Source organism: Flavobacterium sp. CG_9.10 (assembly GCF_015752245.1).
In the GTDB taxonomy this organism is placed as follows: domain Bacteria; phylum Bacteroidota; class Bacteroidia; order Flavobacteriales; family Flavobacteriaceae; genus Flavobacterium.
Genome location: NZ_JADOVD010000003.1, coordinates 1 through 57,671 on the forward strand (window position 1 = coordinate 1; position 57,671 = coordinate 57,671).

Annotated in this window: 51 protein-coding genes and 1 tRNA gene (1 of these 52 running past the window's edge); 29 read left to right on the plus strand and 23 right to left on the minus strand. The window is 33.8% G+C overall.

Translation table 11 applies throughout. The annotated features are described in order from the left end of the window. Nucleotides 1–164: 164 nt before the first annotated feature. A complete protein-coding gene (locus IWX84_RS02930; protein WP_196849271.1) occupies nt 165–2,294 on the minus strand; it encodes a TonB-dependent receptor domain-containing protein in 2,130 nt (709 codons plus the stop codon). Nucleotides 2,295–2,427: 133 nt separating this feature from the next. Between IWX84_RS02930 and IWX84_RS02935 the strand changes: the two genes are divergently transcribed. From IWX84_RS02935 to IWX84_RS02995, 13 genes are all read left to right on the plus strand, one after another. Then, nucleotides 2,428–3,324, plus strand: coding sequence for an EamA family transporter (locus IWX84_RS02935; protein WP_196849272.1), 897 nt, complete (start codon nt 2,428–2,430; stop codon nt 3,322–3,324). Between the two features lie 350 nt (nt 3,325–3,674). Continuing rightward, entirely contained in the window at nt 3,675–4,028 is a 354-nt protein-coding gene (locus IWX84_RS02940; protein WP_196849273.1) for a DoxX family protein, read from the plus strand. Between the two features lie 4 nt (nt 4,029–4,032). Continuing rightward, entirely contained in the window at nt 4,033–4,641 is a 609-nt protein-coding gene (locus tag IWX84_RS02945; RefSeq protein ID WP_231385395.1) for an alpha-ketoglutarate-dependent dioxygenase AlkB family protein, read from the plus strand. Nucleotides 4,642–4,956: 315 nt separating this feature from the next. Further along, nucleotides 4,957–5,793, plus strand: a complete 837-nt coding sequence (locus IWX84_RS02950; RefSeq protein ID WP_196849274.1) for a sterol desaturase family protein — start codon at nt 4,957–4,959, stop codon at nt 5,791–5,793. Nucleotides 5,794–5,904: 111 nt separating this feature from the next. Further along, a complete protein-coding gene (locus IWX84_RS02955) occupies nt 5,905–6,183 on the plus strand; it encodes a DUF2805 domain-containing protein (protein WP_066081282.1) in 279 nt (92 codons plus the stop codon). Nucleotides 6,184–6,314: 131 nt separating this feature from the next. Further along, nucleotides 6,315–6,587, plus strand: a complete 273-nt coding sequence (locus IWX84_RS02960; protein ID WP_196849275.1) for a hypothetical protein — start codon at nt 6,315–6,317, stop codon at nt 6,585–6,587. A gap of 1 nt (nt 6,588) precedes the next feature. Continuing rightward, entirely contained in the window at nt 6,589–7,536 is a 948-nt protein-coding gene (locus IWX84_RS02965; RefSeq protein ID WP_196849276.1) for an alpha/beta hydrolase family protein, read from the plus strand. A 49-nt stretch (nt 7,537–7,585) separates the two neighbouring features. Further along, nucleotides 7,586–9,448 carry a peptidase M61 gene (locus IWX84_RS02970; protein ID WP_196849277.1) on the plus strand — a complete coding sequence of 621 codons (1,863 nt, stop codon included), beginning with the start codon at nt 7,586–7,588 and terminating at the stop codon, nt 9,446–9,448. 123 nt (nt 9,449–9,571) lie between these two features. Next, nucleotides 9,572–10,282 (plus strand): DUF4369 domain-containing protein, encoded by a 711-nt coding sequence (locus IWX84_RS02975; protein WP_196849278.1) that lies wholly within the window; start codon nt 9,572–9,574, stop codon nt 10,280–10,282. A 162-nt stretch (nt 10,283–10,444) separates the two neighbouring features. Continuing rightward, a complete protein-coding gene (locus IWX84_RS02980; RefSeq protein WP_196849279.1) occupies nt 10,445–14,500 on the plus strand; it encodes a response regulator in 4,056 nt (1,351 codons plus the stop codon). Beyond that, a complete protein-coding gene (locus IWX84_RS02985; RefSeq protein WP_196849280.1) occupies nt 14,501–15,313 on the plus strand; it encodes a CheR family methyltransferase in 813 nt (270 codons plus the stop codon). Continuing rightward, complete coding sequence (locus IWX84_RS02990; RefSeq protein WP_196849281.1) at nt 15,313–15,873, plus strand: chemotaxis protein CheB; 561 nt, start codon at nt 15,313–15,315, stop codon at nt 15,871–15,873. Before IWX84_RS02985 ends, IWX84_RS02990 begins: the two co-directional genes overlap by 1 nt. Then, nucleotides 15,860–16,957, plus strand: a complete 1,098-nt coding sequence (locus IWX84_RS02995; protein ID WP_196849282.1) for a sensor histidine kinase — start codon at nt 15,860–15,862, stop codon at nt 16,955–16,957. The genes IWX84_RS02990 and IWX84_RS02995 overlap by 14 nt, the downstream gene beginning before the upstream one ends. Nucleotides 16,958–17,073: 116 nt before the next feature. Here IWX84_RS02995 and IWX84_RS03000 read toward each other — a convergent pair. From IWX84_RS03000 to idi, 6 genes are all read right to left on the minus strand, one after another. After that, nucleotides 17,074–17,147, minus strand: a tRNA-Thr gene (locus IWX84_RS03000). A gap of 78 nt (nt 17,148–17,225) precedes the next feature. Continuing rightward, nucleotides 17,226–17,492, minus strand: a complete 267-nt coding sequence (locus IWX84_RS03005; RefSeq protein ID WP_196849283.1) for a hypothetical protein — start codon at nt 17,490–17,492, stop codon at nt 17,226–17,228. A gap of 68 nt (nt 17,493–17,560) precedes the next feature. Then, nucleotides 17,561–18,529 (minus strand): type I phosphomannose isomerase catalytic subunit, encoded by a 969-nt coding sequence (locus tag IWX84_RS03010; RefSeq protein WP_196849284.1) that lies wholly within the window; start codon nt 18,527–18,529, stop codon nt 17,561–17,563. Nucleotides 18,530–18,585: 56 nt separating this feature from the next. Continuing rightward, nucleotides 18,586–19,044, minus strand: a complete 459-nt coding sequence (locus IWX84_RS03015) for a peroxiredoxin (RefSeq protein ID WP_196849285.1) — start codon at nt 19,042–19,044, stop codon at nt 18,586–18,588. Beyond that, nucleotides 19,035–19,454: a 6-pyruvoyl trahydropterin synthase family protein gene (locus tag IWX84_RS03020; RefSeq protein ID WP_196849286.1), complete on the minus strand. Its 420-nt coding sequence runs from the start codon at nt 19,452–19,454 to the stop codon at nt 19,035–19,037. The genes IWX84_RS03015 and IWX84_RS03020 overlap by 10 nt, the downstream gene beginning before the upstream one ends. 107 nt (nt 19,455–19,561) lie before the next feature. Next, nucleotides 19,562–20,089 carry an isopentenyl-diphosphate Delta-isomerase gene (idi, locus tag IWX84_RS03025; RefSeq protein WP_196849287.1) on the minus strand — a complete coding sequence of 176 codons (528 nt, stop codon included), beginning with the start codon at nt 20,087–20,089 and terminating at the stop codon, nt 19,562–19,564. A gap of 168 nt (nt 20,090–20,257) precedes the next feature. Between idi and IWX84_RS03030 the strand changes: the two genes are divergently transcribed. The 9 genes from IWX84_RS03030 (at nt 20,258) to IWX84_RS03070 (ending at nt 29,791) form a co-directional block, all read left to right on the plus strand. Then, nucleotides 20,258–20,719: a GNAT family N-acetyltransferase gene (locus IWX84_RS03030; protein ID WP_196849288.1), complete on the plus strand. Its 462-nt coding sequence runs from the start codon at nt 20,258–20,260 to the stop codon at nt 20,717–20,719. Nucleotides 20,720–20,880: 161 nt separating this feature from the next. Further along, nucleotides 20,881–21,441, plus strand: a complete 561-nt coding sequence (gene msrB, locus IWX84_RS03035; RefSeq protein WP_196849289.1) for a peptide-methionine (R)-S-oxide reductase MsrB — start codon at nt 20,881–20,883, stop codon at nt 21,439–21,441. A 43-nt stretch (nt 21,442–21,484) separates the two neighbouring features. After that, the gene (gene msrA / locus IWX84_RS03040) at nt 21,485–22,069 is read left to right on the plus strand and encodes a peptide-methionine (S)-S-oxide reductase MsrA (RefSeq protein ID WP_231385396.1); all 585 of its coding nucleotides are present in this window, start codon (nt 21,485–21,487) and stop codon (nt 22,067–22,069) included. Nucleotides 22,070–22,265: 196 nt separating this feature from the next. Next, on the plus strand, nt 22,266–23,585 hold the full coding sequence (locus IWX84_RS03045) for an amidohydrolase (RefSeq protein WP_196849291.1): 1,320 nt from the start codon (nt 22,266–22,268) through the stop codon (nt 23,583–23,585). A gap of 316 nt (nt 23,586–23,901) precedes the next feature. Next, the gene (locus tag IWX84_RS03050) at nt 23,902–24,114 is read left to right on the plus strand and encodes an SHOCT domain-containing protein (RefSeq protein ID WP_196849292.1); all 213 of its coding nucleotides are present in this window, start codon (nt 23,902–23,904) and stop codon (nt 24,112–24,114) included. Nucleotides 24,115–24,231: 117 nt separating this feature from the next. Continuing rightward, entirely contained in the window at nt 24,232–25,035 is an 804-nt protein-coding gene (locus IWX84_RS03055) for a CHAD domain-containing protein (RefSeq protein ID WP_196849293.1), read from the plus strand. A 373-nt stretch (nt 25,036–25,408) separates the two neighbouring features. After that, entirely contained in the window at nt 25,409–27,877 is a 2,469-nt protein-coding gene (locus tag IWX84_RS03060) for an ATP-binding protein (protein ID WP_196849294.1), read from the plus strand. Continuing rightward, nucleotides 27,877–28,836, plus strand: coding sequence for a quinone oxidoreductase family protein (locus IWX84_RS03065; RefSeq protein ID WP_196849295.1), 960 nt, complete (start codon nt 27,877–27,879; stop codon nt 28,834–28,836). The genes IWX84_RS03060 and IWX84_RS03065 overlap by 1 nt, the downstream gene beginning before the upstream one ends. Before the next feature lie 571 nt (nt 28,837–29,407). Then, on the plus strand, nt 29,408–29,791 hold the full coding sequence (locus IWX84_RS03070; protein ID WP_196849296.1) for a cupin domain-containing protein: 384 nt from the start codon (nt 29,408–29,410) through the stop codon (nt 29,789–29,791). 83 nt (nt 29,792–29,874) lie between these two features. Here IWX84_RS03070 and IWX84_RS03075 read toward each other — a convergent pair whose 3' ends face one another. Then, nucleotides 29,875–31,437 (minus strand): NAD(P)/FAD-dependent oxidoreductase, encoded by a 1,563-nt coding sequence (locus IWX84_RS03075; protein ID WP_196849297.1) that lies wholly within the window; start codon nt 31,435–31,437, stop codon nt 29,875–29,877. A 207-nt stretch (nt 31,438–31,644) separates the two neighbouring features. Between IWX84_RS03075 and IWX84_RS03080 the strand changes: the two genes are divergently transcribed. Continuing rightward, nucleotides 31,645–31,878: a hypothetical protein gene (locus IWX84_RS03080; RefSeq protein ID WP_196849298.1), complete on the plus strand. Its 234-nt coding sequence runs from the start codon at nt 31,645–31,647 to the stop codon at nt 31,876–31,878. Nucleotides 31,879–31,991: 113 nt separating this feature from the next. On the opposite strand, the gene recQ is transcribed toward IWX84_RS03080, so the two are convergent. Next, entirely contained in the window at nt 31,992–34,187 is a 2,196-nt protein-coding gene (gene recQ / locus IWX84_RS03085; protein WP_196849299.1) for a DNA helicase RecQ, read from the minus strand. An 85-nt stretch (nt 34,188–34,272) separates the two neighbouring features. Here recQ and IWX84_RS03090 point away from each other — a divergent pair, with 85 nt between their 5' ends. The 4 genes from IWX84_RS03090 (at nt 34,273) to lptB (ending at nt 37,491) form a co-directional block, all read left to right on the plus strand. Beyond that, a complete protein-coding gene (locus IWX84_RS03090) occupies nt 34,273–35,238 on the plus strand; it encodes an SIS domain-containing protein (RefSeq protein WP_196849300.1) in 966 nt (321 codons plus the stop codon). Further along, nucleotides 35,238–36,074 (plus strand): twin-arginine translocase subunit TatC, encoded by an 837-nt coding sequence (gene tatC / locus IWX84_RS03095; protein WP_231385397.1) that lies wholly within the window; start codon nt 35,238–35,240, stop codon nt 36,072–36,074. Before IWX84_RS03090 ends, tatC begins: the two co-directional genes overlap by 1 nt. Beyond that, entirely contained in the window at nt 36,067–36,417 is a 351-nt protein-coding gene (locus IWX84_RS03100; RefSeq protein ID WP_196849301.1) for a carboxymuconolactone decarboxylase family protein, read from the plus strand. The genes tatC and IWX84_RS03100 overlap by 8 nt, the downstream gene beginning before the upstream one ends. 333 nt (nt 36,418–36,750) lie before the next feature. After that, nucleotides 36,751–37,491 (plus strand): LPS export ABC transporter ATP-binding protein, encoded by a 741-nt coding sequence (gene lptB, locus IWX84_RS03105; RefSeq protein ID WP_196849302.1) that lies wholly within the window; start codon nt 36,751–36,753, stop codon nt 37,489–37,491. A gap of 91 nt (nt 37,492–37,582) precedes the next feature. On the opposite strand, the gene IWX84_RS03110 is transcribed toward lptB, so the two are convergent. From IWX84_RS03110 to IWX84_RS03120, 3 genes are all read right to left on the minus strand, one after another. After that, a complete protein-coding gene (locus tag IWX84_RS03110; RefSeq protein ID WP_196849303.1) occupies nt 37,583–38,446 on the minus strand; it encodes a glycoside hydrolase family 25 protein in 864 nt (287 codons plus the stop codon). Between the two features lie 129 nt (nt 38,447–38,575). Then, nucleotides 38,576–38,908 carry a hypothetical protein gene (locus IWX84_RS03115; RefSeq protein WP_196849304.1) on the minus strand — a complete coding sequence of 111 codons (333 nt, stop codon included), beginning with the start codon at nt 38,906–38,908 and terminating at the stop codon, nt 38,576–38,578. A gap of 519 nt (nt 38,909–39,427) precedes the next feature. After that, nucleotides 39,428–40,138 (minus strand): CDP-alcohol phosphatidyltransferase family protein, encoded by a 711-nt coding sequence (locus IWX84_RS03120; RefSeq protein ID WP_196849306.1) that lies wholly within the window; start codon nt 40,136–40,138, stop codon nt 39,428–39,430. 277 nt (nt 40,139–40,415) lie between these two features. On the opposite strand from IWX84_RS03120, the gene IWX84_RS03125 reads away from it, so the two are divergent. Together IWX84_RS03125 and IWX84_RS03130 are read left to right on the plus strand one after the other, a co-directional pair. Continuing rightward, on the plus strand, nt 40,416–41,402 hold the full coding sequence (locus IWX84_RS03125; RefSeq protein WP_196849500.1) for a PorV/PorQ family protein: 987 nt from the start codon (nt 40,416–40,418) through the stop codon (nt 41,400–41,402). Nucleotides 41,403–41,883: 481 nt separating this feature from the next. Next, complete coding sequence (locus IWX84_RS03130) at nt 41,884–43,023, plus strand: DUF4105 domain-containing protein (protein WP_196849308.1); 1,140 nt, start codon at nt 41,884–41,886, stop codon at nt 43,021–43,023. Between the two features lie 414 nt (nt 43,024–43,437). On the opposite strand, the gene IWX84_RS03135 is transcribed toward IWX84_RS03130, so the two are convergent. The 11 genes from IWX84_RS03135 to IWX84_RS03185 all read right to left on the minus strand — a co-directional run. Continuing rightward, nucleotides 43,438–43,878, minus strand: a complete 441-nt coding sequence (locus IWX84_RS03135; protein ID WP_196849310.1) for an endonuclease domain-containing protein — start codon at nt 43,876–43,878, stop codon at nt 43,438–43,440. 652 nt (nt 43,879–44,530) lie between these two features. Continuing rightward, nucleotides 44,531–45,925 (minus strand): exopolysaccharide biosynthesis polyprenyl glycosylphosphotransferase, encoded by a 1,395-nt coding sequence (locus IWX84_RS03140; RefSeq protein WP_196849312.1) that lies wholly within the window; start codon nt 45,923–45,925, stop codon nt 44,531–44,533. A 403-nt stretch (nt 45,926–46,328) separates the two neighbouring features. Beyond that, a complete protein-coding gene (locus IWX84_RS03145; protein ID WP_196849314.1) occupies nt 46,329–47,675 on the minus strand; it encodes an O-antigen ligase family protein in 1,347 nt (448 codons plus the stop codon). A 77-nt stretch (nt 47,676–47,752) separates the two neighbouring features. Further along, entirely contained in the window at nt 47,753–48,847 is a 1,095-nt protein-coding gene (locus tag IWX84_RS03150) for a glycosyltransferase (RefSeq protein ID WP_196849315.1), read from the minus strand. 4 nt (nt 48,848–48,851) lie between these two features. Then, a complete protein-coding gene (locus IWX84_RS03155; protein ID WP_196849317.1) occupies nt 48,852–49,553 on the minus strand; it encodes a class I SAM-dependent methyltransferase in 702 nt (233 codons plus the stop codon). 36 nt (nt 49,554–49,589) lie between these two features. After that, nucleotides 49,590–50,708, minus strand: a complete 1,119-nt coding sequence (locus tag IWX84_RS03160; protein ID WP_196849319.1) for a glycosyltransferase family 4 protein — start codon at nt 50,706–50,708, stop codon at nt 49,590–49,592. Further along, nucleotides 50,705–51,709, minus strand: coding sequence for a glycosyltransferase family 2 protein (locus IWX84_RS03165; protein WP_196849320.1), 1,005 nt, complete (start codon nt 51,707–51,709; stop codon nt 50,705–50,707). Before IWX84_RS03165 ends, IWX84_RS03160 begins: the two co-directional genes overlap by 4 nt. A 3-nt stretch (nt 51,710–51,712) precedes the next feature. Next, nucleotides 51,713–53,257: a glycosyltransferase family 2 protein gene (locus IWX84_RS03170; protein ID WP_196849321.1), complete on the minus strand. Its 1,545-nt coding sequence runs from the start codon at nt 53,255–53,257 to the stop codon at nt 51,713–51,715. A 62-nt stretch (nt 53,258–53,319) separates the two neighbouring features. Beyond that, a complete protein-coding gene (locus IWX84_RS03175; protein ID WP_317192099.1) occupies nt 53,320–54,549 on the minus strand; it encodes a glycosyltransferase family 4 protein in 1,230 nt (409 codons plus the stop codon). Between the two features lie 273 nt (nt 54,550–54,822). Beyond that, nucleotides 54,823–55,695, minus strand: coding sequence for a hypothetical protein (locus tag IWX84_RS03180; protein ID WP_196849322.1), 873 nt, complete (start codon nt 55,693–55,695; stop codon nt 54,823–54,825). 1,518 nt (nt 55,696–57,213) lie between these two features. Further along, nucleotides 57,214–57,671, minus strand: the end of a protein-coding gene (locus tag IWX84_RS03185) for an MBOAT family O-acyltransferase (protein WP_196849323.1). 976 nt of this gene lie beyond the right edge of the window; the window shows 458 of its 1,434 coding nt (coding positions 977–1,434); the start codon falls outside the window, past its right edge; it ends in the stop codon at nt 57,214–57,216.

Genomic DNA, 57,671 nt, shown 5'->3' on the forward strand with positions numbered 1-57,671 from the left:
CAAGGGGTTCTATTCTAAAAAACTATTGTTTTTCAGTCTCAAGCCAATGAAATTGCAAATTTTATTATACTTGAAATTTATTTAGGACAGTATTGTTTTAAAATCTATATAAAAAAAGAGCTGTAAAATTGATTTACAGCTCTTTTTTAGTTTGTTGAAAAACGCTACTGATTTAAAATCCCGTCGTCTTCCTTCTTCTCTTTATTCAATAAATTAGGATTTTCTTTAACCAACTTGTTTTTAGTTGGAATCTTATAATTCAGGCTAAAGCCAAATTTTCTCGTATCTTGTTTACTACTGATTAACAATGGCGTTTGAAAGGCATTGAAAGCATTTCTATTGGTATTCAAAACATCATCCGCATAAATAGAAAGTGTCAATTGGTCTTTCAAGAACTTTTTAGAAAAAGTAAGGTCTAATGAATTTCTAATTGGTTCAACAGCTATGAAATAAAAATAATTTCCTTTTGGGATAATATAGTTGTAATTGGCCACAAATTTTATCTTTTTTGGCAACACAATCTGCGACATGAAGTTAAACATCCAGAAGCCATTAGTATCTACATTTGGAATTTGGTGGTATTGGTAACCCGCATACACATACAAAAAGTTCATCGTATCGGGATTCACATTCATTTTCATGGTTTCGGCCAGCCCTTTGGTAAACAACATATACGGAATTGGCATCCCAACGCTAAAATTATGAATCTTCACCTCAGGTATATTCTCGTTAGTATTGATTACCAAATCATTATCAAGTGTCACTCTGTTAATCACTTGATTCTTTGCTGAACTGATATTGTAACTGACAAACGCATAATCAAAAGCACTTAATTTTACTTCGTAATTATCAAAAATCGTAGGTTGTAAGTTAGGATTACCGGAATAATCTACATTCGGATTTTGATAGTTCGTATTGTTTGGGTTCAATGCTGAGGTGCTCGGCAGCGTAATTTTTTTATTGTAATTCACATTGAAATTAATCGAACGACTAAAATTATACTGCGCACTTGCATTTGGAAAAAATCTAAATTGCTTGAAAGCACTTAATACTGCGAGGTCTGTTTTACCCGTGATATTGTAATCTTCGGCTCGACCACCCAAAATAAAATTTAGTTTATCAAATTTAGTTTGAATCTCAAAATAAGATGCGGCGGTTTTACGTTTATACTCTAAATTACTAACTCCCTTGCTTGCTGCATCAAAAAGTAATTCTTCATACAATCCACCAAAACTTACTTTTCCTTCATCAGACAACTTGATGGGTTGCGAATAATCAAACTTTGCATTATACAAATTTTGGTTGGATGAATTCACTAAAGTTGAAGCCGAATTACCCACCGGACTTAATTCAAAATCATTGGTATTGTTATTATAATTGAATTTAAACTCCAGCTTTTTAGCGGTGTTTTCAAATTTCTTCTGATACGTAACAACCGCATCTTGGCGCAAGCCGGTACTCTTGGAGGCATCATTAGTGCTAAAACCAGGCCCGTTTCCTAATGTATTGCTGTCATTATTATTTTTAGTTACATCGTAATTCAGCAATAAACGGTCTTTACCAATATCAAATGTTAAGGCCGATTTTATAAAATTATTTCTTCCTGTACGATCTGCATCCGTTTTTGAAAGTAACGAATTCATGCCGTTTTCTTGTTTCTCGAGGGAAGTCCAGACCGCACTTTCTCTGTAATTTTGGCCCACATTTAATTGCCATCCAAAATATTTATTTTTGGCACTCAACAAAAGGCTGTTGTTCATTCTCCAACGTACATCATCATAACTCGTAAAACTCGTGCTGTTAGTATAGGTCGCACTCAGGTAATTCTTCGCATTTTTATTGGTAATAATATTTAAAATCGCACCGCCAGAAGTAGCTGGAAATTCAGCTCCCGGTTGTGTAATAATTTCGATTTTTTCAATCGCATTTGCAGGCATTCCCTCTAAAAAAGCATTCAGTTCAGTAGTAGAAATATTAAGGGGTCTACCATCCATAAAAACGTCCAATTGTTTTCCCTGATACATCATTCCTGCAATATCCGAGGCGATTAATCCCGGCAGTTTTTTAATTCCTTCTAAAACAGAACCCGTGTTTAAATTAGGTTGGTCCGCAAAATTAAAAATGGTGCGATCCGCTTTTTGCTCTATCGCTTTTTTGGTTGTTAAAATAGTAACCTCATTTAATTCAGTCGTTTTTTCGGTGGCTTTTTCGGTTGCTTTTTCAGAAGTAGTTTGAGCAGAAGCTGCAAATACACCAATAAAAGTCATCATGGCTATTAGACCTAATTTTCGCATAATTTTCTATTTGATTTTGCTGTAAGACTTTGTAAAATATTATTTGTTACAGGTTTTTACAATAATTTTAGTACAAAAAAAATCTGTCCTAAATAAATTCATATATCTTTGCCCGCTTTTTAAAATTGAAAAAATGACAAAGAATAATGTATTAAAAGGAGTTTTCTTAGTAGGACTGGGCGCCACAAGTTATGGTATGCTGGCCACTTTTGTAAAGATGGCTTATGGCGAAGGTTTTACTACTCCTGAAGTGACAACGGCTCAATTTGTATATGGATTACTTGGCTTGCTACTTATAAATCTGTTTCAAAAAGCAAAAAAACGAAATGAAGTCGTTAAAGCTTCTAAGAAAAATATAGGTCAATTAATGTTAGCGGGAACTTCATTAGGAATGACCAGCATATTTTATTATTTGGCTATTAAGTACATTCCTGTTTCGATTGCCATCATTTTGTTGATGCAAACGGTTTGGATGGGTGTTTTATTCGAAATGATTTTAGAAAAAAAAATACCTTCCACTCAAAAAATCATATCGGTACTAATCGTTTTGATTGGGACCGCACTTGCTACTAACCTCATTGAAAACAAAGTGACGTTAGACTGGCGCGGAATCGTTTTAGGGCTTCTGGCCGCAACATCATTCACAACAACAATGTTTACTGCTAATCGGGTGGCAACTCATGTTTCACCGGCGCAACGCAGTTTATATATGTTATTGGGTGGCGCAATAATTATATTTGGTTTTGCGATTGCAACACAAACTACTCCTTTTAATTTTGGAATTTTCATGAAATGGGGAATTGTTTTGGCTCTTTTTGGGACCGTAATTCCGCCTTTATTGTTTAATGCTGGTTTTCCGTTAACTGGAATTGGACTAGGAAGTATTGTCTCCGCATTGGAACTTCCGGTTTCGGTACTAATGGCTTATTTCCTTCTAAATGAAAAAGTAAATGCAATTCAATGGTTTGGAATAGTTTTGATTATTTTGGCCATTGTCATTATGAATGTCAACTTTAAAAAACAAAACTGATTATATTAAACGAGTAATTATTACTTTCCAAAAAGCGAGCTTTACTTTTTGTTATTATCATTAACAAGGAGAGTAAGAGATTAAGAGTCATTATAGTCTAAACTTTTTTACATAAAATCAGTACATGTTGGAAATGCCGCTTGAAATCTTTACTGATTTATTTACAAAAAACTCATTGCTAAAGCATAACAAAGCCAACATCTCTAAATCTCTAGATCTCATTGTTTCAATATTTTGATAGTTATTATATAGAGTGAAATGTTTTTTATTGAAGTAGCGAATGACACTGAAAGTAATAATTGCATTAATTTCAGTTAAATTTTTATAAATTCGTAATAAATAACTCAATTATGACTTTACCTTGGCATCTCTATGTAATGGCTTTTATTTACATATTGGCTGGAATGAACCACTTTAGAAATCCGCGTTTATATCTAAAAATCATTCCTCCTTACTTCACGAATCCAAAATTATTAAATACCATAAGCGGTCTCGCCGAAATATTTTTAGGAATCACATTGTGTATCCCTGTTCTTTCTAGCTACGCTGCATGGGGTGTAATCGCTTTGTTGATTGCTATTTTCCCAACGCATCTGTATATGTATTTTGATGAAAAAGCACGTATGGGCTTGCCTAAATGGGTTTTGTTATTACGCATGCCATTGCAATTAGGGTTAATTTATTGGGCCTATATTTATACCTAAAAAGTTGAAATCCTTATTTGACAACAGCCCCGATCCAATCGATCTTAATCTGCCAGACGCAGAGGTCGTTTATTATCCTGCTTTTTTTGACAAAGAGCAGGCTGATGCGATTTATGCTGAATTAGTAAGCACCATCCCTTGGCAACAAGACGAAATTACTGTTTATGGTAAGAAGCATTTACAGCCCAGACTAACTGCTTTATACGGAAACGAAGGAAAATCCTATTCGTACTCGAATATAAAAATGCAGCCTCACCCTTGGAATTTGCTTTTGCAAAAGATAAAATCACAAGTTGAAACTGTTTCCAATGCAAAATTCACTACCGTTTTACTCAATTACTATCGCGACGGAAAAGACAGCAACGGCTGGCATGCCGATAATGAAAAGGAATTGGGAATAAATCCCGTGATTGCCTCGCTAAGTTTTGGTGGCGAACGCAATTTTCAATTGAAACACAATTCCGATAAAAACCAGAAAAAAAGTATCGTTCTAGAACATGGAAGTTTATTGATTATGAAAGGCACGACACAGCATTTTTGGAAACATCAAATTCCCAAAACCGCAAAACCTGTAGAACCTAGAATAAATTTGACATTTCGTGTAATCAAATAATCGTTTTAAAGCAAAAATAATAGGACTGTCGGTTACTAATACAAAAAAAACATTATAATTTTTAAACAGTGAGTTTAAGAGGTTAAGAGATGCTGGCTTTGTTCTGTTTTTACAATGAGGTTTAGCGTTTTTTAGAATAAAGTAATAAAGATATCAAACGGCATTCGCGACCTTCAGTAATTTTCTTTAAGATTTTTTGGCAACATTGATTCTTAATCTTTTATTTTCATTGTTGTTGAAAGGAAGTAATTAGTACGAGTTCGTTTAGCGGACAGTCATAAAAAATTATTACATTTGAAATAAATACTGCTGACTATGAATGATATTGTTTCTTATTTTTCCACAATACCTTCTTCCCATAGAAGTTTAATTCTGGTTAGCGGTATCACCATTTTTTGGCTGATAGAAAATGCTTTTCCACTTTTTAATTTTAGTTACAAAAAATGGCATCATGCGAGTATCAATATTTTTTTGACACTAACAACTATCATCATAAATTTCTTTTTGGCTTTTATTTTATTAAAATCCGCTGATTGGACCATCGAAAACCATTTTGGAATTTTACAATGGCTGCCTCAAATGCCTTTATGGCTTTATACCTTAATCGGATTGCTCCTATTGGATTTAATTGGTGCTTATTTGGTGCATTTAGTCGAACACAAAGCTAAATTTTTGTGGCGTTTTCACCTTATTCATCATACCGATACTTGGGTTGATACTACATCGGCCAACAGACATCATCCAGGAGAGAGTATTATCCGTTTTACGTTTACAACTTTAGGTGTTTTACTTGTAGGAAGCCCAATGTGGCTGGTTTTCCTGTATCAAACCTTATCAGTCGTGGCAACACAGTTTAACCATGCTAACATTTCTATTCCTAAAAAATTAGATACCTTTTTGAGTTATTTTATAGTTTCTCCTGATATGCATAAAGTTCACCACCATCATGTTTTACCCTACACGGATAGCAATTACGGAAATATATTTTCGGTTTGGGACCGTCTTTTTGGTACTTTTATGACGCTTCCAAAAGAAGAAATAATCTATGGAATAGACACGCATCCAATGCCTGAAGAACATAATAATTTAAAAAACTTATTGAAAATACCGTTTCAAAAACAACACAAAACAGAAAAGAGTAAAAAACAATAAAAAAAAGCATAATTTTGATAAGAAGTAATTATATTTTTTCTTAATATTGGATGATAATTAGAAATGTAATTTATTAATCATTAACAACTTATTTGAATTAATTTTCACGTGATGAAAAAGAGTAACCGCAAAGAATTGAACTGGGAACAAACAGAAAAACTTGTTACAATGGCTCTCGAAGAAAAAAATCCTTTTGAAATTATCAAAAAAGAATTTGGTTTGGCTGAAAAAGAGATTTTGGAGATCATGAAAAAGAAGATGCCTGCAGAAAAATTTGAAATGTGGAAAAAGAAAGCTACTGCAAATAAACCAAAACCAAAACCCGTTAAAATAGATGATTTTGACGAAGATTTGGATGGCAAATATTATATAAAAAACAAACTTGACTAAAAACGAAACTCCTGTAATTCAGGAGTTTTTTTTATCCCATCGTTAATTATAATCTGGAAATAGTGGTATCAGTAACATTAAAAGAGGAGAATTTCATATTTGAAATAAAAGGTTTGCACAAAATTTGGGCAATGGAAAGTAAAATTATAGTTCCCAAAGCAAACATACTAAGAGTCCATCAGGAGCAAGACGATTTTACCTTTTGGAAAGGTTTTAGAATGCCCGGTACCGAAATCCCCGGTTTAATAGCTGCTGGAACATTTTATAAAAAAGGCAGAAATTTTTGGGACGTCATGAATAAAAAAAATGCTTTAATTATAGAATTAAAAGACCAGTATTTCAAGAAATTAATCGTTGAGGTGGAAAACCCAATAGAAACATTGAATTTATTAAACACTAAATAATATGAAAACAACATTATTCTCATTCTTAATTTTATTTTCTACACTTTGTTTTTCTCAGGAAAAAAAAGAGGCTATTTCTTTTGACAAAAAAGAAATTACGATCAATCCTCTGATAAAAGGAGCTTTATATTCCCCCTTAAAAGCGAATAAAAAAACAAATCTCGTTATTCTAATTGCGGGTTCCGGACCTACTGACAGAGATGGAAATCAAAAAGGAATGACCAACAATTCTTTAAAATATTTAGCAGTAAATTTAGCTAAAAATGATATTGCAGTTTTCAGCTATGACAAAAGGATTATTGCCCAAATGGCCGCCGGGACTATAAACGAAAAAGACCTTTCTTTTGATGATTTTATAACAGATGCTAAAGACGTTTTAGCTTTCTTTAAAAATCAAAAAAAATACAACAAAATTACAATTGCCGGTCACAGCGAAGGTTCATTGATAGGAATGGTCGCTGCGAATGGCAAAGCCGATGCTTATATTTCATTGGCAGGAGCCGGACGAACAATTGATGCCGTTTTAATCGAGCAAATAGAAAAACAGGCTCCTTTTCTAAAAGATGAAGTACAAGCAGATCTTGAAATTTTGAAAAGCGGACAAACATTCGAATTAAAAAATAAAATGCTGGCCTCCCTTTTTAGAGAAAGCGTTCAACCTTATATGATTTCTTGGATAAAATACAATCCACAAAACGAAATCAAAAAACTTCAAATTCCGGTGCTATTAGTTAATGGAACTAAAGATTTGCAAGTAACCGTTTCAGAAGCTGAATTATTAAAAAAAGCCAAACCTGAAGCTCAACTTGTCATTATTGAAGACATGAATCATGTTTTTAAAGAAATAAAGGGAGATGAGACTGAGAATATGAAATCGTATTCAGATCCAAATTTACAAGTAGCCGAAAAATTAGTGGCAGCTATCAATCTTTTCATAAAATCGTTATAAGCTGTAACAATTCGATAGAAAAAAGACTAATCGTTAAAATAAAATAACAATGAAAAAAATAATTTTTGCATTTGCATTCGCTTCTGTACTTTGGAGCTGTAAAACAGCAGGTACTTCCGTTTCCTCTTCAACAAAAAAAGACGTTTTAGTAAGCATTAATCTGAATGACATTAAGGATGACAAGGTGATGGTTACCGTGGATGCTCCGTCAATTACAACTGATGAAATTACGTATCACATTCCTAAAACAGTTCCAGGAACTTATTCAGAGGACAACTACGGCAGATATATTGATGATTTAAAAGCGTATGACACCAAAGGAAATCTTTTGACCGTAAAGAAAACAGATGTTAATTCTTGGTCAATTGCCAATGCAAAAACCTTGGATAAAATTACTTATTTGGTAAACGACTCCTTTGACACCGAAACTGGGAAAAAATTTGGTGATGATGAAATTTTTTCACCTGCAGGGTCTAATATTGATGCTGGTAAAAACATAATGCTTAACACCCATTGTTTTGTGGGTTATTTTACTAATTACATGTCATCACCTTATAAAGTGACCATTTCTCATCCGGCAACACTTTGGGCAGCAACGTCCATGACAGATCAAGATGCAAGCAATACAAGTGACACATTTGTAATGTCTCGTTATGCTGAATTAGTTGAAAATCCAATCATGTATGCTAAACCAGACTACACTACTTTTAATGTAGATGGAATGGACATACAAATTGCTGTTTATTCCCCTACAGGAAAATATACTGCTGAAAGCATTACTCCAGAAATGAAAACGATGATGACTGCACAAAAACATTTTTTAGGGAAGATAAATTCCACTAAAAAATACAGTGTTTTGTTATATTTATCTACCATGAAGGAAAATGACGCCAAAGGATTTGGAGCTTTGGAACATCCTACGGCAACAACGGTAGTATTACCTGAAATTATGCCAAAAGATGAATTAGTAAAATCGATGAAAGATGTGGTTTCACATGAATTTTTTCACATCGTGACACCTTTATCAATCCATTCTAAAGAGATTCAATATTTTGATTATAACGCGCCTAAAATGTCACAACATTTATGGATGTATGAAGGAGTAACAGAATATTTTGCTAATCTTTTCCAAATAAACCAAGGACTAATCAACGAAGATGAGTTTTACACTCGTATGGCTGAAAAAATTGAAAGAGCCAGCACACTGAACGACACCATGTCATTTACCGTAATGAGTGCTAATGTATTGACAAAACCATACAAAGACCAATACTTGAATGTATATGAAAAAGGAGCACTCATTGGAATGTGTTTGGATATCATAATTAGAGAAAAAAGCAATGGCGAAAGAGGAATTCTTGATTTGATGCAAAAATTATCAAATGAATATGGCCCTACAAAACCATTTAATGACGATGAACTTTTTGCAAAGATCACAGCATTAACTTATCCTGAAGTAGGTACTTTTTTAACTACTTATGTTTCTGGAACAACTCCAATTCCATATGCAACATATCTTGCAAAAGTTGGAGTAACAAACTCTAAAGAAAAAATAGCCGGTAATGTTTTCTTAAAAGGGCAATCTCCATACATAACCGTAAATCAACAAACGAAAGAAATTTTTATCATTCCTAATATAGAACTAAACGACTTTTATAAAAGTCTGGGTCTTAAAGGAGGCGATATTTTAATGGCAATTAATGAAAAACCATACACACTGGACAATATTTATGAAATGATTTCCGCAAGTCAAACTTGGAAAGAAAACGATACTATTTCAGTAAAAATAAAACGTGATGGTAAGCAACAGGTAATCAGGGGAAAAATAAAACTTCCTTATGAAGAAAAAGACGGCCTTAAAGCAACTGACGCAAGCAAAAGCAAATTAAAAGAGGCTTGGTTTAAAGGCTAAATTTTAAAAAATATCATAAAATCCCAATTTAGAAATAGATTGGGATTTTTTTTTATGAAATTTGAGGGACTTACCAAATCATTCCAACAATTTTCTTTATTTTGCGCCAAAATAAAAACAACAATGAAAAAATCTATTATCGCATTTGTTACGCTTGTACTATTATCATCTTGTAACAAGAAAGAGTCTAAAACCAATTTACATATTACCGGAAATATAAAAGGATTAAAAAAAGGAACATTGTACATACAAAGAGTTGTTGATACTACTCTTGTTGCAATTGACACCATTAATATTGATGGAAGTTCCGCATTTGAAAGTAATATTGAATTAAAATCTCCTGAAATGCTTTACCTATTTCTTGACAGAGGCGTAACCAATTCTTTGGATAACAATTTATTGTTTTTTGCTGAACCCGGAAATATCAATATTACAACTAGTTTAGATGCCTATCTTTCTGGCGCAAAAATTACAGGATCTAAAAACAATGAATTATATGAAGATTATAAAAAGATAAACAGTCGTTTCAAAGATGAAAATCTTACTTTAATTGAACAAAAATTCAATGCTATTAAAAGCAATAACGTAAAGACAATCGATAGCATCAGCGCTAAGCAGGATTCCAATATTAAAAGAAGATATTTATTCGCTACCAATTTTGCGATAAACAATAGAAACTATGAAGTAGCCCCTTATATTGCTTTATCAGACATCTACGACATCAATGTTAAATATTTAGATACGATACAAAAATCAATGTCTCCAAAAGTAGCTCAATCACTTTATGGAAAAAAATTAACGGAATATATTACCACCATCAAAAACCAAAAATAGACCACTAAAAAGATTCAAGTAAAAAAGCATTTCATACTGATGAGATACTTTTTTTTTACCGATAATTAAAAAAGCGAATTTATCAGCAAATAAATTAAACTGTTAAAAAAAAGCAAAACATAATGAATAACTTAATATCTTAGCTATTAAACCTTCTTGACTATGTGGAAAAAATTATCCTTCAAAAAACAACTAATCATTATACTGTTAATCCCAATAGCAGGATTACTTTATTTTAATATTACTATTTTTAGTTCTACTTATAAAGATTATTTAAGAATTGAAAACAGCTTAGAGAAGCTAAAAGTAATTGCTGATTTATCAAGAACAAAAAGTTTAATTAATGACGAGAGGATATTATATAAATATTCAAAATTCAATACGGAGAAGCAGGATGATTTTAATAATAAAGCACAAGAAACGACGTCTTGGTTTTCAAATTTCACTTCACCAGATACTACTGTCACAAAGGACATCTTGATTGCTAAGGAAATCCTGAATAAAATTCACGTTAATAAGGATAACAAAGCAATTTCATCAACTGAAATGTATAAAAATTATACCAATATAAATTCAATTTTTGATGATTTAATTGATAAAGAAATCATTAATTGTGAAGATCTAAGCATATCTAAACTGGCTAATAATTTAAAATGTTACATTGATTCCAAGGCCGCAGCAAATCTGATAAGAGGTATAATATTAGACAAATTAATAAAAGAGGAAATCAATACTGATCTGCTAATATACTATGAAAATGCAAAAAAAATAAATAAAAATTCAGATTTTAAACTAGCTATTTTCAATACTGACAATATCAATACTAAAATCATAAATTATAAAAGTAGTAGTGAATTCATATCGTTTTTGACAACTGCAGAGGACATCATGAATAACAATGTGAAATTATCCCCCGAAACTTGGTGGAAAACTTCTACAACTGCAAACGATACACTTAAAAACTTAAGAGATTCTAAATTAGACAGTATTATCACCTATGCGAAAGAACAACAAACTGCTATTTTAACTAATACAATAACAACAGTACTATTATTAATACTATTATTACTAACCTCAATTATTTTAGTTTATAATTTAATCTATAACAATTCTAAGGCATTGAATATAATTTCTGATTCTATAAAAAAAATTGCCTTAGGAGATATAGAAATCACCCTTAATCTTTCTGGAAATACAGAGTTCAACGCTATCAACTCCTCTTTAACTACCTTAACCTCCTCTATTAAAAAACAAATAGATTTATCTGCAAAAATTAGTACTGGTAATTTTGGTGATACGATTGCATTAAGAAGTACTTCAGATATTCTAAATAAATCTTTAAATACCATGTCTATGGACTTAAAAAGATTTAATGATGAAGCGGAGAAAAACAGCCTCCTCGAGAAAAATATTATAAAAATCAATACGATTATAATTGATTCTAAAAACTTAATTGATTTTGGAGCAAACCTATGCAACACTTTAACAACCCAAACAAAGGGATGCCAAGCTACTTTTTACATCAGTGATTACATTGAAAAAAAAGACCACTTAATCAAAATAGGAAGTTATGCAGATGATGAAAACACACCTAAAATAATAAAAATAGGGGTAGGATTACTTGGGGAAGTAGCAAAAATAAATAAACAAAAATGCTATAACAATCTTATTAATGAACATTCTTTTCTATCATCTTCATTAGTAAAATCCGCAATTTACAATGTTTTAATCACTCCAGTAACCTTTAATAATGCAGTAATAGGAGTAATAGAAATAGGTTCATTAGAAAACTTTAATGAGGCTGATGAAAAATTATTGAATACAGTTAAAGAGGCTATAGGAAGCGCTGTTGCTATATTTATTAGAAACGAAGAATTAAAATTTTCACTTGAAGAAATCAACCACAAAAACAATATTTTATTAGTTCAAGAAGAAGAACTTAGACAAAACAATGAAGAGCTTAATAAACACACTTTATTACTGCAACAATCAGAGGAGGAATTGAGAAACCAAGCCGCTGAGCTAGAACAAACCAATGCCTACTTGGAAGAAAAAGGTCAAGAGCTTGAAAATAAAAACCAAGAAATTGAGGAAAAAAATAGCGACCTAATTATTGCTCAAGAAGAATTGAATATCAAATCAGAAGAAATTTCAAAAGCTAGCAAACACAAATCAGAGTTCTTAGCTAACATGTCACATGAATTAAGAACCCCATTAAACAGTATTTTAATCCTATCTGATTTATTAAAAGACAATACAGCTGGAAACTTAACTAATTCCCAAATAGATAATTTATCTGTAATCAACTCTTCAGGAAAAGATTTATTAAATTTAATTACTGACATCTTAGATATTTCTAAAATTGAAGCTGGAAAAGTAGAAATTTATCCTGAAGAAAGTGTTATTGAAAGAATCTTTTCGGATATGGACAGCTTATTTAGCGCCCAAATGGAGAAAAAGAATATCGATTTTAATAGCGTCATAACTGATGATTGTCCGCGAGAAATATATACTGATATAGGTAAAATAGAGCAAGTACTTAAAAATTTCTTATCTAATGCATTGAAATTCACTCCTGATAGTGGTAAAGTTACTATGACATTTAGTCAACCTGATATGGATTATCAATACTCCACGCCTTCACTTTCATTATTAGCGTCAAAAGAAATCCTAGCAATAAAAATTAAAGATAGCGGTATTGGAATATCCGAAGAGAACAAAAAGAAACTCTTTCAAAGTTTCCAACAAGCCGATTCTTCTACAAGCCGAAAATATGGAGGTACGGGCTTAGGTCTGTATATTGCTAAACAACTTGCGCATTTACTAGGAGGCGAAGTGTTTTTTGACAGTCAATTGAATAATGGAAGTACTTTTGGAGTAGTAATACCCGCAAAATACACCGCTGTAAAAAGTGAGAAAAATGAAATTAGTACTTCCCAAACAATAGAAGAAAACACTATTGAAACAGAGTATCCAAAACCTAATGATGAATACATCGATTTAGCAGCAAACATTAATGATGACAGAAATAAGGCCGATATTGATGACAAAACCATTTTAATCATTGAAGACGATCCTTCATTTGCCGAAGTACTCCTCCAAGTTGCGCACAACAATGGCTTTAAAGCAATTATAGCACATCAAGGTGAAACCGGTTTTCAATATGCAAAAAAATACAATCCCAAGGCGATAATTCTTGATATGAAATTACCCGGAATTGATGGTTGGACGGTATTGAAATGGCTTAAAGAAGACAAAGAACTTCAACACATACCAGTACACGTAATGTCAGGTATGAAAAGAGAAAAACTGGCCAAAGAAATGGGAGCTTTTGATTTCTTGATTAAACCTATCACACCTGAAAAATTAAAAAGTGCATTTGAATCAATCGACAATCAAATAAATAAGATATTCAAGAAAGTTTTGGTATTGGAAGACGACACAAAACTTAATTATTCTATCAAACAATTGCTTCATTCTAATGATAAAAACATCATTTGCTTGCAAGCCTACTCTCGATTTGAGGCTGAAAATATTTTAAAAAATGAAGAAATAGATTGTGCTATTATTGATTTAGGATTACCCGATTCTGATAACATAAAAACAGTTTCTGAATTAAAAAATATTTCAAAAAACAAGAGTATCAAAATCATCATTAATACTGGAAAATCGCTATCCGATAAGGAACAATTAGAATTAGAAAAAAGTGTAGACAGCATCATCATTAAAACAAACAATGCAACTGAACGTTTAAAGGACGAACTATTATTATTCTTGAATAAGATAGAGACTACTACAGAAAATAAATACAAGTCTGCTCCTAATTTATCTGGTGGCGAGATCCTAAAAGATAGGAATATATTAATTGTAGATGACGATATCAGAAATATCTATGCATTATCTGCTGCTCTAACTAGCAAAGGCGCTAATATTACTACCGCATTGAACGGAATCGAAGCGCTTAGCGTTTTAGAGAATAATTCAAATACTGATATTGTTTTAATGGATATAATGATGCCCGAAATGGATGGTTTTGAAGCAACAAGAAAAATTAGAGAAAATATAAAATGGAAAAATCTTCCTATTATTGCCTTAACCGCTAAAGCAATGAAGGGAGATCGTGATGAAATCATCAATGCAGGAGCATCTGATTATCAGTCAAAACCTATTGATATTCAAAAACTTATTTCATTAATTAGTATATGGATTTACAAATAAATGATACAATCAAATGAATTAGAAGAATTGCTTTTTACGATAAAAAAACAATTTGATTACGATTTCTCTAATTATTCTAAAGCATCAATGCTTAGAAGAATTAACCGTTTTATGGAAATAAATTCCATGAAAAGCAGTGTTGACTTAAAATTTGAATTGATAAATAATCCAATCATTTTTAAAAACTTCATTAATGAAATTGTAGTGAACGTTAGTGAATTTTTTAGAGACCCTAGTTTCTACAAATCGCTAATTACTAATGTATTTCCTTATCTAGAAAGCTACCCAAAAATAAATATATGGAGTGCTGGTTGCTCCTTAGGAGAAGAAACCTATTCCATAAATATATTACTAAAAGAAAATTATCTAATCCATAAAACGAGATTGTATGCAACAGATATTAGTTCAAATGCTATAGACAAATCTCGAAAAGGAATATATTCTAATAATAACTTTAAAGACTACACTAAAAATTATTTTAAATGTGGAGGAAAAAACTCCTTGAGCGACTATTTTATTTCTGATGGAAAAGATTCGATTATTAATTCTGATTTAAAAGAAAACATCTTATTTACTAATCATAATCTAGTTACTGATGGCGTTTTCAAAGAGTGTCAGCTAATTCTTTGTCGTAATGTACTGATCTATTTTGACAATGAACTACAAGATAAAGTATTGAAATTATTCTATGACAGCCTACCTATTCATGGTTTTTTAGTTCTTGGAAAAAAAGAATCTTTACGATTTAGCTCCGTTTATGAGCATTTTAAAGAAATAGACCAAAATGAAAAAATTTATCAAAAAATAAAGTAATGATTGAAATGATTATTATTGGTGGTTCAGCAGGTGCATTCAATTGCATTTTATCTATTCTAAAAGGAATGGATAAAACAATTGACACCCCTATTGTAATTGTTCTACATCGATTAAAAAATATAGAATCAACATTTGAAGCAATTCTACAAAATAACACTCATTATACGGTCAAAGAAATTGAAGATAAAGAAATAATACAAAAACGGATGCTTTATACTGCTCCATCTAATTACCATGTATCATTAGAAGAAAACTTCACTTTTTCATTAGATGTTTCTGAGCTTGTTAACTACAGTAGACCTTCTATCGATGTAACCTTTGAATCCTGTTCACTCGTATTAAAAGAAAAATGTTGTGGTATTTTATTATCTGGAGCAAATAATGATGGAGCAAATGGCTTAAAGTACATGGCTGAGAATAAAGGAAAAACTATTATTCAAGATTGCAAAGAAGCTGAATTTGATACCATGCCAAAAGCGGCTAAAAACATTTATAAAAACCATACCGAACTAAATATCGCAAACATTATAAAAACACTGAATAATGAGCCCAGATAAAAAAAAACATATTCTATTATTAATAGATGACAAGCCCGCAAATCTTTTCTCTCTAAAGATGATACTTGAGAATGAAAATCGAGAAATCATAACCTGTAATTCTGCTAGCGAAGGATTACAAGTATTACTTAAAGAGAAAGTATCTTTAATTTTAGTTGATGTACAAATGCCAGAAATGGACGGATATGAATTTGTTGAAATTATAAAACAACATCCTGATACTTCAAACATTCCAACTATTTTTGTTACAGCCATAAGTGATGAACCAAAATACATCAATAAAGCCTATGACCTAGGCGCAATAGACTTTCTATTTAAACCTTTAATCACTGAGGTGACACGTAAAAAAGTGGATTCATTTTTAAAAATATGGGATTATGATCAGCAATTGAAGAAAGTAAATAATCAACTTCTTGAAAAAAATAAAGAGCTAGAAAATTTTGCTAATATCATCGCTCATGATTTAAAAACTCCGTTAGCAAATATTAAATGTTTGATTGATTATATTGAAGAGGAAAAAATTCTAAAAGTGAATGAACCTGCTAGCGAATTATTTGAGATGGTAAAAACATCAGCCACATCAATGTCTAAATTAATTGATGATCTCTTATATTATTCAAAAAATGTACAAAATAACGAAGGTAAAAAGAGTGTACACTTACAAACCGAGGTTGAATCAGTAATAAAACTTATTCGCATTGATAATGATATCATTATCAATAAAGTGAATTTAGACCACATTATATCGTTTCAACCTGTAGCTTTCAAACAAATAATTCAAAATTTAGTTTCGAATGCTATAAAATATAACGACAAAGAAGTAACTAAGATTACGATTATCTATTCTGAAGAAGAAAAAACGATAGCAATACAGGATAATGGACCTGGAATTCCAGAAGACCAACAGGAGAAAGTTTTTGATATGTTTTACACATTAGGTAAAACTTCAAAAGGGGACTCAAGCACAGGAATTGGATTAAACTTAGTAAAAAAATTAGCCGAGAGAAATAATTGTAGCGTATATTTCAATAATGATGATTCAGAAGGTACAACAATTGTTATTTCAAATTTAATACCGGCTTAAAAACCCTTATAAAAACTTAATATTATAAAAAAAGGAATTAGCTGATTAGCGAATTCCTTTTTTTTATTTCAAGAAAACAAAAAACCACCTAACAAAAGTTAGGTGGTTTTATTAAGAGCCGGCGGAGGGACTCGAACCCACGACCTGCTGATTACAAATCAGCTGCTCTAGCCAACTGAGCTACGCTGGCGACTCATTACGGGTGCAAATATAAGCTTGAATTTCTATTTTCCAAAACAAATTCAAACTTTTTTTGCTTTTTTTTTGACTACAATTCGTTGATTTTAGCAATCAATTGATTAGCAGTTTGTTCCAATTCAACATTAATTTGTTTGAAGTGAGCTTTTTTATCTTCCACTTTTTTAGCGTTCACTTTTGTGATTAAACCGTCAAAAGCAGCGATAGCTTCGTCAATTAAAGCGTTAGTTTCTGTTGTTGGTTTTCCAGTTGTAGAAATTTCGAACAAGTAAACTGCTTCAATAATATCTCCTAAAACGTAGTTGATGTCTTTTTTTAAATTTTTAACGTTTGCCATTTTTATCTTTTTTAATTTGGATTTTTAATTTGCGTCTGCAAAAGTACACAATATCTTTCTATTACCGACTATGAAATGTAAATTTCTAAAATCGAAGCTTTTCCATTGACAATGAACGAATTCATTGCCGCGGGAAGCAAAACGGTATCCCCTTTTTTATAATGAAACTTAGATTCATTATATTCTATTTCAAATGTACCTTCCACACACATATAGACTGTAAACGTTTCTTCCGTTTTAGAAACGGTAATTTTTCCATCTAACGGAATAAAATTAGTTGTAAAATAAGGACAATCCACAACAGAATTGGATTGATTAATTTCCTCGGTATATCTTTTATAAGTATCTACTTTATTAAAGTTTATTGCTTCCAACGCTAAATCAACATGTAATTCTCTTGTCTTTCCGTTTGCATCTACCCTGTCAAAATCATAAAGGCGATAAGTAACATCCGAAGTTTGTTGAATCTCAGCCACCAATAATCCCGCGCCAATAGCGTGTACGGTCCCCGCTTCCAGAAAAAAGACATCTCCTGATTTTACTTTTACATCATCAAGAATATGGAGTAAGGAATTATTTTTTACATTTTCTAAATATTCGGCAGGATTTGATTTCTCTTTGAAACCTACTATTATTCGAGCATCCGTTTCAGCCTGCATCACGTACCACATCTCTGTTTTTCCAAAAGAATTATGGCGTTTTTTCGCCAACTCATCATTTGGATGGACTTGTATGGATAGATCTTCCCGAGCATCTAAATATTTAAAAAGCAACGGAAATTGTTTTCCAAACCTATTATAAACTTCCGAGCCTAAAATTTCATTTGGCGATTCATCAATAATCTCCGTCAATGATTTTCCTTTCAATTCTCCGTTCGCAATTACGCTAACATCACCATCTACGGTAGATAATTCCCAACTTTCTCCTGTGATTTTTGAAGTAATCGGTTTGTTGAGAACTGTTTTTAATTTTTCACCACCCCAAATTCTTTCTTTCAAGATGGGTTCAAATTGTAAAGGATATATTTTTGAATTCATGTTTTTTATTTACAAATTTTGCCGATTTGGATACTTAACGTAATCCACTTTTTAATTTATGCTACTAATCTTTTAATAGTTTCCAGCGCTTTAGAAATGTGCTTTGGCGCCAGCATGCTATCAAAAATCATTTGAACAACTCCATTTTTATCAATCACAAATGTCACTCTTCTATGAAGTATCCCAAACAATCCCGATGAAACTCCAAAAAGTTTGCTGATCTTTTTATCAGTGTCTGACAAAAGGATAAAAGGGAGTTGATATTGCTTTGCAAATTTTTGATGCGAATCTATACTATCATTGCTGATACCTATTACTTCCGCACCTAAATCTTTAAAATCTTCATATTGATCTCTAAAACTGCAGGCTTCAGCAGTACAAATGGGAGTATTATCTTTGGGGTAAAAATAAATAACTATTGATTTTTGTCCAACTAAATTTTGGCTGTCAAAATCACTACCGTTAATATCCTTTGCTTTAAAATTGGGGATTTTATCACCTACTTTTAATTCCATTGCTCCCCTTTATAAGTTACAAAATTCCGGGGTGTCTCATAAAGAACCACTTCTAACTCGAATCCGGATTCGATTTTTTTTCTAATTTTATTCCAAATCACAACCACAATATTTTCTGCTGTTGGATTTAAATCCTGAAATTCCGGAACATCTAAATTCAAGTTTTTATGGTCAAACTGATTCTCAACCTCTTCCTTAATAATGTCTGCTAGAAATTTCACATCCATAACAAAACCTGTTTCCGGATCAATTGGCCCAGTAACACTTACTATTAATTCGTAATTATGTCCATGAAAATTAGGATTGTTGCATTTGCCAAAAACTGCATCATTTTGCTCGAAAGTCCAGTCTTTCCTATATAATCTGTGCGCCGCATTGAAATGGGCTTTTCGCGAAATCGTTACTCTCATAATTTCAAATTTCAGATTTCAAATTTCAGATTCCTCAAGTTTGCGAAATCGATTATCTAAAGTCTTTTAATTAATGTTAATAATTCTTTGAACTGCAATCTGCAATTTTATACTTTATGGTCTTCTAGGAAATGATAAAACTCATCAAAAATTATTTTGAACCAAACGGTATATATTTCAGGATGAATTTCCATGTCTGTTTTTACTTCTTCGATTTTCATCCATTTCCAGTCTTCAACTTCTTCAGCGTTAATTACCGGATTATCGTTATAATATCCTATCATAACATGGTCGAGTTCGTGTTCCGTCAAACCGTTATCAAATGGCGCCTTGTAAATAAAATGAAAAAGTTCTTTAAGTGTCGTTTTAAAACCCATTTCTTCATACAATCTTCGACTCCCAGCCTCAATATTAGATTCCCCTTCCCGCTGATGACTACAACAAGTATTGGTCCATAATAATGGAGAATGGTATTTTTGATGTGCTCTTTGTTGCAACATGATTTCGTTTTTACTATTTAAAATAAAAACCGAAAAAGCCCGATGTAGAATAGCTTTTTCATGCGCTTCAAGTTTTGGCATTAATCCAATTTGCTCATCGTTTATGTTAACTAATATTACGTTTTCTTCTTTCATATGTATTTTTAGCCTTACAAAAATACAAAAATATAATTATTGTAAGCCGCTTTAACGTTCTCTTTCGAGTTGTTGAAGTTCTGTTGTTTTGATATCTTCCATATAAAACCCAATGTAAACCATTTGAGAATTCTTTTGTACTTTCGATAGTCTAAGATAAATAATACAATGCACGAAATAACCATTCGAAAAGCCCGCCGTACTGATTTAAAGAAACTCCTTGCCTTCGAAAAGCGAATTATCACTGCCGAACGTCCATTTGATCCCACTTTAAAAGAAGAAAAAATCCACTATTATGACATTGAGAAAATGATTTTAGCTTCTCATATCGAAGTGTTGGTTGCCGAAATTGATTTGGAGGTTATTGGTTCCGGATACGCACGAATAGAGAGCGCACAGCCGAATTTAAATCACGCAACCTACGCCTATCTGGGAATTATGTACACTGATTTGAATTACCGAGGAATAGGTGTAAATTCTAAAATCATTGAAGGACTAAAAGAATGGTGCCGTTCGCAAAATATATTTGAACTCCGCTTAGATGTTTACACCGAAAATGCTTCGGCAATACAGGCTTATGAAAAAGTGGGCTTCAAAAAACACTTGGTAAACATGCGTATCGGTTTGTAAAACTACAGTTTTGTTAATAATAAATCCAAAAGTGATTTGTAATCGCAAATAACAATAGTTAAAACTTACTTAAATCGCTGTTCATTTGTAAAGTAAGAGACATTTTAAAGTTTAAAGTCACTTTATATTTACAGTATTAAAAAAATAAATATTACCTCATTATGAAAACAAAAAACCATTTTTTAAGAATACTATTTTTGCTTCAACTATTTATGTTCAATGTCTCTGCGCAAACAACAAATAAACAAAATAACACAAAAAAATCTACTAGTATGGAAAGTCCAATTAAAAAGCCGGGAAATCCCTTTTATTCCAATACGAACGCTACAAAACTCAATCTTACGGATGCGCAATGGAAAAAAGTATTACCTGAAGATGTTTATGAAGTAACCCGTCACGCGGATACCGAAAGGCCATTCACAGGGAAATATTGGAACACCGATGAAAAAGGAACCTATTATTGTGCAGCCTGTGGAAATAAACTATTTCGCTCTGGCGCTAAATTTTCAAGCAGTTGCGGTTGGCCAAGTTTTTTCGAACAGGACAACAAAAACAGTGTCGTTTACAAAACCGACAATTCACTCGGAATGGAAAGAACTGAAGTCCTTTGTGGTAGATGTGGTGGTCATTTAGGACATCTTTTTGATGACGGACCCGCTCCAACCGGAAAAAGATATTGCATGAATTCTATCGCTCTAGACTTTATACCTGATACGAAATAATATGAAAAATCTATTTTTAATTTGTCTATTCACATCACTAAGTATGTTTGGACAAAACACTACAACCGGCAAAGCGGCAAAACAATCTAATTTTGAAACCATAACTTTGGCAGGAGGCTGTTACTGGTGTGTGGAAGCGGTTTATGAAAATCTAAATGGAGTAAAATCGGCTGTTTCTGGGTTTGCAGGAGGAAAAATGGTTAATCCATCTTATGAAGATGTTTCCTCTGGAAGGACGGGTTATGCCGAAGCGGTTCAAATCACCTATGATAGAAACATTACCAGTCTAGATGAAATTTTCAAAGTTTTCTTTAGCGTTCACGATCCTACGACATTAAATCGTCAAGGTGCTGATGTAGGGACGCAATACCGTTCTGCCATTTTCTACAAAAATGAAGAACAAAAAATAGCGGCACAAGCAATCATGAATGCGCTGAAAAAAGGAAAAATATATGAAAGTTCTATAGTAACGGCACTAGAGCCGTTGACCACGTTTTACAAAGCAGAAGACTACCATCAAAATTATTACGCAAACAATAAAAGTCAGCCGTATTGTCAAATGGTGATTCAACCCAAAATGGAAAAATTCGAAAAGCTTTTTAAAGACCGATTGAAAAAGAAAAAATAGAATAAGACAGAAACCGAAAAGAAATTTTCGGTTTTTTTTATGTTCTATTTTAAATTGAAGTTTAGTTTATCCATTTGCCTCAACTGCAAACTATTAATTGATATATTTGTTTTTAACAAAATGTATATGTTTTTCTAAAACAATTTCTCAAAGCAACGATATTTAAACATTTAATTATACCATTTATTCACCAACCATGAAAAAAACAATATTCACTGCAACGCTATTTTCCTTTGTTTGCTTGGCTTCTGCACAAAATACAGCACTAAAAAGTAAGATTGGTCAGAAAGCCGAGTCCTTAGAATCAAAAGTTATTTCATGGCGACGCGACTTTCACCAGAATCCTGAATTAGGCAATAGAGAATTCAAAACTGCCGATAAAATTGCCGCTCATCTCCGTTCTCTTGGCATTGAGGTGCAAACTGGAGTTGCCAAAACAGGGGTTGTGGGAATTCTAAAAGGAGGAAAACCAGGTCCAGTTGTCGCCCTCAGAGCAGACATTGATGCTTTGCCAGTAAAAGAACGAGTAAATATTCCTTTTGCTTCTAAAACTGAAGGCGAATACAATGGAAAAACAGTACCGGTTATGCATGCTTGCGGACATGACACTCATATTGCTATCTTAATGGGAACTGCCGAAATTTTAGCTTCCATGAAAAGCGAATTAAAAGGAACCGTTAAATTTATTTTTCAACCAGCCGAAGAAGGTCCACCTGAAGGTGAAGAAGGCGGTGCAAAACTAATGGTCAAAGAAGGCGTTTTAGAGAATCCTAAAGTGGACGTTATTTTTGGATTGCATATCAATGCCCAAACAGAAGTGGGAAAAATAAAATACCGCACCAAAGGAACGATGGCAGCTTCAGATTGGTTTACAATAAAAATAAAAGGCAAACAAACACATGGAGCCTATCCATGGCTTGGTATCGACCCCATTACCACTGCGGCTCAAATCGTAATGGGAATCCAAACTATTGTCAGCCGAAATGTAAACATAACCGAATCTGCGGCTGTTATTAGTGTTGGACAAATAAATGCCGGAGTAAGAAGTAATGTTATTCCAGAAGAACTTACGATGACAGGAACAATTCGATCTCTAGATTCAAAAGTGCAGGATATGATGCATTCCAGATTAAAACAAGTAGTGATTTCAATTGCTGAAAGTGCAGGAGTCTCTGCCGATATAAATATAACTAACCAAACGCTTATTACCTACAATGATCCATTATTGACAGAGAAAATGGTTCCAACATTAGAAGCAACAGCGGCTAAAGATAATGTCTATATTACCCCTGCCGTAACTGGTGCCGAAGACTTTTCATACTATCAGGAAAAGATACCGGGTCTGTACTTCTTTTTAGGAGGTGCTCCAAAAGGAAAACCAATCTCTGAAACCGCTCCGCATCATACCCCTGATTTTTATATTGACGAAAGTGGTTTTGTTTTGGGAATGAAAGTACTTTCAAATCTTACTGTAGACTATATGGAAATGCAATCAAAAGACAGATCAACTAAATAAAATTGATTCTTAACCCATGCTTTTCTAAAAAATTACAATCTAGTAAAGAAACTACAATTAATAACAATCCTGAACAAAGAAGTATGGAAAGCCATGTTGCGTGATGGTCCGCCTCCAGTACCAAAAGCATAATCTTTTTTAACGAATGATTAAAAATCAAAAATTGTTCAGAAACGGTTCCGAAACAAAAAAATTAAAGCGTTTTTTTGTTTCGAAACCGTTTTTTTATTCCTTTAAAACACAGATAATATCTCCAAAAATATACATACAACACTGAATTTCATATCTTTATATGTAATTTATAAAATATTTCATCATGCACTATGGACATCACTTTTGGGGAATGCATTTCTTTTGGTGGATTTTTTGGATTATCATCTTAATCTGGATATTTGCCACTCCATATAACCTTCCTGGTCATCGAACAAAAACTGAAACACCATTGGATATCCTAAAAAAAAGATTTGCACAGGGAGAAATTACCAAAGAAGACTTTGAGGAAAAGAAGAAATTTTTAGAAGGAAATTAATCTATATTTAATCGCTTAATAGCATACTCTGAATTTCTAATAATTTCTGCAACGTGATAACAGAATCTTCATTTTTCCCTTTTGAAAATAAAATAATTAAAATCTATTTTCCAAAAAATGAAAACACTAAAAAAATATTTTAAAAAAAGAACGAGTGTGATTAATTTTCTTTTGGAGCAAAAACAGCAATCTTATTCGCCCGATACTTTTCATAAATTAAGGGTTGAAATTAAAAGGCTGAAAGCTTTATTTGATTTACTGGATTATTGTACAAAAAAATTCAAACGAAATAAAATCTTCAAACCCTTTAAATTAATTTTTAAACAGGGTGGGAAAGTAAGAGAACTCCAAATTGAAGAATCCCTAATAAAAGAGCATTCTACTACCCATTTACCCGTCGAGTACAGCACTCACTTGAAGAAAAATCAGATAAAAGAACAGACCCATTTTTTTTCGATTTTAAATAAGGCGTTCACAAAAAAACTAAACAATAAATATCGCAAAATTCTTCCCTTTCTCTCCAAGATAAATAAAAAAAAGCTAAATAATTACAGGTATAAAAAGAGAACTAAAATTGAGAAATTGCTCAGCCAAAACAATTTAGAAATTAAAAAAATACATAAATTACGGAAGCGGTTAAAAGCGTATCTATATAATCAACAAAGCCTAAACTCAGATAAACAAATTAAGTTGATTCGAAAAAACAATATTCTACCTGAATTATTAGGAGAATGGCACGATTACACGGTTATTACCGAACACTTGAAAAAAACCATTGTTTCTGATGTAATAAGTTCCAAAGAGATTAATCAGCTAGACAATATGATACAAATATTTACTTCTAAAAGCGAATTGCTATTCACGAAAATAAATACAGCTTTACCTTATCCAGATTTTTTCAAAAACCCAAAGACTAAATAAAATGCAACAAACATAAAATATACTTACAATCGAATGTCAAGATGTTAATGAAGCTTCCAGTAACGCATTTTATTTCCTCTTTTTTTATTTCACTATAGCACTATAATAATTTGAAACACACCCTAAAAACACGATTTTACGGAACTACTTTTTGTGAAAAAATAAATAGAAATTATAGGGTTTTTGCACTTGTATTTAAATCATTTTTTTAAGACCTTGGACCTCTAATTCTTTATTAAAATAATACATGTTATTTGGGTTTGAATTTCGAAACTTTGCAAGTCGAAAAAACTGGGACACTACTGTTCGAGGGGATCGAATTAATTACCATTTTAAGAAATAAATATATTTTCAAATCAACATTGCGCTATTTATGGACGAAAATGATTATCTAGATTTATTTGAACAGTCGCCAGCATTGTTATTAGTTTTAGACACTAAATTTAATATTGTAACTGCAACAGACGCTTATTTAAAAGTCACAATGACGGAAAGAAAAAACATCGTCGGCCGTAATATGTTTGATGTATTTCCTGATAGTCCCAGCAATAAAAATTCAGAAGCAATTACCAATGTGAAAGCTTCTCTGATTCAGGTTCTTAAAAGCAAGGTTACCGATATAATGCAAGTCCAAAAACACGATATCAGAAAACCGGAATCGGAAGGTGGTGAATTTGAAGAGCGATTTTGGAGCCCCGTTAACTCTCCAATCCTCGACAAAAATAACAATGTAAAGTATATCATCCATCGCGTTGAAGATGTCACCCAAAATAAAGAACTTATTTCCACCAATCAAAAGTTGAGGGAATCGTATGATTTTTCAAAAGCAATTATTGCTACCATTCATGAAACCATGTTGGTTTTGAAAAAAGATTTTAAGGTAAAATCAGCCAGCAAATCATTCTATAAAAAATTCTTAGTTACCAAAGAAGCAACCAAAGGTAAATCTATATTTGATTTAGAAAATGGAATATGGGACATACCCGAAATCCATGAATTACTAAAAACAACTGCTACTGATAAAGCAAACGTTGATGATTTAGAAATTAAAATTACATTTCCTCACATTGGTGAAAAATCAATGTTAGTAAACGCAAATCCAATTATTAAAAAAAACCAAGACAAACAATTAATTCTCTTTACAATTAAAGATATTACAGAGGTCCGAAGATTGGGATTTGCGTTACAGTCGAAAGAAAAAAGAGTATTAGAAGAACAACTTGATATTGAAAAAAAAGCACTAAAGAAAATTGAAGATAGCGAAAAACGGTACAATATGATGCTGATGGAATCGCCTTTTGCCATAGCAATATTGAAAGGTAAAGATATGGTAGTCACTCTTGCAAATGCAAGTATAAAAGAAATCTGGGGAAAGGGAAACAACGTTGAAGGTAAAAAATTTATCGATATATTACCCGAACTCAAAGACCTCTCATTCCCTTTACTGCTCGATGAAGTATATTCAACAGGAATTCCGTTTTACGGTTATGAACTCCCTGTACCATTAGTACGAGATGGCAAAATAGTCAATGAATATTTCAATTTTGTCTATCAACCGTATCATGAAGCAGATAAAACTGTTTCTGGCGTTACCATTATAGCGTCTGACGTCACCACTCAAGTTTCTGCAAAAAATGAATTGATTGAAGCAAAAATTAAAGCAGAGCAAAAAACTAAAATTGCGGAGGAAGCGGTTAAGTCAAAACAACAGTTTTTGTCTAATATGAGTCATGAAATCAGAACTCCAATGAACGCCATTATTGGGTTTACTAATGTGGTTTTAAAAACTGATTTAGATGAATCGCAAAAAGAATACATCAACGCGATTAAAGAATCAGGAGATGCATTGATTGTATTAATTAATGACATTCTGGACATTGCCAAGGTCGACGCCGGAAAAATGACTTTTGAGAAAACAGCCTTTAGTTTGTCCAATTCTATTGCTACCATGCTACATCTTTTTGAAGCTAAAATAGTGGAAAAAAATTTAGAATTACATCATGAATATGATGCTACTATTCCGTTAAATGTAATAGGTGACCCCATGCGTTTACGCCAAATTATTTTGAATTTGATGAGTAATGCAGTAAAGTTTACTTCAAAAGGAAAAATAGCGATATGTTTACGATTGGTAGATCAGGATACTGAAAAAGTAACTATTGAATTCCTAATTACTGATACAGGCATTGGAATTCCTAAAAACAGACTCGCTGATATTTTTAATAATTTCGAACAAGCAACAGTTGGAACCAGCAACTCCTTTGGAGGAACGGGTCTCGGTCTGGCAATTACCAAACAACTTGTAGAACTTCAGGGAGGAACAATCACTGTTAATAGTGAAGAAGGTAAAGGATCTGACTTTAGCTTTGTTTTAACTTTTGACAAAATAAAATCAGAAGTCAAAGCAATAAAAGAAGAAGTCAAACTTTTCCAAGAAATCCCTCAGGAAACAAGAACAACCGGCAAAGTAAAAGTGCTTGTGGCAGAAGACATTGCTTTGAATCAACTTTTAATAAAAATAATATTGTTGGACTTTGGCTATGAAATCGACATGGCCAATAATGGTAAAGAAGCTGTTGAAAAACTACAAAAAAACACCTATGACATTATCCTGATGGATCTACAAATGCCGGTAATGAACGGTTTTGAAGCCACAAGATACATACGTAATGAGCTGAATTCAAACATCCCCATTATTGCACTTACCGCAGATGTGACTTCTGTAGATGTTGAAAAATGCAAAGCGGCCGGAATGAACGATTATGTATCCAAACCCATCGACGAAAAAATATTATACAATAAAATTATTGGCTGTTTAAAAGAATCTAATACCATAAAATAATGAAAGCATTAACCTTTTCAACTTTTGGTACTTCTGAAGTTCTTGAATATATTGATATCCCAAACCCAATACTTAAAAGCGACGAAATATTAGTCGAAATGAAAGCTATTGGTTTGAACTTTGCAGACGTATACCGCCGAAAAGGAAATTACCATCTTAAAGGAAATCCACCATTCATTGCAGGTTATGAAGGTGCTGGAATAGTTGTGGATGCTAATAATCAAAGCGGTTTTAAAATTGGAGATAGAATTGCATTTGCTGACTCTCCTTTTTCCAATGCGGAATTAGTGGCTGTCCCTGTTGCCCATGTTATTCCATTACCTGTTACAATTTCTTTTGAAACTGCCGCAACCATTCTATTACAAGGATTAACAGCCCATTATCTGGCAACCGATAGTCATAAAACTCAAAAAGGAGAAACCGTACTTATTCATGCATCTGCAGGTGGAGTTGGTCAATTTCTAACGCAAATAAGCAAATTACTGGGAGCAACGGTTATTGGATTAACCTCGTCTGCTGATAAAGCAGAAATCTCTTTGAAAAACGGAGCAGATGCAGTGTTTTTATATTCGGACGATTGGAAAACACACGTTTTGTCCTTTTGTCCAAACGGAGTGGATGTAGTATACGATAGTATTGGCAGCACCTTGAGCGATAGTTTCGAAGTAACCAAAGCGAGTGGACAAGTGGTCTTTTTTGGTATGGCTGGCGGCGATCCTGATTTTGTGAACCCAAGAATGTTAATGGATTCTTCAAAAACATTAACGAGCGGTGATTTATGGAATTATTTGAATTCTAAAGAAGAACGCATCAAAAGAGCACATCAGCTATTTACATGGATTAACAACAAAGAAATTACCATCGCTCCTCCTACTGTTTTTAAACTTTCAGAAGGCAAAAAAGCACATGATTACCTAGAAAGCAGAAAAAGTACCGGTAAAATAATTCTGATTCCATAAAAATTAGAATTCGAGAACTATCATATAAATATTATTTTGGGCGTGTCTCGCTGAAAAAAGCGAGCCGGGCTATCCGTTGCAATCTCCCGATGAAAAATCGGGAGGATTTCCACTACTATCCCTCACGCAAATCCTGCAAAAAACTTTTTTTTTCAAAAATATAATTTCAAGTGTACCAATTGAACTTAAATAATTTTAAAATCTAAAAAAATAGATATATTTAATTAAAAATCAATTAGTTACAAAACAAAAACTTGTTTAAATATTTCTAGTTCACTATTTTTTCGTAAATTAGTAGTCCTAAAAAAGGAGCTGTCTACTGCACTGACAATACCTATTAAAACAAAAACGCAACAATTATCAAAAAAGGCAAAACCCCATAAGCCTCAATTCAAACCTACTTTAATAACGGCATCTATTATTTTCTAATTAATCAGAATGGTCTTGTCTTATAAAATAAATTTATTATACTGTATAATTCTATTTCCATTATAAAATTAATGTGAAAATATTTTAAAAAAGAGGCAACACAAACATTGCCCAACTATGTTTAATCAATAAAACAACTAAAATGAAAACAATTAAAACGATTTCAATCTCACTGCTTATTGGATTATTCCTAATGATGAGCACAGTCATGCACGCACAAGATCCAATGAAAGTAAATCCGAAAGTGTATAAAAAAATCCTTCTGGAGAATGATAAAGTAAGGGTCATGTCTGTTGAATTTGCTCCAGGTCAAACAATGGCATGGCACAGCCATCCGCAACACACCATTTATGCCTTAACCGATGGAACATTACAGATTACCGAAAAAGGCAAACCGGCAACAATTGTCAAAATGAAATCGGGAGATGTGCTGTATATTGCTCCTGTTACTCATATGGGGAAAAACATTGGAAAGAATACCGTAAAACTGGTCGTGACTGAAATAAAACCTGTTATGAAAAAATAACAATTTATATTAAAAATAAAAAGTAAGCAGCCTGCATTAGGCTACTTACTTTTTAAGATAAAACGTTTTATTTTTGAAAAAAATTATTTCCCGATGCTCTCTTTTATCATCAAAGCGCATTTTTCTCCATCAATCGCGGCTGAGATAATTCCTCCCGCATAACCTGCCCCTTCACCACATGGATACAAACCCTTTATTTGAACGTGTTCATAGGTTAATGGATCTCTAGGAATACGAACTGGGGAAGATGTTCTGCTTTCTGGGGCATGAAGTATCGCCTCATTAGTCAAGTAACCGCGCATGGATTTTCCGAATTCAGTAAAGCCTTCGCGCAATATCTGAGTTAAAAAACCAGGGAAAACCTGACCCATTTCTACTGATGTAGTTCCGGGAACATAAGATGTTTTAGGAATTTCTGACGACACTTTGTTTTGAGTAAAATCAATCATTCGTTGGGCAGGAACTTTTTGGGTTTCGCCTGCCAAATGCCAAGCGCGTTGCTCAATACTTTTTTGGAATTCCATACCTGCCAAAGCACCAAATTTGGCAAATGGCTTAAAATCCTCCAGTTTTAATTCGATTACAATTCCAGAATTGGCGGTAGCTTGATCCCTTTTTGACGGAGACCAGCCATTAGTCACCACTTCTCCCGGACTTGTGGCACAAGGTGCAATCACACCACCTGGACACATACAAAAAGAATACATTCCGCGACCATTTACCTGTTTCACAATCGAATATGGCGCTGGTGGTAAATGTTCCCCACGATAATCACAACTGTATTGAATACTGTCAATTAGCGATTGTGGATGTTCGGCTCTTACGCCCAAGGCAAAAGATTTTGCTTCGATAAAAATTTGCTTTCTGTCCAGTAATTCAAATATATCACGGGCAGAATGCCCTGTGGCCAAGATAATTTTATTGGCAAGAATCGTATCTCCTTTTTGAGTGACGATACCTTGCACTTCATTATTTTTTATTAAAATATCAGTTAGGCGGGTTTCAAACAAAACTTGTCCGCCATATTCGATTATCTTCTCCCGAATATCCTGAATAATTTGAGGCAATTTATTGGTTCCAATATGAGGATGCGCTTCAATTAAAATATCGGCTGAAGCCCCAAAAGCAACAAACAACTCCAGAATCCGCGTTACATCGCCACGTTTTTTGGAACGCGTGTATAATTTCCCGTCCGAATAGGTTCCTGCACCACCTTCGCCAAAACAATAATTAGAATCTTCATTTACCAGATGATCCACATTAATAGCTTTCAAATCACGTCGACGACCTCGAACATCCCTTCCGCGCTCAATTACTATTGGCTTCAAACCCAATTCTATCAATTGCAAAGCGGCAAAAAGACCCGCTGGTCCGGCACCTACAACAATGACTTCTTGAGCTGCTGAAACATTTTTATAATCGGGAAGTTGAATTTTATGCTCTTGAAAAGGTTCTCCATTCAGATAGATAGCCACTTTCAAATTCATTTTTATCGCTTTTTGACGCGCATCAATAGATCGCTTCAATATAGAAACATGTTGGATTTCCTTAACGGCAACCTTAATTTGTTTGGATAAATAATCTTTTAGCAACAAGTCGTTTGCGGCTATTTCGGGAGTAACTTGTAATAGAAGTTCTTGAGGCATTTTAATTGATTGTTCGATTTTAGATTATTAGACTTTAAAAAATGTCTGAAATAATCCAGAATACAAAAGTAGTATTTTGAACTGACTTCTTCTTATGGAAAGCAGAATCCGTTTTCAATTTTTCAAATTGCTTCTTTTTCGAATTAGACTTTGTAACTTTGTCCCTTCAAAACCGTTAAACCGTTAACCGATTAATCTTAGAGAAAAATGTCTAGAAAAATAAAATTAATATGGGATTTTCGCGGACCCGCTGCTGCAAAAACAGCTGAACACCATGAAATTCATTTGAAAGAATACATCGCTATTGAAAAACTACCGCTTAACATTACCGGTTTTGAAATTCAAGGCGAAATGCAGTCCATCGCTTTCATGGTGGTCACAGATGAAAATATGATTCAAGTTCGCGATGCTTTGAAGCCACACCGCGGAGAACTTTTTTAGTTGACAGTCATCAGATTGCAGATTGCAGAAACCCCTAATTACTAAACTGAACACTGCGACTGAACACTGATTACTGTGACTACAAACTGATCACTGCGACTGAACACTGAATACTAATTAGCTACTTCGCTGATGAATTTTATTCGCATCAATCGCAATTCGTCAAGATCATAGTCGCCTTCAAATTCTTTGAGTGCTTCTTCGATATTATCGGAATGGGATTCCATAAAATAGTCGTGAATTTCTTCTTGTTGATCATCATCCAGCATATCATCGATCCAATATTTTATATTCAATTTGGTTCCGGAATAGACAATTTGTTCCATTTCTTTAATCAAATCGTCCATCTTTAATCCTTTTGCGGAAGCGATATCATCAAGTGATAATTTCCGGTCTATATTTTGAATAATGTATAATTTATTTACCGAGTTAACTCCGGTAGATTTTACAACCAAATCATCCGGTCGAATAATATCGTTATCCGCTACGTAATGACTTATCAAATCGATAAACTCCTTACCATATTTCTTTGCTTTTCCTTCCCCAACGCCGTGAATATTGATTAATTCATCCACAGAAATAGGATATTTAAGTGCCATATCCTCAAGTGACGGATCCTGGAAAACCACAAACGGCGGAACACCCAGTTTTTTAGCCACTTTTTTACGTAAGTCACGTAACATAGCCATCAATACTTCATCAGCAACTCCTGTGGATTTTGCCGCAGTTACTATTGCTTCGTCTTCGATTTCATTGTATTCATGATCTTCGGACATCATAAAAGAGACTGGTTTTTTAATATAATCCAATCCTTTATCGGTGATTTTTACGATTCCATAAGTCTCAATGTCTTTAGATAAATAGCCAGCCACAAGAACTTGTCTAAGCAAAGCCATCCAATATTTTTCATCATGATCTGAACCGCATCCAAAAAAAGATTGTGTATCTGTTCTATGAGCTTTTATAACTGCATTTACACGTCCAATCAATGTAAAAACCACTTCTTTTGATTTATATAAATGTTTTGTATCTCGAACTACTTCCAATAGTTTCACCACTTCATCTATGGCTTCCACCTTTGTTTTGGGGTTTCTGACATTATCATCCATATCAGCTCCTTCTCCATTTACATCATCAAATTCTTCTCCGAAGTAATGCAGTAAAAATCGCCTTCTGGACATAGACGTTTCGGCATAAGCCACCACTTCCTGCAATAAAGCAAATCCAATTTCCTGTTCAGCAACAGGTTTACCCGACATGAATTTTTCTAATTTCTCCACATCTTTATAGGAGTAATAGGCTAGACAATGCCCTTCACCCCCGTCGCGACCAGCACGACCAGTTTCCTGATAATAACTTTCCAGAGATTTAGGAATATCATGATGAATAACAAAACGAACATCCGGTTTGTCAATTCCCATTCCAAAAGCGATTGTTGCTACCACCACATCAACATCTTCCATAAGAAACATATCTTGATGTCTGGCACGAGTTTTCGCATCTAGTCCAGCATGGTAGGGAACCGCGCTTATCCCATTTACCTGTAAAACTTCGGCAATGGCTTCCACTTTTTTACGGCTCAAACAGTAAATAATTCCTGATTTGCCTTTATGCTGTTTTATAAAACGAATGATATCCGATTCGATATTTTTCGTTTTGGTACGTACTTCGTAATATAAATTGGGTCTGTTGAATGATGCTTTAAAAGTAGTGGCATCAGTCATATCTAAATTTTTCAGGATATCTTCCTGAACCTTTGGTGTAGCCGTAGCGGTTAAACCAATAATAGGCACATCCCCTAATTGCTTAATAATGTGTTTTAGATTTCTGTATTCCGGTCTAAAATCATGTCCCCATTCTGAGATACAATGGGCTTCATCTATAGCGACGAATGAAATAGTCACGGTTTGTAGAAAAGCCACATATTCTTCCTTTGTTAAGGATTCAGGGGCAACATATAACAATTTTGTCAAGCCGGAAGTGATATCTTTTTTAACCTGAGCAATTTCGGTTTTGGTAAGTGAAGAGTTTAAAACGTGAGCAACACCATTTTCAGAAGATAAACTTCGAATGGCATCCACTTGATTTTTCATCAAAGCGATTAAAGGAGAAACCACGATAGCAGTTCCTTCTTGAATTAAAGCGGGTAGTTGGTAACAGAGTGATTTTCCTCCTCCAGTGGGCATAATCACAAAGGTGTTCTGCTTATTAAGGAGACTTTTAATAACTTGTTCTTGTAATCCTTTAAATTGGCTAAAGCCAAAATATTTTTTTAATTCTTTGTGTATGTCAATTTCGTTTGAATTCATTCTTGATTATGTGGTATTTTGTCTAAATTTGCATCACATAAAGATACAAATTTCTTTTAAACCCACAAATTTTAAACATTCTGTTTTGATAACTAAAGAAAATATCTTGGCGAGTGCCAAAAAAACCATTATATCTGAAAGTGAATCTATTGCAAAACTCACTGATTATCTTGATGAAAACTTCATTAGCGCCACCCAAAGTATTTATAATTCCAAAGGGAGATTAGTGGTTACCGGTATAGGAAAAAGTGCCATTATTGCGCAAAAAATGGTCGCCACATTCAATTCCACTGGAACGCCATCACTTTTTCTTCATGCTTCTGAAGCCATTCACGGTGATTTAGGCATGGTTCAAAACGAAGATGTGATTATATGCATTTCAAAAAGTGGTAATAGTCCAGAAATAAAAGTTTTAGTTCCACTATTGAAACGTTTTGGTAATACTTTAATTGCTATCACGGGAAATATGACCTCTTTTCTTGCCAAAGGTTCCGATTTTATTTTGAATACTACGATTGATGCAGAAGCGTGTCCTAACAACTTAGCACCCACAAATAGCACCACTGCACAATTAGTGATGGGCGATGCTTTGGCCGTTTGTCTGATGGAAATGCGCCATTTCAAACCAGAAGATTTCGCCATTTATCACCCTGGAGGTGCTCTTGGCAAAAAATTATTACTTTGCGTAAAAGACATGTTGGAACACACTTTAAAACCTTCAGTGAGTCCGGATGCACCTATCAAAAAAGTAATTTTCGAAATTTCGGAAAAGCGTCTTGGAGTAACTGCAGTGGTCGAGGATAATAAGGTAATCGGAATTATTACCGATGGTGACATTAGAAGAATGTTGAATGAAAGAGATTCCTTCACTGAATTGACTGCCAAAGACATTATGACTAAAAACCCAAAATTAATCGCTTCTACAGCTATGGTTGTAGATGCATTGAATATACTTGAAGATTTTTCTATAACACAATTAGTTGTCATTGACAATGGCGAGTACAAAGGGGTACTGCATTTACATGACATTTTAAAAGAGGGAATAGTATAATGACAAAAAAAATTATTAAAGAGAAGAAAAATTTAAATGAAATGTCCTTTTTAGACCATCTTGAAGAATTAAGATGGTTGCTGGTCCGAAGTACCATAGCTGTAATAATAATGGCTTTTCTTACATATTTCATAAGTGATTACCTATTTGACATCATCATATTTGGACCTACAAGACCTACTTTTATTACCTACACTTTTTTTTGTGATTTATCGCATTCATTAGGCTTTGCAGATAGTATTTGTATCACCGAAATGCCTTTTATCATTCAAAACACAGAAATGGAGGGCCAGGTAAATATGTTTGTCTGGATGTGTCTTCTGGCAGGTTTTATTTTGAGTTTTCCGTATATTTTATTTGAACTCTGGAAATTTATCGGTCCTGCTTTGTATGAAAAAGAAAGAAAAAATGCTAAAATATTTATATTCATTTCGTCATTACTTTTCTTTTTAGGAGTTTTATTTGGGTATTATGTAGTAATCCCGATGTCCGTCAATTTTTTGGCTACATTTACTGTAAGTGACATTGTAAAAAACCAATTTACTCTGGATTCCTATTTAGGAATGGTAAAAACATCGGTGTTAGCAAGCGGATTGTTTTTTGAAATGCCAATAATGATTTATTTCTTAACAAAATTAGGTTTAGTAACACCCACATTTTTAAGGAAATACTGGAAATATGCTGTAATTATAATACTTATTGTTGCCGCAATTGTTACTCCCCCAGATGTGGTTAGCCAAACAATTGTCGCGATACCGATGTTATTAATATATGAAGCAAGCATCTTAATTTCAAAACTTGTTGTACGTAATCAAAAAAAAATAGAAAATGTCTGATATTATAGAAGAATTCAACGACTACCGTTCTAAGATGAACGAAAAATTATTGGCTGACAATAATAAAATTGTAAAACGAATTTTTAATTTGGATACCAATGCCTATGCAGCGGGAGCATTGGACGTAAAAACCAAAGAACTGCTAGGATTAGTGGCTTCGGCAGTTTTACGTTGTGATGACTGTGTAAAATACCATTTAGAAACCAGTTTCAAAGAAGGGGTAACCAAAGAAGAAATGATGGAAGCTATGGGAATCGCTACACTTGTTGGCGGTACTATTGTAGTGCCTCATTTACGCAGAGCCTATGAATTCTGGGAAGCATTGGAAGAAAGTGCTCAGTAATCAGGTAGCAGTAATCAAGGCAAATACTTCATGCTTTTGCACCACATAGAGCCATAGAAAAAAGCCAAAAAAAGAGTTGAATAGGAATAATTCTTCCATATAGTTAAGTGTTCTTTGCAAAATAAAATGTCTTTTTGCTTTAAATAATTAAAATCTATGTTCCTATGTGGTTTGAAATTTATTTAAAATGTGTTCATTTTGTTAGCAGTGATCTGAATTTAGAAATTCCAAAATTGAAGTTAAATCAATACACTAAAGAAACAAAATTCGTTTCTTTGCAATAATAAAAACTCAGTTACTCTGTAACTTTGCTACTTAGCAACTTTATAAAATATGAAATTAAGAGCCGAAAATCTTGTAAAAACCTATAAAGGAAGAAGTGTTGTAAAAGGCATTTCTGTGGAAGTGAACCAAGGCGAAATTGTGGGTCTTTTGGGTCCAAATGGTGCCGGGAAAACAACTTCTTTTTATATGATTGTTGGATTGGTAAAACCAAATTCAGGGAACATATTCCTGGATGATTTGAATATTACCGACTATCCAATGTATAAGAGAGCCCAGCAGGGAATTGGTTATTTGGCTCAGGAAGCTTCTGTTTTCAGAAAATTAAGTATCGAAGACAATATCTTGAGCGTGTTACAATTAACCAAACTAACTAAAGAAGAACAGGTTGCCAAAATGGAAAGCTTGATTGACGAGTTTAGTTTAGAACATATTCGCACCAATCGTGGCGATTTACTTTCGGGTGGAGAACGTCGTCGAACCGAAATTGCTCGTTGTCTTGCCACCGATCCTAAATTCATATTACTTGATGAACCTTTCGCAGGTGTCGATCCCGTTGCCGTGGAAGATATTCAACGAATTGTAGCCCAACTAAAAAATAAAAACATCGGAATTTTGATCACCGATCACAACGTACAAGAAACACTAGCGATTACTGATAAAACTTATTTGATGTTTGAAGGGGGAATCCTAAAAGCCGGTATTCCTGAAGAACTGGTTGAAGATGAAATGGTACGTCGTGTATATCTTGGACAGAACTTCGAATTGAGAAAGAAGAAGCTGGAGTTTTAGTCCTCCCCCCGGCCCCCTCCGAAAGAGGGGGAGACTGGACGTAAATAGTGTGGCAATCGTTATTCGTTCATCGCCAAACGAATATCGAAAACTACTCCACCGTAATAAACCGCAACTGTTCTAAATCGCCATTGTAAATATTAACATCGACATTTCCTTTTATTCCAGGGACAGCTGCTTTTTCAGTAAATTGCCAAAACAACCAGTCTGAATCGATTTTCTCTCTGTAAAAATTATAATTGGCAATCCAAAAAAGATAGTCACTAAACTCATCCTTTAAAAAATCATCATAATATTTTTCACCAGTATAAATGATAGGTTTTACTTTATAATGCAATTCCACCGCTTTTAACCAGCGCTTCAAACCGACTTTCAAGCTGTCTAAGGATTGGTTTTTTGGTAGTTTTTCAATGTCTAAAATAGGTGGCAAATCCCCTTTTTGAAGTGTAACCGTTTTAATAAAAAGCTCCGCTTGCTCGAGAGAGTTTTCATTGGGACGATAATAATGATAGGCTCCGCGAATCATTTTATTTTTTTTGGCGCCAAGCCAATTCCGCTTAAACTGAAGATCTTTTCTGTCCTTCCCCACGGTTGCACGGATAAACACAAAGTCTAAAGGATATTTATTTTCTAAAGTGTCCACATAAGACCATTGAATTTTCCCTTGGTATTCAGAAACATCTAGACCAATACTCTTTCCGTCACTTTTTTCCAGAACCTGAAAATTTCGAACATCTGAAATACGTTTCGCTTCGGCTTCTTCCTTTAGAATTTTATCCGATTTAAAACTGAAATAATAGGCTATTCCATTGCGATAATGATATCCAATTCCAATAAGAACCAGCAAAAAAAAAGCAGCAATCGATAAACGTATACCCTTGGCAGAGAAAACAGACGCTTTCTTTTTCGGTTTACGAATCGACACAGTTCGCTTTCTGACTATCTTTTTACTCATGCAAAAAACTACTTTATTAAATCTTTAGGTACAATTATTCAGAACTTTTGTTCGAGGCCTAATTTTTTACAAAAAAAGCAATATAAAATGACATTCTATGTTTTTATTCAATTATAAATCAAATTGCTATTATTTACGAGATTCAATCGTCCTTAACTTCAGCAGTCGAGCGTCAAATATTTGAAGACATGAAGAAATAGCAATAGCAACAACTGATCCTCTACCCGCCCTTATCTTTTTACACCAAAAAATCACGGTAAGGATTTCAGCGCTGGCAGCAGGGAGTGACCCCCGAGTCGAGTGTGAAACACGAGCGGCTGGGGTCGCGATAGGCAAATTCGTCCGATGATTTTTGGGATAAAAATATTCAGGCTTGACTTTTTGTTTCTTTTGTATCAAGACAAAAGAAAAAATTAAAAAAAATAATAACCAATGAATATTTTTTGTTTCTTTTGACATCATGAATTCACGAACTACAATAAATTATTAACTCTTGAGTAATCAAGACAAAAGAAAAAATGATGTTCAGATAAAAAATAGTTTGTAACAACTGATCCTCTACCCGCCCTTATCTTTTTACACCAAAAAATCACGGTAAGGATTTCAGCGCTGGCAGCAGGGAGTGACCCCCGAGTCGAGTGTGAAACACGAGCGGCTGGGGTCGCGATAGGCAAATTCGTCCGATGATTTTTGGGATAAAAATATTCAGGCTTGACTTTTTGTTTCTTTTGTATCAAGACAAAAGAAAAAATTAAAAACAATAATAACCAATGAATATTTTTTGTTTCTTTTGAAATCATGAATTCACGAACTACAATAAATTATTAACTCGTGAGTAATCAAGACAAAAGAAAAAATTAGTAATTCATGATTTTTTACTTTCAAAAAAACGTCAATGGTAGTTTTTTTTGTGCCGTAAAATAAAACAAAAATGCATCCAAAAATAATGAACTGAAGAAAAAACCATCAAAAACCAACGGACTACTTTATTGCCATTTTATTATTTAGCACCGACAGTAAAATATAAAGTATAATCAATAACGGAATCCCTAAATACTGAAAGAAAAATAACAACAATAGAGAAAGAGATAAAAACACAATTTGAAGTGCATTGTCTTTAAAATTAAACTTTTTAAGTTTTAAAGAGAATAAAGGAATCTCCGCATTCAGGATATAAGCACTTAATAACGTTATGGCAAGTAAAATCCATTGATTAGTCAAAATTTCCAGTGTGAATATGGAATCTGAATATTTCAAAACCAAAGGCAGACTCAAAATAAAAAGTGCATTCGCGGGCGTTGGCAACCCTATAAAAGAATCTGTTTGACGGGTGTCAATATTAAAATTAGCCAAACGATAACAGGAACCTAAAGTAACAATGAACCCCAAATAAGGAATCATGGGATGAGCTGAAATCTCATGTTGACTGCTTGAAAGCAAAAAAAACATAACAAATCCAGGCACTACGCCACTGGTTACCATATCTGCCAAAGAATCTAATTGTAAACCCAGCGGACTGGAAACTTTGAACAATCTGGCAAAAAAACCATCGAAAAAATCTAAAAATATACCTAGACAAACAAAATAAAAAGCCATTTCAAAATCTTGTCTGGAGGCAAAAACGATTGCAATACAGCCACAAAAAAGGTTGAGTAAGGTAATTAAATTCGGGATGTGCTTTTTAATATTCATAGTTCTACAGTTTAGCGATTCAATGTTGGCAAATTTAACATAATAAGTGAATGAGAAGTACGTTTTTTACTAGAGATTTTAAACAGCGATTTCCACATTACTATTTATTTGATAAAAGGAAGAAATAAGCTCAGTAAAAAATTATATTTTTGATAAAAATTAAACAGACCTTATGTCTGTAAAAAAAGTTCCTTTGAAAAAAGCTTTCTTATTTCTGTTTCTTCTGGTTTGTATTTCTACTTACAGTCAAGCCGTCAGAAAATACTCTAACGAGTTTATGAATATTGGCGTTGATGCCGCTGCATTAGGCATGTCAAATACCGTTGTTGCATCCACTAATGATGTCAATTCTGGCTATTGGAATCCTGCAGGTTTAATTCATCTCGAAGACCATCAAATATCGTTAATGCATGCAAATTATTTTGCAAATATTGCGCAATACGATTATATGGCCTACGCCAGCCCAATCGATGACCGCAGTGCTTGGGGTATTTCATTAATCCGTTTTGGTGTAGATGATATTCTAAACACAACCGAATTGATTGATAGCCAAGGCAATATTGACTATAACCGAATCAGTCTTTTTTCTACCGCCGATTATGGTTTTACCTTTTCGTATGCGCGAAAATTACCGGTTCCGGGATTTCAATATGGCGTAAATGCTAAAGTAATCCGCAGAATCATAGGAAAATTTGCTAATTCGTGGGGATTTGGTTTTGATGCCGGTTTACAATTCGAAAAAAATAATTGGCAATTTGGATTAATGCTCCGCGACATTACGACTACCTACAATGTTTGGAATATTGATGAGGCCGAATACAAAAAAATTTCTGATGCCATCCCTGGTCAAAATCAAGAATTACCGGAAAGCACAGAGATTACTGCTCCAAAAGCACAGTTAGGAATAGCCAAGAAATTTATCATACATTATGATTACAGTATTTTGGCCGCTGCCAATATGAATATGCGGTTTACCAAAACCAATGATGTTATCTCGACTGATTTTGTCAGTATCGATCCCGCGATTGGATTTGAATTTGGCTACACCGATTTGGTTTTCTTGCGTGCAGGAGTAGGGAATTTTCAAAACATTCAACAACTGGACAACAGCGAAAAAGTGGGTTTTCAACCTAATATCGGATTAGGATTTAAATACAAAGGTATTCAAGTAGATTATGCCCTAACCGATTTAGGCAACCAAAGTACTGCTTTGTATTCGAATATTTTTTCGGTAAAAGTGGATTTAAGTCTTTTTAGAAATTAAACTGTTGTAACGTATAAAACAAAATCTACCGCCAATTCACTAATTAAAAAAAAGAAATTAATTAACGCATTAGCGGTACAACAATACATAATAATGAATTATGCGAATCTATAAAAAGTGAAACGCACCTACATTATCTTTTAAACCAAAAAAACCTATGATTCTATGTCTTTAAAAATAATTAGCGCATTAGCGGTAAAACAATACATAAAAATGAATCATGCGAATCTATAAAAAGTGAAACGCACTTATATTGTCTTTGAAAATAAAAAACCTATGCTTCTATATGTTTAAAAATAATTAGCGTACTAGCGGATAAAACTACAAGTAACTAGTAGCGAACTTCACGTTATATTTTATTTACAATACTGATTTACACAAAACAATTAGTAAAATTCCACTTAACTTAGGCTGAACAAAAAAATCCATGTAAATTTGTTCAATCTGTGTTACAAGTGTTCCTATTTAATACTATTCCCAAATGAATATAACTTCTTTAAAGAAAATTTCTTTTTTTATACTCTTGTTTTTAACTGTAAACTATAGTTTTGGACAAAACCTTTTACTTTCAAAAGAAGCTCATGTCAGCGTAATTACTTGCGGAACCGGGAATGAATCCTATTCGCTTTTTGGACATACGGCGATTCGCATCAGCGATCCCTTCAACAATATTGACGTCGTTTATAATTATGGTGCTTTTGATTTTGGCACTCCTAATTTTGTGGTGAAATTCATAAAAGGAGATTTACAATATTTTGCCGTCGCCAATTCCTATTCCGATTTCATCAATCAATACCAGTACGAAAAAAGATCTGTGTACGAACAGGAATTAAACATTGCGCCAAATCTAAAACAAAAATTATTTGACAATTTGAATACTTCTTTGGCTTCTGGAGAAAGTCATTACACTTATAAATTTATTGATAAAAATTGTACGTCTATGGTCGTTGACATTATCAATAAAACACTGGATACCGTTGCCATTGTAAAAAAAACGGACACCGATATCACATACAGGACCATACTCTATCCTTATTTTGACAATCATTTTTATGAAAAATTAGGTACCAGCATTATTTTTGGAAAAAAAGTAGATGAGTTGGGAACGCAAATCTTCCTACCGTTTGAATTACAGAAAAGTTTAAAAAAGGTCTCTTTCCAAAATCAACTGCTTGCCCAAGAAAACAAAACCATACTTGAATTTGGGAAAGAAGTGACTAGCTCTTGGTGGAATAATGTATATACGTATCTTTTATTTCTTGGTTTTGTTATTTTACTAAACAAGAAAAGTGTAGCTGCTTTTTATTTTACTATTATGGCCCTATTAGGAGTATTCTTTCTTTTTGCGGGCTTTTATTCGTTTCATCAGGAACTAGCCTATAATTATAATATCTTACTGTTTAACCCTACCTTACTGTCCCTTCTTTATTTATACCATACCAAAAACAGAAAATGGCTTTATAACCTGGCGTTATTCAATCTTTTATCGTTGTTGATTTATTTGGTTATCATGATTAACAAAGCGCATCTTATGATTGTATTTCCTCTCGTAATTACTAGTGCAGTATTATTAGTGAAATTGGCGATTCAAAATAGAAAACGAGTTCCTATAATTATATGATTATCAGTCTAAATCCCGCCACGGTGGGGGAATTAAGGAGTGGAAGTATTGGTTTAGATAATTTTTGGATTATATACTCTTTGTGAAAACACACCCCTAACCCCTTTAACTCCCTATATTATTTTGTTTGGAGTCGTTGAATCTTCGATTTCAAGAGGGGAATTGAGAAGTGGAATTTCTTCTTTAAAATGCTTTTGGATTTTGAAATGATTTTTGAAAAACACACCCCTAACCCCTCTTAAGAGGGGAATTGAGAAGTGGAATTTCTTCTTTAAAATTACTTTTACATTTAGAGAATACTTTTTGAAAACACACCCGCAACATGTTCTTGAGAGGAATTGAAAAGTGGAATTACTTCTTTAAAATGCTTTTTCTTTTTAGCCCTATTTGTTATGAAAACCAGAAAGAATACAATCACGAAATCGTATTCCCCTCTTGAGAGGGGCTAGGGGTGTGTCCGATAGGTGGAGCTACAATTTTTTTCTCATATTCAAAAACATAAAACTCAATAGCACGCAATACGTTTTCCATATCCCTCAAAACCTGTTCATCACTAAAACGTAAAACAGTTATTCCCAATTGATTCATTCTCTTTTCTTTCAATGTATCTTTGTTATATACTTCTAGAAACTCATGAGAATAACCATCTACCTCTATTCCCAACATCAATTCGTAACAAAAAAAGTCCAAAATATAATTATCGATAGGCTTTTGACGATGAAAATCGTAGCCATACATTTGCTTACCTTTCAATTTTAACCAAAGAAATATTTCTGTTTCAGTAGAATCATTTCTAAGTTGCTTTGCAAATGCTGTCAATTTTGCGTTGTATGGTATTATTTTTCTTTTCGCCATAGACTATTTTTATCCTCATAAAAATAGTTTTTTTAGTGATGTGTTTGTGTAGATGGAAATAAAAAGACAGTCTCTAACTGATTATTTTATTTATCTCAAGAAAAAACACACCCCTAGCCCCTCTCAAGAGGGGAATTGAGAAGTGGAATTACTTCTTTAAATTACTTTTACATTTAGAGAATACTTTTTGAAAAAACACCCGCAAGATTCACTTGAGAGGAATTGAAAAGTGGAATTACTTCTTTAAAATTACTTTTAGATTTAGAGAATACTTTTTTAAAACACACCCGCAACCCGCGCTAGAGGGGAATTGAAAAGTGGAATTACTTCTTTAAATAACTTTTAGGTTTTAATACTATGTAATATGAGAAACATAAATAAACGATTTACGAAATCGCATTCCTTCTTGAAATCAAAAATTCAACGACTCCGAACAAAATAATAGGGGGAGTTAGAGGTGCTAGGGGTTCCTTTAAAATCGCGAAATTTGTTTATTGACTACTCAACATTATCCTTAAATTTTGAAGATGGAACTTGGAATATTGAAGAAGGAAGTTTTACGATTGTATGGACAGATTTAATAAAATAAATTATTTCGTTACCTCCTAATAAATAATAATAATAATAATAATAATAATAATAGATAATAAATCTATTGTCCTCTATAAAACAATACCGTCGTAATGGTCTTAAAAGCAATACTCAAATCCAAGAAAATACTCCTATGTTTAATGTAATAAAGGTCGTATTGCAACTTAATTAAACTATCGCTAATGGTATCGCCGTAGGAATAATTCACTTGCGCCCAACCAGTAAGACCTGGTTTTATAATATGTCTGGTTTCATAAAAAGGCATTACTTCAGCTATTTCCTTAACAAAAAAAGGACGTTCGGGACGCGGACCTATAACGGCCATATCGCCTTTAAGAATATTGATAAATTGGGGAAATTCATCTATCCTAGTTTTCCGTAAGAATTTACCAAAACCAGTGATCCTCGAATCATTGACAGTGGTAAAAACCGCTCCGTTAGTTTCGGCATTACTGATCATTGTACGGAATTTTAAAATTTCAAACACAATTCCATCTCTCCCTACTCTTTCTTGAGTATAAAACAACTTCCCTCTGTTTCCTATCGCATTACCTAGTACTATTATTGGAAACAAAACCAGGCCAACAGTCAATCCAAGTATGGAAATACCTATTTCAAAAAGTCGTACCACTAATAAATATAACTTATTGTTGTTACTCCTGCTAAAAGGAAAATAGCGGTAAAAATCTTTCGACATATAATGCACCGGAATACGTTGTGTCTTGCTTTCGTACACTTGAGTATACTCCCTAATAATATTTCCTGTCTCTAATAATTGAAGTAATTGTTGGTACAATTCAGTAGTGATTCCTTCTGTTTTTTGGGAGGCAATCACAATTTCAGAAATAGAATTTTCTTTAACAAATGAAAACAAATTCTCTCTCTTAATTTGTTGTACATATTGGTAGTCCGTCATATTCTCTTGGGCGGCATCGGCACTAACGAACGCAATGATTTTATAATGTGGGTCTATGTTTTCCAAACCTAAAATCAATTCTTCCACCTGCTCCTGATCACATATTAATAAGGCATTTTGAAGAAACCGATTAGATGCTAGAAACTTCACGTAAATCATACGCCACAAAAATAACGACAAAAAGACAACTAAATAAAACAAGAAAATTTGTATCCTTTTGGAAGGCAATTCAGGAGAAAAAAAAGGGGTAAGCAAATAGATGGAAACCGTGGTTGTGGCAGTAAGAAGAGCACTTCTGGATACTTGAAATTGATTACTGGCCACTTGAAGATTGTACATTTCGAATATAGTGCCAAAAAGACTGAGGTAAATCGCTAAAACTAAAGTCCAATAAAGATTGGCTGTGATACTGCTGAAATAGTCAAAATTAAAAAAATAGCCTACTATAAACAACGCTGTCAAGACACCTAAAACATCAAAAAGACGCAGAATCATCTTCCTTTCTGATATTTCAAAATGCATTTTTTCTATTGATAACATGTTTCTATTTCTGGTTTGAGCTGCAATTTAGCCATTTTGAACTCATATCATTATAAGAAATGTTAATTTTTTTAACAAATTTATTTTCTCACAAAATAATTCATTTAGTAGTTGAGAATTAGTAATCTAAAAGAACATAAAAAATCAAGAATATAAGCCACATTTTCTACTACCTTTTTGGATAGAGCAAAACAAAAATAGCTTAATTTTATTTTTTGTTTACCCCTCCCGAAGCTTCGGGACTAAAGGGAGCAAAAAAAGAAATACAAAATCCTCATTTAACATCTAATCACTGAATACTGACCACTAAAAAAGACTGAACACTGAACACTGAACACTGAACACTGAACACTAAAAACTGACCACTGACCACTAAAAAAGACTGACCACTGAATACTGACCACTATTCTTCTTTCTTCACTTTCCTAGGACTCCCCAATTGCACATTCAACAAAGACAGCGAATAGACAAAGGCAGGTGCTGCGGTCCGCATGGCGGCATGATTGATAGTTAAAAACCAAAAGGCAAGAAAACACAACAAATACATATTGAACTTGTTTTCTAAATACAATACCAGCGGGGTAAAAAATAAAATCAATAAGGCCAGAATTCCCAAAGAGCCGTGTTCCGCCAGCATTCTGGTAATTTCATCATGAGATAAAACAAAAGTACCCGTTTCAGCTTCTCGAAGCTCTACTCCTTTTCCAACTCCGACGCCAAATATAGGATTCTTCAAGAATGAATTAATTTCATTGGTCGCTACATCTTCACGACCCGTAAATTGGCTCTTTTTTACTCTTCCAGCTGCATCCTGATTGGCATACCGTTTGTTAATCAATCCACCCGTTTGAAGCGAGGTATAACTCCATACTCCCATCATCGATAAAGATAGCAATACTATAATATAATTCAGCTTTACCCTACCCCTATAATTAGACTTAAAATACAGAAAAAGCAGTAATAAAACAATCATCAGGAAACCGGTAATCATACCCCCACGAGAAAAAGTAACCATTCCCCTATAAGCCATATTAAAAGCAATAATTAAATTAATCACTACTTGAAACTTTGTTTTAGACTCCACTATGACCCTTGAAAAAAAGATAAACATTCCTAACCCTAAAACAGTTGCCACCTGATTGGGTCCATACCCCCCGGAGGTTTCGTAGCTAGAACCCGTTCCAGTTATAATCTCCCTTATATCAGGAGTAAATAATATCAAGTAAACAGCACAGCTAATAATAGGCAAACCAATACTTAGCAATATGTCGTTCATTTGTTCTGCTGCTATTTTACGGCGGAAGGTATATAATGATGCTACAGCTAAACATACCGGTCCCGAAATATTAAAAGCAATGGCTTTTCGGATATTAGTATCAAAATTTAATACAAAAGAAGTCATCACGACACTAGGCACCAACAATAACAAAAAAATCCAATAGGGAATTGCCCCTTTAGAGAAGCCACTAAAATACATTCCGATGAAAATAAAAACCATCACCCCATATTTAGAAATTTCATATAAGGGATTCCCTCCCGTCATCCTTAAGAAAACTTCACTTCCCACCACATAAGCAGCTGCAATAAGCGCTTCATTATTCCTATTTTGTTTCTTAATGATGTAATAAACCCCAAAAATAAAAATAGAATAGCCATATATTTTCGTAGTGAAAGGCAATAGGTATCCCAATGCACCAATGGCCACATGGAAAAGAATTAAATAGAGATAGGAAAGATCCTCTTTTTTCATTTGTAACAATATTTACTAATAAGTAGCATAGACTATACTTTTAAAACTGGAAATACGAAGCAGATGTCAAAATCAATTTATTCTACATCCGAATTATTAATTTTGTTAAGCAACCAAAAATATTTCTCAATAAACATTGTAGAGCCATAATTTTTAATAACGTTCTGATTTAAACCTTCTGCTTTTTTATTTGCCACTATTTTATCCGAAAGCGCCTCTTTAATCGCAATTGCTAATTCTTGTGGTGACTTAGAGGGTACGATCCAGCCAAATTCTCCATTCCCCAGTACTTCTTTGCATTGACCGACGTCTGTACAAACGACAGGTAATCCTGCTAAACCATATTCTAAAAGCGACACTGGCAATCCTTCGCTTACAGAGCTAAGCACCCCCACGTCTGCTTTACTTAAAAGTTCAGAAATATTTATAACAGGACCTAAAAAAACAACATCGTTTTTAAGGTTTAACAAAGTCACCTTTTTTTTAACTTTTTCAACCCACTCTTTCTCTTCTAATGAACCCGCTAAAAGCAATTTAAATTTAATATTTTCATCTTTCAACGATGCGCATGCTGCAACTAAATTAAGATGGTCTTTTTGGTCTCTAATATTGGCTAAACACAAAATTACTGGAATTTCATTGTGGCTTTTTTGATCTACCTGAATCAATGGGAAATTTGGAATATAAGCAATGTACTTTTTATTTATTTTTAAATTTTGAATATTCCAGTCTTTGATTTTATCGTTTACGCAAACCACGCCATCCATTAAAAAAGAAAAAAACTTAATGATTTTCCTGTCAGAATCTTTTAATAAATCACTAAAACCCCAGTGATCATGCCAAATAACCGTTATCCCCGGAAATAGTAATTTTAATATAAAAGCCCAATAAATTGAAGTTTGATGTGCATGAATGATGGATGGTCTATATTTTGATATTAATTTAAAAAGTTTGAAAAATGCAAAACAATCTAAAACACCTTTCTTGTTTAAGAAAACCACATTATCTTTTTCATTAATAAAATTATAAATAGGGCCAATATTTCTAGAAACAACCAGATAATTCTGAATATTACTGGAAGTGAGTGCATTACAAATATTCGCACTCATTCTCTCCGTCCCACCAATATCTAACGAATCCACAATTTGAAGTATTTTATAAACCTTTTCCATTTTTTTATAAAATTCCTTCAGCAATAACAATTAAACTACTCCCAAAAATTTTAGAAAACAGATATGGATTTATCTTTAAAAGACTATATTTAAACGGGTATGCTATTTTTTGCAAAACAGTAGTGTTATTTGAGGGTGCATTAATTGAATCAATAGAATAATCGTAATCCACAATTTTCAAACCCGAAAATGTTATTAGGTTAAAAGCCGAATTAACGTTCAAAAAAACTAAATGTCCCGGATCTTTAATTTTTTTCTTTTGTAAATTTCTAACATTTACGGATAAGCAATCCTCCAATGGGATATGCATAACTACATATTTTGCTCTTTTCCCAACTTCGGTCAAAAAAGATATTGGATTTGGTACATGTTCAAAGACATCATTTAAGGTTACTAAATCAAATTTCTCAGTTGATTTAGTGAAATCTTGAAATAAAAATTCAACATTATCATCATTTAATTTTTTAACATGCGGAGAGACATCAAAACCTTTTAGAGTTTTAAGAGACTGAAAATTCATTTTTAATTCCATCCCTAATAACTTAATTATTTCTCCTGAACCACAACCCACATCTGCATAGGAGGATAGCTGAATATTATTAGTTTTTAAATAGTTAAATAATACTTTTTTAATCGATTTTACTTTATATATACCATCCTCACTATGGCGGTTTGGGTTTTCAAAATAAATACCTTCTGAATACATATCAATTTATTTTATTAGAGAAAAAAGCAATATACACTAATTTGTCATTAATTTATTAATTTCCTGCTCAAACAAATTTAAAGTATAGTGTTGCGACCATTTTTGCGCAGAAATAGCAGTTGATGTGTACTTTTCTTTATTTGATATATAAGTTAAAATTTGTTTTAAATCCATTTCAATATCCATTTGCAACAACAATCCTCTTTTACCATAATCCAGCATAAACGGCACACAGGATACTGGAGTCGCTAGAGGAATGCACCCCCAAAACATTCCTTCGGCAACCACTTTTGGCCAACCTTCACTATCGGATGGCAAAACTACAAAATGACTCTTTTGATAGGCACTTTTAATTGTTTCTGATGTTTGATTTCCTTTCAATGAAACTATCTTTTCTAATCGATGTGCACTAATGTATTTTTCCAAAATGGCACGTTCAATTCCTTCCCCATATAAATCCAAGTGAACCTCATATCCTTTTTTTGATAATACTTCCACCAATTGAATGGCATACAAAGGATTTTTACCTAGTACCAAAGTCCCTACAAAAATGAAATCAATCCGTGTGGTAACTTCTTTGTTCAAAATTGGAGTTTTTTCCGCTTCATAATAAGAGGCTGTAAAAAATGATTTTATATTTTTAGTACTTCCTTGCCATTCCCCATACACTAGCACCTGCATATTCTTCGTTAGAAAGGTATTGCTCAAAATCCATTTTTGCAATTGATAGGTTAAAGGTTGCTTGAATTTCGGATCCCAGTTCCCGGCATATTTAGCAGTTTTGGGCTTATTAGGAAACACTATTTGAACCAAACATCCCAACAAACCTATATTCCCCGGACAGCGTAAATGAATATGATCCGCTTTTTTCATCGCTTGAACTATTTTCCAAGCAATTTTAGGAGTCTTAAAAACAGCTCTAAAAACACTTTTCAAACTTAAAATATCAAAATTTTCAACGGCAATGAATTCAATATTTGGGTGCTCATAAGCACCGTCAATAGCCGACTTAACGATAGTAGATTTTGGTGCAACCACAATGAGTTTGTTCACCTGCTTTGACCAAATATTCATTTCGCGAACATATGGCCCATAAGCAAAAAATCGATTCCCTTCCATGAGGTGAGGAACATGAGTAATGATAACAAAAGTCATTGTTTTTTGACTTTTGGCGTATTAAACAATAAACTCCACCAGCCAACAGTTCTACCCAAGGCTTCCGTTAATGCTTCCTTTCGTTTATTTGTTGTTACTGCATTGCTAAATCGAATCAATGTCAATAGTATAGTAATGGAATTCCATTTTATTTTTGCGTTCAGTAAGGGGTTTGGGTTTTTAACTCTCCAAACATACCATCCGTTTCGCACTACCATTTTACCATATTGGTATTGGTTGGGCCGACCAGAAGCATCGTGATAGTGGTACAATTGTAAGTTGGTATTAATTACGTTTTTACCAAAAGCTAAGGCCCTGATGCTGAAATCAGCATCTTCATACAAACCATAGCCTTCAAAATAAGTGGAAAATCGAATTGAATCAAAGACGCTTTTATGAAAGGCGAATGACATTCCCACCAACAAATCGACCTCATGTGTTTTTCCGTTCAAAGGAAATCCACACGTTTTACCATGGGAATATTTTGGCATTCTCCCAGGGCCTAAATTAGATTGCAAGCCTAGATAATTGCGAAATACATTGCGTTGGCCTTCTTTATACACATGTCCTTCCAATTGAAAATAACGGTACTTGTCGTATTTTATATATGGGTTACTGACACTCCAACCATTTTCATTTAAAGCGATTCCGCCCACTCCAGTAACCGTAGGGTCATTAGTAAACGTTTTTACCAATTCTTCAAAATAATTAGGCATTAATTTGGTATCATCGTCTAAAAAAGCAATAATTTCACTCGTTGTATTCACTTTAGTTATTCCATAATTCCTTTGTTTCGTTAGTCCACGATGGGATTCAGGAACCAGATAATAATGAAGATTATTAAACTTATTTTTATCTAAAAGCTGCTCAGTCGCATTTGTAGTTGACCCATCAATAATTAAAATCTCCTCTGGATGTACTGTTTGCTCCGTCACAGACTTTAATAAATTCATTAAAGATTTGGGACGCATGTAAGTACAAATTATTAACGATACTTTCATACTTTATTGATGTCTGGTTCCTATATTAATTAATTTTCTAGCATAAAAAACAGACTTCTTAAATTGTATGTTTTTATACGGAATTCGTAATAAACGATACAAAATTCCCAATTTAGAGCCGCTAAACAAGTAATACGTAAAATGCTTGTACTTGTATTCTATGAGCTGTTGTGGGGTATAATGTTTTAGAATCCCGTACATTACTGTCGGACTCGGAACCGGCCTTATTCCTCGTACCGGTGTATCCAGTTCCCATGGTTGCTTTTTTCTTTTCTTTCCGATTATTTTAGCCTGATTTCCCCAAAATCGATACCCTCCTGAAGGCGGTTTTAAGTGCAAATTAGCAGAAAACGGATTAAACAACACCGTAACTCCAATTTTAGAAAGTGACATACCAAAATCACTGTCCTCACCATATCCTCCATCAAAATTGACATCATTTCCAATTAACTGTAATACGTATTCTCTTTTCACACAAGAATTCGCATTGCTAAATGAAGGTGTGCAACCGACTATTTTTCTATAAAGATTTGAATTTTCTAATTTTCGTTTTAAATCATCCAAATCTTCAGTATGAACATCAGCGCGAATATCTAATCCATTGCAGGCTCCCACATCATACGTCTGCAACAATCGAATGTGATTTTCTATAAAATCCGTTGGTATCCGAATATCATCGTCCCCAAAAACGATATAATCGCCAGCGCATAAAGCTATAGCCTCATTTCTGGCCTTACAACTACCTTTTGATTGTTGCCAAATTACTTGCAGGTGAAATGGATATTTATTTTGCTGATACAGCGATTCGTCCCTGTTATCTTCTGGGGTTGCATCCACTACAACCACTTGTTGTAATTTATATTTTTGGGCAGCAAGATCCTCTAATAATTGCAATGTATATTCCTGTCGAAACATCGTAGGAATGATGTAACTAACAGAAGGATTGTCTTGTATTGCATTTAATTTACGAGGAGGAACTACGGAAGCCTCTTTTCGTTTTTTAAAATTGCTATTAATTTTAAAAAAAGTCATCCATTCTGAAATTTTCCAAGCCCCCAATCTATAAATCATAAAAAGAGCGTGACTGATTTTATAATTTTTTCTATAAAAAAGATGTCGATCCCTTTGAGAAATAAAAATAATTTCTCTTTCTGATTCAGAAAACAAATGTTGCACATACAGTGGAACAACACCTAAGAAACGGATGCATCGAAAACCATAATCCAACCCCTGCATTTGAAGATTCTCATAGTCCACATCAAACCCTTTTGTAATCTCCCATACCGATTTTCGAACGGCAAATGCATTGGGATTCACCCTCCAACTAACACACTGGTCTAAGCCATCAAAATCATTTAGATACCAGAAAAAAACAGCCGTTTGATACACTAATTCTGGGAATGCATTTTTATATCCTTGTTCAAAAGAACTGTGCCAAATATCTCCTGCCCCTTTTGATAATACATCTAATCTTTTGAAATTTGGAGATCCTGCGTACAAAAGTATTTCCCCTGTTTCTGTTGTATATTCTTTTAATTGAAATTTCATTTCTATATTAATTTCTAGTATAAACAATTTCTTTTATACAGATTTTGTTCGTAATAATTTTATTAGCTTTTTATTAGCTTTTCGTAAAAAGCAATGCTCCGACTCGCTACCACCTCTACACTAAATTTTTCAATTACTGTTTTGCGTGCAAAGGAACCAAATTCCTTTCGTAAAGTAGCGTTTTCAAGCAATGCGACAATCTTATTGGCATATTCGAGATGATTCGCAGGATGCACTAAAAAACCATTCTTACCCTCATCAATAACCTCTGTTGCCCAACCAATGTTAGCCGCGACAATTGCTTTTTCCATCGCCATGGCCTCGATCCAAGAAACCGGTAAGGCTTCTGCAAATGTTGGAAAAACACAAACCGTTGCTTGCGCTATGTGTTCTTTTATCTCTTGATACGGAACACTCCCTAAATAAGTAACCTTAGCCAAGGCCTCCTTTGTAAACAATTCCTGCATCATTTTCCAAGTCGAAGGATTTCCCGCAATAATATCTGGAACATCTTTACCGACCAGAATTAAGGTAGCGGTCGGACTTTGCCGAACTACTTCATTAAAAATAAAAGGCAGCTCTAGCAACCCTTTCTTCCGGATTAGACTCCCAAAATACAGAAGCCCCCTAGCCCCTAAAGGGGGAATACAAGAACTACTACCCGCAAAGTTATTCTTAAATTTTTCGGTATCGATTCCATTAGGGATAATTGTAAATTCTTTTTTTAAATCAAAAACCTCATTCGTCAAATCAGCAGTAAACTGACTCACGGACAGCAAGGCGTCCGCTTTTTGAAGGGCTCTTTTTTCGTGAAATTTATTTATCCACTTTACGGGGCGCTGGTCTAAATGACAGAAATAAGTATCAGAGCCGTTTAGCCGAATGACAACGGGACATTTTTTTGGCGTAATAAAAGAGGTAATTCCGGTCCAATCCGGTGCTTCTACCAAATCGATTTCTTTATTTAGGTACAGTGAATTAATAATGCGCTCCAATTTTTTTCGGGTCAAATACCAAGACAATCCTTTGAATTTTATATTTTTTATCTGCTGCACAACAATACCATTATCGTTAAACAGACGTTCCTCTTTTTGACCATAAACCAAAACACGAACCGAACACCCCTCTTGGATTAATCCCATTGCGAGGTTTTTGATACTCGTACCAATGCCGCCCGAATTACCGGTGTTGGCGTGAGGGTATTCAGGGGTTAGAAAGGCTATCTTCCTCATCCCCGACCCCTCTCCAAAGGAGAGGGGAGCTAAAGTGGAAACATTGTTATCTTTTATCATGCTGTTTTATTGTTGAAATCGGGCTATGTGTTTTCCTCACCCCCGGCCTCTCTCCTAAAGGAGAGGGGAGCCGAAACGGAAACATTTGTATCTTTCTTCATGCTGTTTTATTGTTGAGATGGAATGCTGTGTTTTCCTCACCCCCGGCCCCTCTCCTAAAGGAGAGGGGAGCCGAAACGGAAACATTTGTATCTTTCTTCATGGTATTGTATTTGTATAACCCTTTCAGAGTTCACAACTCTGAAAGGGTTAAAAAACGGTAGCGATAAAAACTCAAAAAAAATCTTTTAAAATGCGTCTTGTGAACAACCTCGCTCCTGCGTCATTCAGGTGTCCGCAGGAAGAAAAGTACTGGTCGCCTTCCACTGCATTTTCATAATTATGAATTTCAGGGTAGATCTTATTTGCTTTTTCAAAATAATCCAATCCCTTTGTATTGCTGCACATTGGCGTCATCACCGCAATCAAATTGATATTATTGGTAGCACAAATTTGTTTAATCTCTTCATAGTATTTATTATGGATGGGCTTTAAAGCTCTAATGTCATTTTTCATGTTTCCTTTTTTACCAACCTCCAAAGCAGCATATCCTGAATTTTGCAGATGAGCAGTTTTTTTATGGATCATATTAAAAAACATTTCTCTAAATCCAATTTGAGCATCAAAACCAATATATCGATAAAATGGAATGTAATACAATTGCCAAAAATCCTCTTCTCCTGAAAAATGTTCTTTTATAATCTTAGAATCATGAATATATGGCAAAAATTTAGACGCAATCCCATCCGCTCTATTCGCATTAGACAGATTTAAATCGGTTTCAATGATTATATTTTGGATTGAATAATTTCGCGCTACCATTAATTTCAATAACAAAGAAGCCTCAAATAAATGACCGCCACTCATTCCATAATTAAAAGATTTCAATCCTTTTTCTTCAAATAATTGCGTCACAAAATGATTATTAGCTCTGGAAGACCCTAAAATTACCACATCGTAATTTCTTGGCTTCGAGTTGTAAACATAATCAATTTTTCCTCGATTGGAGGCCTGTAGGTAAACAGTCGTATACATAAAATCCAATACCACTAATAGTAAAAATAGTAACACGAGGGTTTTGACCGTAAAAATTAAAAACTGCTTCATTGTTGTTTTATTCTGTATTCTATTTATAGTTTCTTTCTAAATAATCGTTTTTTTTTCATTCCTCATCCCTATCTTTAAAGGTAGGGAAAAGAAACGTCCCATTAATTATTTCAGGTTCATTCTCAATTTTCGGCTCCCTTTAGGGTCGGGGTAAAACGGAAATTAAACTCCAAACGTTCTCAATTTTCGGCTCCCTTTAGGGTCGGGGTAAAACGAAAACCTCCCCTACTTCCTTTTTCCTTCCCCATACCTAAAAGGTGGGAAAAAGAAAGACTACACACTACCATTCAAGAGCACCTGTATTTACGTCTCCATTTAGAGCAGGGTTAAAACGAAAATCTCCGCTACTTCCTTTTTCCTTCCCCATCCCTCAAGGGTCGGAAAAAGAAAGACTACACACTACCATTCAAGAGCACCTATATTTACGTTCCCCTTTAGGGCAGGGTTAAAACGGAAATTAAACTCCAAACGTTCTCAATTTTCGGCTCCCTTTAGGGTCGGGATAAAACGGAAATTCGGATCCCCTACTTCCTTTTTCCTTCCCCATCCCTAAAGGGTGGGAAAAAGAAAGACTGCACACTACTATTCAAGAGCGCCTACATTAACGTCTCCCTTTAGGGTCGGGGTAAAACGGAAATTAAACTCCAAACGTTCTCAATTTCAGTCTCCCTTTAGGGTCGGGGTAAAACGGAAATTCGAATCCCCTACTTCCTTTTTCCTTCCCCATCCCTAAAGGGTGAGAAAAAGAAAGACTACACACTCCCATTCAAGAGCGCCTATATTTACGTCTCCCTTTCGGACAGGGTTAAAACGAAAATTAACCTCCAAACGTTCTCAATTTTCGGCTCCCTTTAGGGTCGGGGTTAAACGGAAATTCGAATCCCCTACTTTCTTTTTCCTTCCCCATCCCTAAAGGGTGGGAAAAAGAAAGACTACACACTCCCATTCAAGAGTACCAGTATTTACGTCTCCCCTTAGAGGAGGATTAAAACGAAAATTAAACTCCAAACGTTCTAGATTTTCGGCTCCCTTTAGGGTCGGGGCAAAACGAAAAGCTCCCCTACTTCCTCTTTCCTTCGCCATCCCTAAAGGGTGAGAAAAAGAAAGACTACACACTCCTATTCAAGAGTACCAGTATTTACGTCTCCCCTTAGAGCAGGATTAAAACGAAAATTAAACTCCAAACGTTCTCAATTTTCGACTCCCTTTAGGGTCGGGGTAAAACGGAAATTCGAATCCCCTACTTTCTTTTTCCTTCCCCATCCCTAAAGGGTGGGAAAAAGAAAGACTACACACTACTATTCAAAAGCACCTATATTTACGTCTCCCTTTAGGGTCGGGGTAAAACGGAAATTCGAATCCCCTACTTCCTTTTTCCTTCCCCATCCCTAAAGGGTGGGAAAAAGAAAGACTACACATTCCTATTTAAGAACACCTATATTTACGTCTCCCTTTAGGGTCGGGGCAAAACGGAAATTCGGATCCCTTTGACGCAAGAGGTGAAACGAAAATCTTTTCCTAAAACTGAAAATAAATAAATTCTTTGTAATCGGAATAGGTTCCTAATGCGATGATGGCTATTAAACACAGCCCTAATTTCAGCCAAGAATACTTCCCAGAAATGGGTTCTACATGCGTTCTACTATTCCATTCAACTACTATAAAAACAGCAACCATTAGGAGTAATTCATAATTGTACCTTTCATTTTCCAGATATTGGGAGAGAAATCGACCATCCGTATACATCCGCTTTATATATTCAAAAGCATCTTCAATCGTTTTTGCCCTAAAAAATATCCAAGCCAAGCACGTTAATGCAAAAGTGCTCAGCATACTGAAAAACACTCGTACTGAGGCAAAATCCCAGTATAATGATACCGTTTCCATATTAGACCGATTCCTTTTCAAAAGTAACAACGGTAAAAAATAGAGGGCATTTATAAATCCCCAAGCAATAAAAGTCCAATTGGCACCAT

What these genes read in the sequence shown, in the direction of transcription:
- IWX84_RS02930 (WP_196849271.1), bottom strand. Translation starts at nt 2,294, where the DNA reads ATGCGAAAATTAGGTCTAATAGCCATGATGACTTTTATTGGTGTATTT.
- IWX84_RS02935 (WP_196849272.1), top strand. Translation starts at nt 2,428, where the DNA reads ATGACAAAGAATAATGTATTAAAAGGAGTTTTCTTAGTAGGACTGGGC.
- IWX84_RS02940 (WP_196849273.1), top strand. Translation starts at nt 3,675, where the DNA reads ATGACTTTACCTTGGCATCTCTATGTAATGGCTTTTATTTACATATTG.
- IWX84_RS02950 (WP_196849274.1), top strand. Translation starts at nt 4,957, where the DNA reads ATGAATGATATTGTTTCTTATTTTTCCACAATACCTTCTTCCCATAGA.
- IWX84_RS02955 (WP_066081282.1), top strand. Translation starts at nt 5,905, where the DNA reads ATGAAAAAGAGTAACCGCAAAGAATTGAACTGGGAACAAACAGAAAAA.
- IWX84_RS02960 (WP_196849275.1), top strand. Translation starts at nt 6,315, where the DNA reads ATGGAAAGTAAAATTATAGTTCCCAAAGCAAACATACTAAGAGTCCAT.
- IWX84_RS02965 (WP_196849276.1), top strand. Translation starts at nt 6,589, where the DNA reads ATGAAAACAACATTATTCTCATTCTTAATTTTATTTTCTACACTTTGT.
- IWX84_RS02970 (WP_196849277.1), top strand. Translation starts at nt 7,586, where the DNA reads ATGAAAAAAATAATTTTTGCATTTGCATTCGCTTCTGTACTTTGGAGC.
- IWX84_RS02975 (WP_196849278.1), top strand. Translation starts at nt 9,572, where the DNA reads ATGAAAAAATCTATTATCGCATTTGTTACGCTTGTACTATTATCATCT.
- IWX84_RS02980 (WP_196849279.1), top strand. Translation starts at nt 10,445, where the DNA reads ATGTGGAAAAAATTATCCTTCAAAAAACAACTAATCATTATACTGTTA.
- IWX84_RS02985 (WP_196849280.1), top strand. Translation starts at nt 14,501, where the DNA reads ATGATACAATCAAATGAATTAGAAGAATTGCTTTTTACGATAAAAAAA.
- IWX84_RS02990 (WP_196849281.1), top strand. Translation starts at nt 15,313, where the DNA reads ATGATTGAAATGATTATTATTGGTGGTTCAGCAGGTGCATTCAATTGC.
- IWX84_RS02995 (WP_196849282.1), top strand. Translation starts at nt 15,860, where the DNA reads ATGAGCCCAGATAAAAAAAAACATATTCTATTATTAATAGATGACAAG.
- IWX84_RS03005 (WP_196849283.1), bottom strand. Translation starts at nt 17,492, where the DNA reads ATGGCAAACGTTAAAAATTTAAAAAAAGACATCAACTACGTTTTAGGA.
- IWX84_RS03010 (WP_196849284.1), bottom strand. Translation starts at nt 18,529, where the DNA reads ATGAATTCAAAAATATATCCTTTACAATTTGAACCCATCTTGAAAGAA.
- IWX84_RS03015 (WP_196849285.1), bottom strand. Translation starts at nt 19,044, where the DNA reads ATGGAATTAAAAGTAGGTGATAAAATCCCCAATTTTAAAGCAAAGGAT.
- IWX84_RS03020 (WP_196849286.1), bottom strand. Translation starts at nt 19,454, where the DNA reads ATGAGAGTAACGATTTCGCGAAAAGCCCATTTCAATGCGGCGCACAGA.
- idi (WP_196849287.1), bottom strand. Translation starts at nt 20,089, where the DNA reads ATGAAAGAAGAAAACGTAATATTAGTTAACATAAACGATGAGCAAATT.
- IWX84_RS03030 (WP_196849288.1), top strand. Translation starts at nt 20,258, where the DNA reads ATGCACGAAATAACCATTCGAAAAGCCCGCCGTACTGATTTAAAGAAA.
- msrB (WP_196849289.1), top strand. Translation starts at nt 20,881, where the DNA reads ATGAAAACAAAAAACCATTTTTTAAGAATACTATTTTTGCTTCAACTA.
- msrA (WP_231385396.1), top strand. Translation starts at nt 21,485, where the DNA reads ATGTTTGGACAAAACACTACAACCGGCAAAGCGGCAAAACAATCTAAT.
- IWX84_RS03045 (WP_196849291.1), top strand. Translation starts at nt 22,266, where the DNA reads ATGAAAAAAACAATATTCACTGCAACGCTATTTTCCTTTGTTTGCTTG.
- IWX84_RS03050 (WP_196849292.1), top strand. Translation starts at nt 23,902, where the DNA reads ATGCACTATGGACATCACTTTTGGGGAATGCATTTCTTTTGGTGGATT.
- IWX84_RS03055 (WP_196849293.1), top strand. Translation starts at nt 24,232, where the DNA reads ATGAAAACACTAAAAAAATATTTTAAAAAAAGAACGAGTGTGATTAAT.
- IWX84_RS03060 (WP_196849294.1), top strand. Translation starts at nt 25,409, where the DNA reads ATGGACGAAAATGATTATCTAGATTTATTTGAACAGTCGCCAGCATTG.
- IWX84_RS03065 (WP_196849295.1), top strand. Translation starts at nt 27,877, where the DNA reads ATGAAAGCATTAACCTTTTCAACTTTTGGTACTTCTGAAGTTCTTGAA.
- IWX84_RS03070 (WP_196849296.1), top strand. Translation starts at nt 29,408, where the DNA reads ATGAAAACAATTAAAACGATTTCAATCTCACTGCTTATTGGATTATTC.
- IWX84_RS03075 (WP_196849297.1), bottom strand. Translation starts at nt 31,437, where the DNA reads ATGCCTCAAGAACTTCTATTACAAGTTACTCCCGAAATAGCCGCAAAC.
- IWX84_RS03080 (WP_196849298.1), top strand. Translation starts at nt 31,645, where the DNA reads ATGTCTAGAAAAATAAAATTAATATGGGATTTTCGCGGACCCGCTGCT.
- recQ (WP_196849299.1), bottom strand. Translation starts at nt 34,187, where the DNA reads ATGAATTCAAACGAAATTGACATACACAAAGAATTAAAAAAATATTTT.
- tatC (WP_231385397.1), top strand. Translation starts at nt 35,238, where the DNA reads ATGACAAAAAAAATTATTAAAGAGAAGAAAAATTTAAATGAAATGTCC.
- IWX84_RS03100 (WP_196849301.1), top strand. Translation starts at nt 36,067, where the DNA reads ATGTCTGATATTATAGAAGAATTCAACGACTACCGTTCTAAGATGAAC.
- lptB (WP_196849302.1), top strand. Translation starts at nt 36,751, where the DNA reads ATGAAATTAAGAGCCGAAAATCTTGTAAAAACCTATAAAGGAAGAAGT.
- IWX84_RS03110 (WP_196849303.1), bottom strand. Translation starts at nt 38,446, where the DNA reads ATGAGTAAAAAGATAGTCAGAAAGCGAACTGTGTCGATTCGTAAACCG.
- IWX84_RS03115 (WP_196849304.1), bottom strand. Translation starts at nt 38,908, where the DNA reads ATGATGTCAAAAGAAACAAAAAATATTCATTGGTTATTATTTTTTTTA.
- IWX84_RS03120 (WP_196849306.1), bottom strand. Translation starts at nt 40,138, where the DNA reads ATGAATATTAAAAAGCACATCCCGAATTTAATTACCTTACTCAACCTT.
- IWX84_RS03125 (WP_196849500.1), top strand. Translation starts at nt 40,416, where the DNA reads ATGAATATTGGCGTTGATGCCGCTGCATTAGGCATGTCAAATACCGTT.
- IWX84_RS03130 (WP_196849308.1), top strand. Translation starts at nt 41,884, where the DNA reads ATGAATATAACTTCTTTAAAGAAAATTTCTTTTTTTATACTCTTGTTT.
- IWX84_RS03135 (WP_196849310.1), bottom strand. Translation starts at nt 43,878, where the DNA reads ATGGCGAAAAGAAAAATAATACCATACAACGCAAAATTGACAGCATTT.
- IWX84_RS03140 (WP_196849312.1), bottom strand. Translation starts at nt 45,925, where the DNA reads ATGTTATCAATAGAAAAAATGCATTTTGAAATATCAGAAAGGAAGATG.
- IWX84_RS03145 (WP_196849314.1), bottom strand. Translation starts at nt 47,675, where the DNA reads ATGAAAAAAGAGGATCTTTCCTATCTCTATTTAATTCTTTTCCATGTG.
- IWX84_RS03150 (WP_196849315.1), bottom strand. Translation starts at nt 48,847, where the DNA reads ATGGAAAAGGTTTATAAAATACTTCAAATTGTGGATTCGTTAGATATT.
- IWX84_RS03155 (WP_196849317.1), bottom strand. Translation starts at nt 49,553, where the DNA reads ATGTATTCAGAAGGTATTTATTTTGAAAACCCAAACCGCCATAGTGAG.
- IWX84_RS03160 (WP_196849319.1), bottom strand. Translation starts at nt 50,708, where the DNA reads ATGACTTTTGTTATCATTACTCATGTTCCTCACCTCATGGAAGGGAAT.
- IWX84_RS03165 (WP_196849320.1), bottom strand. Translation starts at nt 51,709, where the DNA reads ATGAAAGTATCGTTAATAATTTGTACTTACATGCGTCCCAAATCTTTA.
- IWX84_RS03170 (WP_196849321.1), bottom strand. Translation starts at nt 53,257, where the DNA reads ATGAAATTTCAATTAAAAGAATATACAACAGAAACAGGGGAAATACTT.
- IWX84_RS03175 (WP_317192099.1), bottom strand. Translation starts at nt 54,549, where the DNA reads ATGATAAAAGATAACAATGTTTCCACTTTAGCTCCCCTCTCCTTTGGA.
- IWX84_RS03180 (WP_196849322.1), bottom strand. Translation starts at nt 55,695, where the DNA reads ATGAAGCAGTTTTTAATTTTTACGGTCAAAACCCTCGTGTTACTATTT.